The organism is Litorilituus lipolyticus, assembly GCF_006439335.1.
Lineage (GTDB): Bacteria > Pseudomonadota > Gammaproteobacteria > Enterobacterales > Alteromonadaceae > Colwellia > Colwellia lipolytica.
In genome coordinates, this window is sequence record NZ_SAWY01000005.1 from 173,014 (window position 1) to 219,357 (window position 46,344).

General features: G+C 36.8%; 46 protein-coding genes (1 of these 46 only partly in view). 28 read left to right on the forward strand and 18 right to left on the reverse strand.

Features of this window, described 5'->3' with window-relative positions; all coding sequences use genetic code 11:
- From EPA86_RS03205 to EPA86_RS03215, 3 genes are all read left to right on the forward strand, one after another.
- Window positions 1-792, forward strand: partial view of a PepSY-associated TM helix domain-containing protein gene (locus EPA86_RS03205; protein ID WP_140601822.1) — the 3' portion only. The gene continues 333 nt to the left of window position 1, outside the view; 792 of the gene's 1,125 nt are visible here — the last part of the coding sequence; its start codon lies beyond the left edge, outside the window; it ends in the stop codon at window positions 790-792.
- A 147-nt stretch (window positions 793-939) separates the two neighbouring features.
- Window positions 940-1,797, forward strand: coding sequence for an alpha/beta hydrolase family protein (locus tag EPA86_RS03210; protein ID WP_140601824.1), 858 nt, complete (start codon window positions 940-942; stop codon window positions 1,795-1,797).
- Between the two features lie 64 nt (window positions 1,798-1,861).
- Window positions 1,862-2,803 carry an ABC transporter substrate-binding protein gene (locus EPA86_RS03215; RefSeq protein WP_140601826.1) on the forward strand — a complete coding sequence of 314 codons (942 nt, stop codon included), beginning with the start codon at window positions 1,862-1,864 and terminating at the stop codon, window positions 2,801-2,803.
- A 13-nt stretch (window positions 2,804-2,816) separates the two neighbouring features.
- Here EPA86_RS03215 and EPA86_RS03220 read toward each other — a convergent pair whose 3' ends face one another.
- Entirely contained in the window at window positions 2,817-3,413 is a 597-nt protein-coding gene (locus EPA86_RS03220; protein ID WP_140601828.1) for a TetR/AcrR family transcriptional regulator, read from the reverse strand.
- 149 nt (window positions 3,414-3,562) lie between these two features.
- Here EPA86_RS03220 and EPA86_RS03225 point away from each other — a divergent pair, with 149 nt between their 5' ends.
- The 3 genes from EPA86_RS03225 (at window position 3,563) to EPA86_RS03235 (ending at window position 6,045) form a co-directional block, all read left to right on the forward strand.
- Window positions 3,563-4,747: an MBL fold metallo-hydrolase gene (locus EPA86_RS03225; protein WP_140601830.1), complete on the forward strand. Its 1,185-nt coding sequence runs from the start codon at window positions 3,563-3,565 to the stop codon at window positions 4,745-4,747.
- 145 nt (window positions 4,748-4,892) lie between these two features.
- Window positions 4,893-5,408 (forward strand): peroxiredoxin family protein, encoded by a 516-nt coding sequence (locus EPA86_RS03230; RefSeq protein ID WP_246058232.1) that lies wholly within the window; start codon window positions 4,893-4,895, stop codon window positions 5,406-5,408.
- Window positions 5,401-6,045 (forward strand): DsbA family protein, encoded by a 645-nt coding sequence (locus EPA86_RS03235; protein ID WP_211664898.1) that lies wholly within the window; start codon window positions 5,401-5,403, stop codon window positions 6,043-6,045. The genes EPA86_RS03230 and EPA86_RS03235 overlap by 8 nt, the downstream gene beginning before the upstream one ends.
- On the opposite strand, the gene EPA86_RS03240 is transcribed toward EPA86_RS03235, so the two are convergent.
- Window positions 6,046-6,381: a GIY-YIG nuclease family protein gene (locus EPA86_RS03240; RefSeq protein WP_246058228.1), complete on the reverse strand. Its 336-nt coding sequence runs from the start codon at window positions 6,379-6,381 to the stop codon at window positions 6,046-6,048.
- Between the two features lie 297 nt (window positions 6,382-6,678).
- On the opposite strand from EPA86_RS03240, the gene EPA86_RS03245 reads away from it, so the two are divergent.
- On the forward strand, window positions 6,679-9,750 hold the full coding sequence (locus EPA86_RS03245) for a ligand-binding sensor domain-containing diguanylate cyclase (RefSeq protein WP_246058229.1): 3,072 nt from the start codon (window positions 6,679-6,681) through the stop codon (window positions 9,748-9,750).
- Here the strand turns inward: EPA86_RS03245 and EPA86_RS03250 are convergent.
- The gene (locus EPA86_RS03250) at window positions 9,747-10,484 is read right to left on the reverse strand and encodes a substrate-binding periplasmic protein (RefSeq protein ID WP_140601836.1); all 738 of its coding nucleotides are present in this window, start codon (window positions 10,482-10,484) and stop codon (window positions 9,747-9,749) included. The genes EPA86_RS03245 and EPA86_RS03250 overlap by 4 nt on opposite strands.
- A gap of 232 nt (window positions 10,485-10,716) precedes the next feature.
- Here EPA86_RS03250 and EPA86_RS03255 point away from each other — a divergent pair, with 232 nt between their 5' ends.
- The 3 genes from EPA86_RS03255 to EPA86_RS03265 all read left to right on the forward strand — a co-directional run bounded on the left by EPA86_RS03255 (window position 10,717) and on the right by EPA86_RS03265 (window position 14,516).
- Entirely contained in the window at window positions 10,717-11,253 is a 537-nt protein-coding gene (locus EPA86_RS03255; protein ID WP_140601838.1) for an SRPBCC family protein, read from the forward strand.
- A 181-nt stretch (window positions 11,254-11,434) separates the two neighbouring features.
- A complete protein-coding gene (locus EPA86_RS03260) occupies window positions 11,435-14,017 on the forward strand; it encodes a hypothetical protein (protein ID WP_140601839.1) in 2,583 nt (860 codons plus the stop codon).
- 115 nt (window positions 14,018-14,132) lie between these two features.
- The gene (locus EPA86_RS03265) at window positions 14,133-14,516 is read left to right on the forward strand and encodes a GFA family protein (RefSeq protein WP_140601841.1); all 384 of its coding nucleotides are present in this window, start codon (window positions 14,133-14,135) and stop codon (window positions 14,514-14,516) included.
- 20 nt (window positions 14,517-14,536) lie between these two features.
- Here the strand turns inward: EPA86_RS03265 and EPA86_RS03270 are convergent, their stop codons facing one another.
- Together EPA86_RS03270 and EPA86_RS03275 are read right to left on the reverse strand one after the other, a co-directional pair.
- Window positions 14,537-15,046, reverse strand: coding sequence for an SRPBCC domain-containing protein (locus EPA86_RS03270; RefSeq protein WP_140601843.1), 510 nt, complete (start codon window positions 15,044-15,046; stop codon window positions 14,537-14,539).
- A gap of 54 nt (window positions 15,047-15,100) precedes the next feature.
- Window positions 15,101-15,817 (reverse strand): LysM peptidoglycan-binding domain-containing protein, encoded by a 717-nt coding sequence (locus tag EPA86_RS03275; protein WP_140601845.1) that lies wholly within the window; start codon window positions 15,815-15,817, stop codon window positions 15,101-15,103.
- 165 nt (window positions 15,818-15,982) lie between these two features.
- Between EPA86_RS03275 and EPA86_RS03280 the strand changes: the two genes are divergently transcribed.
- Together EPA86_RS03280 and ushA are read left to right on the forward strand one after the other, a co-directional pair.
- Entirely contained in the window at window positions 15,983-16,507 is a 525-nt protein-coding gene (locus EPA86_RS03280) for a DUF2937 family protein (protein WP_140601847.1), read from the forward strand.
- A gap of 75 nt (window positions 16,508-16,582) precedes the next feature.
- Entirely contained in the window at window positions 16,583-18,289 is a 1,707-nt protein-coding gene (gene ushA, locus EPA86_RS03285; RefSeq protein ID WP_140601928.1) for a bifunctional UDP-sugar hydrolase/5'-nucleotidase UshA, read from the forward strand.
- Window positions 18,290-18,322: 33 nt separating this feature from the next.
- Here the strand turns inward: ushA and EPA86_RS03290 are convergent, their stop codons facing one another.
- The 6 genes from EPA86_RS03290 to EPA86_RS03315 form a co-directional block, all read right to left on the reverse strand.
- Entirely contained in the window at window positions 18,323-18,904 is a 582-nt protein-coding gene (locus EPA86_RS03290) for a GNAT family N-acetyltransferase (protein WP_140601849.1), read from the reverse strand.
- A 232-nt stretch (window positions 18,905-19,136) separates the two neighbouring features.
- Complete coding sequence (locus EPA86_RS03295; protein WP_140601851.1) at window positions 19,137-20,072, reverse strand: hypothetical protein; 936 nt, start codon at window positions 20,070-20,072, stop codon at window positions 19,137-19,139.
- On the reverse strand, window positions 20,072-20,929 hold the full coding sequence (locus EPA86_RS03300) for an ABC transporter ATP-binding protein (RefSeq protein ID WP_140601853.1): 858 nt from the start codon (window positions 20,927-20,929) through the stop codon (window positions 20,072-20,074). Before EPA86_RS03300 ends, EPA86_RS03295 begins: the two co-directional genes overlap by 1 nt.
- Entirely contained in the window at window positions 20,929-21,291 is a 363-nt protein-coding gene (locus EPA86_RS03305) for a GntR family transcriptional regulator (protein WP_140601855.1), read from the reverse strand. The genes EPA86_RS03300 and EPA86_RS03305 overlap by 1 nt, the downstream gene beginning before the upstream one ends.
- 221 nt (window positions 21,292-21,512) lie before the next feature.
- On the reverse strand, window positions 21,513-22,613 hold the full coding sequence (locus EPA86_RS03310; RefSeq protein ID WP_140601857.1) for a c-type cytochrome: 1,101 nt from the start codon (window positions 22,611-22,613) through the stop codon (window positions 21,513-21,515).
- A 53-nt stretch (window positions 22,614-22,666) separates the two neighbouring features.
- The gene (locus tag EPA86_RS03315) at window positions 22,667-23,371 is read right to left on the reverse strand and encodes a 2OG-Fe(II) oxygenase (RefSeq protein ID WP_140601859.1); all 705 of its coding nucleotides are present in this window, start codon (window positions 23,369-23,371) and stop codon (window positions 22,667-22,669) included.
- A gap of 381 nt (window positions 23,372-23,752) precedes the next feature.
- Here EPA86_RS03315 and EPA86_RS03320 point away from each other — a divergent pair, with 381 nt between their 5' ends.
- On the forward strand, window positions 23,753-26,092 hold the full coding sequence (locus EPA86_RS03320; protein ID WP_140601861.1) for a S8 family serine peptidase: 2,340 nt from the start codon (window positions 23,753-23,755) through the stop codon (window positions 26,090-26,092).
- An 85-nt stretch (window positions 26,093-26,177) separates the two neighbouring features.
- Here EPA86_RS03320 and EPA86_RS03325 read toward each other — a convergent pair whose 3' ends face one another.
- The gene (locus EPA86_RS03325) at window positions 26,178-27,230 is read right to left on the reverse strand and encodes an aldo/keto reductase (RefSeq protein ID WP_140601863.1); all 1,053 of its coding nucleotides are present in this window, start codon (window positions 27,228-27,230) and stop codon (window positions 26,178-26,180) included.
- Window positions 27,231-27,415: 185 nt separating this feature from the next.
- Between EPA86_RS03325 and EPA86_RS03330 the strand changes: the two genes are divergently transcribed.
- The 10 genes from EPA86_RS03330 to EPA86_RS18185 all read left to right on the forward strand — a co-directional run bounded on the left by EPA86_RS03330 (window position 27,416) and on the right by EPA86_RS18185 (window position 34,956).
- Complete coding sequence (locus tag EPA86_RS03330) at window positions 27,416-27,799, forward strand: hypothetical protein (protein WP_140601865.1); 384 nt, start codon at window positions 27,416-27,418, stop codon at window positions 27,797-27,799.
- A gap of 300 nt (window positions 27,800-28,099) precedes the next feature.
- The gene (locus EPA86_RS18180; protein ID WP_170309548.1) at window positions 28,100-28,237 is read left to right on the forward strand and encodes a hypothetical protein; all 138 of its coding nucleotides are present in this window, start codon (window positions 28,100-28,102) and stop codon (window positions 28,235-28,237) included.
- Window positions 28,238-28,578: 341 nt separating this feature from the next.
- Window positions 28,579-29,151, forward strand: coding sequence for an elongation factor P-like protein EfpL (efpL, locus tag EPA86_RS03335; protein ID WP_140601867.1), 573 nt, complete (start codon window positions 28,579-28,581; stop codon window positions 29,149-29,151).
- A 132-nt stretch (window positions 29,152-29,283) separates the two neighbouring features.
- Window positions 29,284-30,201, forward strand: coding sequence for a M14 family metallopeptidase (locus EPA86_RS03340; protein ID WP_140601869.1), 918 nt, complete (start codon window positions 29,284-29,286; stop codon window positions 30,199-30,201).
- A 273-nt stretch (window positions 30,202-30,474) separates the two neighbouring features.
- Window positions 30,475-31,074, forward strand: a complete 600-nt coding sequence (locus EPA86_RS03345) for an RNA polymerase sigma factor (protein ID WP_140601871.1) — start codon at window positions 30,475-30,477, stop codon at window positions 31,072-31,074.
- Window positions 31,067-31,756 carry a hypothetical protein gene (locus EPA86_RS03350; RefSeq protein ID WP_140601873.1) on the forward strand — a complete coding sequence of 230 codons (690 nt, stop codon included), beginning with the start codon at window positions 31,067-31,069 and terminating at the stop codon, window positions 31,754-31,756. Before EPA86_RS03345 ends, EPA86_RS03350 begins: the two co-directional genes overlap by 8 nt.
- 82 nt (window positions 31,757-31,838) lie before the next feature.
- A complete protein-coding gene (locus tag EPA86_RS03355; RefSeq protein ID WP_140601875.1) occupies window positions 31,839-32,843 on the forward strand; it encodes a hypothetical protein in 1,005 nt (334 codons plus the stop codon).
- Between the two features lie 186 nt (window positions 32,844-33,029).
- On the forward strand, window positions 33,030-33,446 hold the full coding sequence (gene zntR, locus EPA86_RS03360; protein WP_140601877.1) for a Zn(2+)-responsive transcriptional regulator: 417 nt from the start codon (window positions 33,030-33,032) through the stop codon (window positions 33,444-33,446).
- On the forward strand, window positions 33,430-34,662 hold the full coding sequence (locus EPA86_RS03365) for an SO_0444 family Cu/Zn efflux transporter (RefSeq protein ID WP_170309555.1): 1,233 nt from the start codon (window positions 33,430-33,432) through the stop codon (window positions 34,660-34,662). Before zntR ends, EPA86_RS03365 begins: the two co-directional genes overlap by 17 nt.
- Window positions 34,663-34,794: 132 nt before the next feature.
- Complete coding sequence (locus EPA86_RS18185; protein WP_170309556.1) at window positions 34,795-34,956, forward strand: hypothetical protein; 162 nt, start codon at window positions 34,795-34,797, stop codon at window positions 34,954-34,956.
- A 127-nt stretch (window positions 34,957-35,083) separates the two neighbouring features.
- Here the strand turns inward: EPA86_RS18185 and EPA86_RS03370 are convergent, their stop codons facing one another.
- The 4 genes from EPA86_RS03370 to nadE form a co-directional block, all read right to left on the reverse strand.
- Entirely contained in the window at window positions 35,084-35,458 is a 375-nt protein-coding gene (locus EPA86_RS03370) for a hypothetical protein (protein WP_140601882.1), read from the reverse strand.
- Window positions 35,459-35,663: 205 nt separating this feature from the next.
- On the reverse strand, window positions 35,664-36,248 hold the full coding sequence (locus EPA86_RS03375) for a GspH/FimT family pseudopilin (protein ID WP_140601884.1): 585 nt from the start codon (window positions 36,246-36,248) through the stop codon (window positions 35,664-35,666).
- Window positions 36,249-36,345: 97 nt separating this feature from the next.
- The gene (locus tag EPA86_RS03380; RefSeq protein ID WP_140601886.1) at window positions 36,346-36,969 is read right to left on the reverse strand and encodes a GspH/FimT family pseudopilin; all 624 of its coding nucleotides are present in this window, start codon (window positions 36,967-36,969) and stop codon (window positions 36,346-36,348) included.
- A gap of 92 nt (window positions 36,970-37,061) precedes the next feature.
- Window positions 37,062-37,925: an ammonia-dependent NAD(+) synthetase gene (gene nadE, locus EPA86_RS03385; protein WP_140601888.1), complete on the reverse strand. Its 864-nt coding sequence runs from the start codon at window positions 37,923-37,925 to the stop codon at window positions 37,062-37,064.
- A 134-nt stretch (window positions 37,926-38,059) separates the two neighbouring features.
- On the opposite strand from nadE, the gene glnB reads away from it, so the two are divergent.
- Together glnB and EPA86_RS03395 are read left to right on the forward strand one after the other, a co-directional pair.
- Window positions 38,060-38,398: a nitrogen regulatory protein P-II gene (gene glnB, locus EPA86_RS03390; RefSeq protein WP_140601890.1), complete on the forward strand. Its 339-nt coding sequence runs from the start codon at window positions 38,060-38,062 to the stop codon at window positions 38,396-38,398.
- Window positions 38,399-38,664: 266 nt separating this feature from the next.
- On the forward strand, window positions 38,665-39,669 hold the full coding sequence (locus EPA86_RS03395; protein ID WP_140601892.1) for a PEP-CTERM sorting domain-containing protein: 1,005 nt from the start codon (window positions 38,665-38,667) through the stop codon (window positions 39,667-39,669).
- An 81-nt stretch (window positions 39,670-39,750) separates the two neighbouring features.
- On the opposite strand, the gene EPA86_RS03400 is transcribed toward EPA86_RS03395, so the two are convergent.
- Window positions 39,751-40,509, reverse strand: coding sequence for an outer membrane protein assembly factor BamD (locus tag EPA86_RS03400; RefSeq protein WP_140601894.1), 759 nt, complete (start codon window positions 40,507-40,509; stop codon window positions 39,751-39,753).
- 209 nt (window positions 40,510-40,718) lie between these two features.
- Here EPA86_RS03400 and rluD point away from each other — a divergent pair, with 209 nt between their 5' ends.
- The 3 genes from rluD (at window position 40,719) to clpB (ending at window position 45,148) form a co-directional block, all read left to right on the forward strand.
- Window positions 40,719-41,693 (forward strand): 23S rRNA pseudouridine(1911/1915/1917) synthase RluD, encoded by a 975-nt coding sequence (rluD, locus tag EPA86_RS03405; RefSeq protein ID WP_140601896.1) that lies wholly within the window; start codon window positions 40,719-40,721, stop codon window positions 41,691-41,693.
- 28 nt (window positions 41,694-41,721) lie between these two features.
- On the forward strand, window positions 41,722-42,498 hold the full coding sequence (pgeF, locus tag EPA86_RS03410; RefSeq protein WP_140601898.1) for a peptidoglycan editing factor PgeF: 777 nt from the start codon (window positions 41,722-41,724) through the stop codon (window positions 42,496-42,498).
- Window positions 42,499-42,577: 79 nt separating this feature from the next.
- The gene (gene clpB, locus EPA86_RS03415; protein WP_140601900.1) at window positions 42,578-45,148 is read left to right on the forward strand and encodes an ATP-dependent chaperone ClpB; all 2,571 of its coding nucleotides are present in this window, start codon (window positions 42,578-42,580) and stop codon (window positions 45,146-45,148) included.
- An 87-nt stretch (window positions 45,149-45,235) separates the two neighbouring features.
- Here clpB and EPA86_RS03420 read toward each other — a convergent pair whose 3' ends face one another.
- Window positions 45,236-45,736, reverse strand: a complete 501-nt coding sequence (locus tag EPA86_RS03420; protein WP_140601902.1) for a DUF4124 domain-containing protein — start codon at window positions 45,734-45,736, stop codon at window positions 45,236-45,238.
- Between the last annotated feature and the right edge of the window lie 608 nt (window positions 45,737-46,344).

Genomic DNA, 46,344 nt, shown 5'->3' on the forward strand with positions numbered 1-46,344 from the left:
GGTGAAGGCACTAAACTTTTTTTAAAAAAGCTTAGAGCTTTTCATCGTTGGTTGACCTTTGACGGAAGTTTTAGTGAAACAGGCCGTTGGGTTAATGGCATTGCAAATGTTATTTTCATTGTTTTAGTGCTCAGTGGCATTTATTTATGGCTTCCTAAACGTTTCAAAATACGTTCATTTAAGCAGAAATTGACATTAACAGGCAATTATCCAAGCAAACAAGCCAGAAATTATCAGTGGCATAATGTTTTTGGAATATATGTTGTGCCAGTGCTGCTTGTTGTTGTAATTACCGCTATCTTTTTCTCCTTTGATTGGCCTGGTAAGGTATTGAAAGATAATGTATCAACTGAGATGGTTAAACTGTCGGTGCCAAGTAATAGCACGCTGAGTGATGACCAGTATATACTCTCTATTGATGAACAACTTGCCGTTATTAAAGCCGCATATCCTTTATGGCAATCGATGCGGTTTAACTTAAGCAATACGAAAACTGAGATGAATATTTTTCATCTTGATGAAGGGAATGGTGGTGAGCCTCAAAAAAGGCGCTCTATCATGTTAAATGCAGTGACGGGTAAAGTAGAAAAAGAGCAAAAATTTTCTGATATGTCTACTTATCGTAAAGCTCGCAGCTATATTCGCTTTTTACACACAGGAGAAGCATTTGGCCTTATTGGACAAACCTTAGCGGGATTAGCTTCTTTGCTCGCCTGTTTCTTAGTTTATACCGGGGTTATGCTTTCGTGGGTTAGGTGGCAAAATAGCCGAGGTAGAAAAGCTCAACAATAAAGTATTTATGCACTTCGGTTAACAAAGATTGCTCGAAGTGCTTTTCTAATTCTAGGTGAAGTTTGTTTGCTATTTAGTTTAGTTACTTGTGACGAGGTCAGACCACTGGTAAGGTGTAAATTATAACTTCATGACTAGCACTCTAAAATGCACGAAATTAACATACTATGTGAAGATAATTACACCTTAGCAGCGACAGTATTTACGCCAACAGAAACTGTTAAAGGGGCTGTTTTACTCGGTCCAGCAACAGGAATTAAAAGGCAGTTTTATCAGCATTTTGCCCAATTTTTGGCTGAACATGGTTATGGTGTAATTACCTTTGACAATAGAGGTATAGGCCAATCATTAAGCGGTGAAATTAAATATTGTGATGTCACTTTGCAATGCTGGGGTGAAAAAGACATGCCAGCGGTTTTAGAACAGCTAAAGTTGATTTTTCCTGATGTGAATTACCATTTGATTGGCCATAGCGCAGGTGGGCAATTAATAGGTTTAATGAGTAATGCCCTAGATTTTACTTCAATGTTCAATGTTGCTTGTTCTTCTGGGCAACTTCGCAATATGCGTTTAGCGCATCAAGTTAAAGCCCACTTTTTTATGAATTTTTATATTCCGTTGAGTAACCAATTGTTTGGGCATACTAAATCCCAGTGGGTTGGAATGGGAGAGCCTTTACCAAAACAAGTTGCGAAACAATGGCAACAGTGGTGTAACGGAGCAGGGTACGTTAAAACAGCATTTGGTAAAACGATTCATCAGCATCACTATGATGATTTGACGCTACCTTCAATGTGGATTAACGCCATAGATGATGACATCGCTAATAGCTTAAATGTTGAAGATATGATTTCAGTATTTCCTAAGTTATCTTATGAAGTGCTTACGTTAAACCCAGCAGATTATGGATTAAACGAAATAGGTCATATGAAGTTTTTTAGTCGTACAAGTAAAAGCTTATGGTCATTAGCGACTAAATGGTTAAATACTCAGTCAAAAGGATGAAATTATTTTCAGCTTTATTAACAGAGGTCTATACTTAATGCATTGTTTATAGACTGAGCAAGCAATGTTGCGAATTCTTTTTTGTATTTTTATTAGCTTAATCCCAATAAAGCTTTATGCATTTGAAGAAGATACTATTGTGTTGCCTTTAAATGATTGGGGGAGCCAACGGATCCTCACTAAACTGGTTGGCAATAAAATTAAACAATTAGGCTACCAAGTGGAATACTTGCCGATTACTTCAACATTACAACTTGGTGCTTTAAGGAAAGGGGTTGTACATCTTCAAATTGAACTATGGCAAAGCCATGATGACGGGGATCATTATCAAGCCTTCGCTAAAGGGTATATTGATGATTTGGGTACTCATCAAGCATTTGGCAGAGAAGACTGGTGGTATCCAACGTATGTTGAACAATATTGTCCTGGCCTACCTAACTGGCAAGCGTTAAAGGACTGTTCAGCCATTTTTGCAAGTGAAACAAGTCAACATAAAGGGGTTTTTTATACGGGGCCATGGAATTACCGTGATGCTGACTTGATTCGAGCTCTGGAGTTAAACTTTGCTATTGAGCGACTTGAGAATGCCGAACAAATTTGGCGAAAATTACAGCTAGCTTATGAAAAAAAACAGCCTATTATTATCTTGAACTGGACTCCCAATTGGCTTGATGTAAGGGTTGAGGGCAGGTTCATTGAGTTTCCCGCCTATGAAGAGAATTGCGAGAAAGATCCTGCATGGGGAGTTAATAAAAACATGCTTTATGATTGTGGAAACCCCAAAGTCACTTTGATCAAAAAAGCCGCTTGGCCAGGTTTAAAAGATCGTTGGCCATGTGTTTATCAATTAGTTAAAAAAATTAATTTTACATCAGAGATGATTGCACAGGCCTCAAGTTTGTCTGGGCCTGAATATCAATTTCAACAAGTTGCTATGGATGAATGGTTAGATAAATTTAAAGAAGAAAATCAACCATGGCTCGACCACCAATGTACAAGCCAATAAGCTGCCCTTCTTACTATTTACTACAGAATGAGTTTATAAAGAACTCAATTGTTACGGCAACAATTGCTTCTTGATCAATATTTTTCACATCAACAAAGCCGTAAAGCACAGGATAAAAGCTTTGCCCTTTTAAAATAGAGTGAAATTGGTTTGCTATCAGTTCACTTTCTAAAGAAGAGGTGATTTGATTATCTTTTTTTGCTGCATCTATCCAGTCTATAAATATCGCTTCAGAGCTATATAACCGCTCTAGTTGTAGTGGGGTTAATTGCTTCTTTTTTAATATTTCACCTAACGCGATTCTTGAGATGTTTAAAAATGAATCTGAAAAATACAAAGTAAGTTTTTGCTGCAAAATTTCTCTTAATTGCTCTGTAATGGTTTTCTCAGGTGAATACACTAGATTTAGTTCGAGCACTCTATTTAACAGTTCATCAATTAGTGCGTTATAAAGTAACTCTTTCGTTGAGTAATATTTATATAAAGTGCGTTTAGATACGTCAGCTTGAACGGCAATATTATGCATAGAAGAAGCATCGAGTCCTTTTGAAAGAAATTCTTGAATAGCAGCTTCGATAATTTGTGCTGTCTTTTTTTCTTTTTGCGCCACATTTTACCTTTATTCATAACAAGAGAATGATAAAAGTATACATGATTGTTTACTTTTGTGTTGATTTTTTCGTTGGAATGCCTCAAAGTACACACGTGTGTTTACTTTTCTTGTGTGCTTAAGAAGAGTTTTATATTTAGGTGGATTAAATGAAGAAGACATTACTGTTAGTCATCATTACAGCAATAGGAGTTTCTATGTTTTTTAATTGGCAAGAGTTGGGACAGTCACCAAGTGGCAATGATCTAACAAAAATACAAAGTTCAAAGAACTATGATCTTACTCAGGGAAGGTTTATAAATCAGGAAGAGAGTAATACACCTCGAAAAGGCAGTGGCCTTAGTTATAAATTGATAAAAGAATGGTTAACAAAAGGAACAGAGCGCACACCGAAAAAGAGCTTACCGCAAGTAACTCCGCAAATTGAGTTATTTTTAGCACAAAACGAGGAGTTAAATGTTATTTGGTTTGGTCATTCTTCATTTCTTATAAATATGGATGGTAATATTATTTTAGTTGATCCCGTTTTCTCAGAAGCGGCATCACCGATTAAATCGATGATAAAGCGTTTTCAACCGCCCGCTTTATCTTTAGAGGAATTGCCTAAAGTGGATTATATCCTGATCTCTCATGATCATTATGATCATTTAGACATGGAATCTATTAAGTTCTTTGCTAACAAACCTGTTACTTTTGTTACGCCTTTGGGCGTTGGAAGCCATCTAAAGAAGTGGGGAGTAAATGAAAATAACATTGTTGAAAGAGATTGGTGGCAAGACTTTACCATTGGAGATTTTAGTTTTACTGCCACCCCTGCTCATCACTTTTCGGGGAGGAAAGGTATAGATGCAAATAAAACGTTATGGGCATCTTGGGTGTTAAAATCAGCGCATCATAGTGTATATTTTAGCGGTGACTCAGGGTATGGCTCTCACTTCAAAGAAATTGGTCAGCGCTTGGGGCCATTTGATGTTGCGTTTATAGAGTCTGGCCAATATAACGAAAATTGGCAAGATGTACATATGCTCCCTCAAGAAAGTGTCAAAGCTTTTAAAGATTTGAAAGCAGAGAAGTATTTCCCTATTCATTGGGGGATGTTTGAATTGGCATTACATACTTGGTATGAACCTATTGAACAGCTGTATCATTATTCACAGCAAGAAAATTTTGAATTAATAGCACCAAAATTAGGGGAAATTATCAATACATCTAAGCCGACAGATCACGCTCTATGGTGGCATGATGTTATTCATCAAAAGTCATTTTTAGCTGAAGAGACAGTTAAACCGCTAGCAGAAAAAGCTGAGACAATAAAAGTCATAGCCGAATATTAATTTAAATGACTATGATAATTACCGTTAAGGTGAAAATGTAATTACATTGCTTAAATTAACAAGTCACCTTAAACCTTTTATTAGTGTTAGGGTGATACACTATATTGGAAAAAGAATAACAACAGAGGAAATATTGATGAAAGTAATGTTCGTAAAAAGTTTGTTTTTGAGTCTTTTCTTATTGAGTAGCGTTGTAAATGCGACGGAATTGAAAGTTGGCGACATGGCTCCAAACTTTAAGCTGCAAGCCACAACGGGAGATTATTACCAGTTGAGCGATTACCGAGGGAAACAAGCGGTTGTATTAGCTTGGTACCCAATGGCAAATACTCGTGGCTGTACAATTGAGTGTAAGTCTCTGGTTGAAAAAGGGCATTTAATACGAGCCTTTAATGTGAGTTATTTTATGGCTAGTGTTGATCCACTTGATGACAATCGAGATTTTGCCAAAAAGACAAATGCTGACTTTCCTATGCTAAGCGACCCTAGTAAAGCCACAGCAAAAGCTTACGATGTGTTAAATTTATTTCGCGTTGCAAGTCGTGTCACTTTTTATATTGATAAAGAAGGCAAAATAATAAAGATAGATGAAGATATTACTCCTGCAACGGCTGCTGAAGATATCGCTAAGAACTTAGCAGCATTAAGTATTGATGACTAATTTTATACGTATGACGACTTTATTTTATATTTATGATCCTATGTGTAGCTGGTGCTGGGGCTATCGACCTGTATGGGATGAAATACAGCAACAGTTATCGTCACATGTTAACGTAGAATATGTTGCTGGCGGATTAGCAGCAGATTCATCAGAGCCTATGCCTGCGAGTCAGCAACGTATGATCCAACAACATTGGCATACTATTGAGCACAAGTTAGGCACAAAATTTAACCATGACTTTTGGCGCGACAATATACCGCGTCGTTCCACTTATAACGCCTGTCGTGCAGTTATTGCGGCTAAAATCCAAGGGTTACATATTAAAATGATTGATGCCATTCAGCGTGGTTATTATTTAAAGGCGATGAACCCTTCAGATAGCGATATTTTGCTAAAGCTTGCAGAAGAAATCGCAGAAGATAGAGAAGTAGGGTTGAACATTGAAAAATTTAAAGAAGACTTTATTTCTGATGAGCTGGAGCTGAAGTTAACAAAAGAAATTTCATTAGCGAGGCAATTATCTTCACAAGGTTTTCCATCTTTGGTTCTTAGCCATCAAGGACAACTAAAACAACTCCTGATTGATTATCAAAATGCGCAGGCTACGGTTAGTTTGATTGAAGCGTTACTAGATTAGTTACGCCATATCTACAACGGGAATCCTCAAAGTCTCGCGCTTTAATAAGTGTTCAGCTACTTTTGGGGAAACTTCATAAAATTCATTAACGTATTTTTTATTGCTTAAGTATTCTTTGATACGAAAAGCTACATTGCTTGCTTGTTTGCACTTTAATGAGAATACAACAGAATAGTTACCTGGTGTTGATTGAGACAGCGTAAGCGCGTAATCAACGGGGTCATTATCAGTAAAACCAATTCTAATAACATCTGAAAAAAAAGAATGGGTCATGATACAAACATTTCCTTCTGAAATGTTTTGCTCGTTGTCTGATAAAAGTGAATCTGTAAACATATCCATTCCTTTAATATTCCATACTTAAAGTCATTTATTCCTTTGTGGAAAGAAGAGTATAGCGCAATTTTTCTTTATAAGTAATGAGATTAATGCTTCACTGGTTCCGCGATATATTAGAGTATTTTATTGATAACGCATTATATCGTAACTGAATTAGCGTATTGCCTGAATATTAGACTATTATTGAAAGGTAAAAGTTAATAAAGTAGGGCTTTTAGCACCAAGGTCTAGTGTTTGACTATAAGCGTGTTGAGTAAACTAATGCCAGTTTCGTTTTGTTTTTGAGGAATTCATTTGTTGTTATTAAGCCGAGCTTTATTTTTTTTGCTCTTGTTTTTACTGTTACCGTTTAACGTCATTGCGAACAATTCATCATTAACATTCTCTAATGAGTACTCTATTGAGTTGCTTACTGAAAATGAAGGTTTTGTTTCGTCTCAAATATATTCAATTATCCAAGATAAACAGGGGTTACTTTGGTTCGGTACCGGTGAAAGTGGCCTAATGCGCTATGATGGAAGAAAAGTTGATTTATTAGAGTTTGATACACAAAACCCTGATGGTTTATCTCATAACGATGCAGGTAACTTATTTCTCGATAAGTCGGGTGACATATGGATTGGCACTTGGGGTGGTGGAGCAAATAAGTATCAACCTGAGTTAGGTAAATTCTCGCATTTTATTCATGAGCCAGACAGAAATGACTCAATAGCATCAAATAGAATTCAATCAATTTTTAGAGACAGTGAAAATATACTATGGTTAGGCTCGTACGCAGATGGTTTAAGCCGTTTTCAAGGCAATAATAAGTTCTCACGTTTTACTGCTAATGATAATAGTGGTTTGTCCCATAACCGCATATGGGATATTGAAAATAAAGGCTCAAAAAAACTTTGGGTTGCGACAAGCTACGGGTTAAATGTTTTTGATAAAGCGAGAGAAACTTTTAGCTATTATTTACCAGAACCGAATAACTTGACCCCTACTGGTGCCAATGAAATAAGAAACATACTAAAAACAACTTCGAGTGAACTTTATATAGGTACGCAAGTTGGTTTATATATGTTTAATGATTCAACTAAAGTCTTTATTGAAATTCTATTTGAAGATAGTAAACCTATCGGCCAAGTGAACTCGATGATAGAGGCGAGTGATGGATATTTGTGGTTTGTAGCCAGCCAAGGCTTATTTCGACTTGATCAAAAGAAAAAACAACTTGAAAAATTTCCTTTAGCAAAAGCAAATGGTTTACGCATTATATTTGAAGATAACGCAGGGATCCTTTGGTTAACCAGTGAGGTTAACGGCATTTATAAAATTATGCCTCATAGAAAGTTTAAAGCGATAAATCATCAAGAGTTATTAGCGCCAAATGGCATTACTGTTGATAGTAATGGCGATATTTTAATTGTTTCTGCCAAATCGCAGCTTTTTAAATGGCATGTAGCTACAGCACAACTAGAATCATTAACAGAGAGTATTTTTACACAGGAGTCAGGCTTTAATAACAGGCTTTTAGAGAGGCCGACGGTTTATCAGGATGATAACGATACCATATGGATTGCCCAAGATAATGGAATAGCGCGGTATACACCTCAAAATAAACAAGTTGAAATATTAAGGTATCCAACATCTGACAAGGGCTACCAAGAGTTTAGGGAATTACGGGCATTAAACTCAGATAAACACGGTAATATTTGGATAGGCACCTATAAAAATGGTATTTATATTTTTGATCCTCTTAATCAGACATTTAAGCATCTAGATGAATCGTCTACGTTAACTCATCCTGAGGTGTTAGGTATATATAAAGATAATGCCGGTAACCTTTGGGTTGGTACTGGTGACGGTTTAAATTTTTGGGATGATGTTAATAATGTTTTTATACCGTATGTTGAAAGCCACAGTAAGAGTAATAGTTTGCAAGGGGCTAGTGTACAAGATTTCCATCATAGCGAAAGTGGTGATATTTGGGTGGCAACTCCAAAGGGGTTGAATTTATTTGTACCTGAAACCAAAACATTTAAACATTTTGGACGAAAAGAGGGGTTACCCACGCCATTAATCAGAGCAATTGAGGATGATGGAGAAGGGAATTTATGGTTAACCACTAATAAAGGCATTTCCAAATTGAATCCTAAGTTAAATGTAATTACAAACTTTGATAGTTATGACGGTTTATTTGGTTTGCATTATTATCCTGGTGATATTGTTCAAGGTTCCAATGAAACTCTTTTTACCAGTAGTCAAAGAGGAGTAGAGTATTTTAGTGCTCGAGATATTGAAGCAAGTAATAAAGAGTTTCAAATAGTCTTAACCGGCTTCAGTAAAATGGGAGAATCTATTTTACTTGATAAACCATATAGTTATGTTTCTGATATTCATTTATCTTATGAGGATTACTTTGTTTCATTTGAGTTCTCTGTTTTAGATTTCACTTCACCAAATAAAAACCAATTTGCCTATAAATTAGATGGTTATGATGATAGCTGGATTGAAATAGGTAATCGAAATGTTGTTTCTTTTACTAATTTAAATGGTGGGGAATATACCTTTTTAGTGAAAGCAACTAACAGTCATGGCAAGTGGTCTGAATCGCCATTAGCAATAAAAATTCATGTATCTCCTCAACCCTGGAAAACATGGTGGGCATACAGCTTATATGTACTGAGTCTTCTATTAATAACTTCGGCATTTATTTATTATCGAACCCGTCAACAACGTAATGAGATAAGTCGGCAAAAGCAGTTTGTCATGGCTTTAGAAGAGCAAGTTGATGAAAAAACGGCTTCATTAAATGAGCAGGCAAAAGATTTACTTTTAGCGAATAAAAAACTAGAAATGTTAACATATCAAGATGGTTTAACAGGTTTATATAATCGGCGTTATTTTGATCAAGTGTTAGTTACAGAAGTAAACCGACATGCTAGAGAGCAACAACCATTATCACTTATTATGTGTGATATAGACCACTTTAAGTTTTTCAATGACTATTATGGTCACTTGGCTGGTGACAATTGTTTGAAAGAAGTTGCGCAATGTATTCAGAAATGTGCAGGTAGGATAAGTGATGCAAGTTGCAGGTATGGTGGTGAAGAGTTTGCTGTAATTCTAGCTAATACTAACGAAGAGCAATCAACATTATTGGCTGAGCGTATTAGGGAAGCTATTGAGGATATAAAAATTCCTCATGCAAAATCTCCAACTAGTCGGTATATCACGTTAACAGTTGGAGTAGTAACGTTAATACCAAAGGTAGACTTTACCGTTTATGATGTGATTAATAGTGCAGATAAGGCACTGTATTACGGTAAAAATCATGGGCGAAATAGAACATCGCGATACGATATGGCGGAGTTTAATTAGAAGTTGTACTTATTTATTAGCACCTCGTATTCTGCAGAATTTTTATAGTTAGCTAATGCTTGGTTAAAAGCATACTTAATGGTTAAATCTTTAAAGGCAATATGGTAGTTGGTTTTGGGGAAAACATAATGGTAACTAAATAAACTATTAAGATCGTTAATACCTAACTCTCTTGCCATATAATTGAATATATTAACATCAAGAACAATGACATCAACGCGCTGCTTCATTAATAATTGAGGTTGCGCCGATTGATTGGCTGTACTCATATACAAAGGGCTACGTTTAGATGATTTATAGTACGCTTCACCCAGTAATATTTCGGCATTTTGAAATGCTGCAATAGAATAATTTCCGAGATCTTCAATTCGCTTAATAGTTAAGTTTTTGCTTTTTAATGAAATTGCGACATTTTGGTAACTGATGTAAGAGTCGCTTAACTGTGCCTCATTAGTAAAAACTTTATTATTTGTTGTCATTACCGCATCAATATATTTTGCATCAAGCATTTTTGTGGAGTGTTTATATTGAGTAAAGACAAAAGCAGTATCGATGTTAATTTTTTTGAAAATATTTCGTATTAACTCAATTTCAAAGCCACTTTGTTCTTTTTGTATGACATAAGGCGGTTTATCTAAACCAACAACAATAGAAAGTTGCTCTCTTTTGGCAAAAGCATGGCTCATGCTAAAAATAAGAAAGGTAAATAAAATGACTTGTTTGATCGGCATCATTGATTAAATCATATTCATGAAGAAAGCTCTTTAGCATTTCTTATTATTAAAACTTACTTTTTTGACTCGTTAAAAAATGCAGCGCACTGCATACTTTTTTCTATTATATTATTAGTGTAGCTGATAGTTTCTTAAAGTCTAAGTATACAATTTAGCTGGTTTTTTTTAAAGCTGTTGCTAAAGATAAAGTATTGAACCAAACTGATAATGTTCACCTTTGCCAGGAAAAATTATGATTAAAAAAATATCAATTATTATTGCACTCGTTATTGCGAGCCCCTTTGTTTTAGCATTGTTCATTCATAACAGTTATGACGTTGAACGAGAAGTAGTGATAAACCAACCTAAAGTGGTTGTTTTTGAATATCTTAAGTTTTTAAAAAATCAAAATGAGTTCAGTAAATGGGCAAAAATGGACCCTCTGTCAAAAAAGACCTACCGTGGGGTTGATGGCACTGTTGGCTTTGTCTCTGCATGGGCTTCAGAAAACGAAGAAGTTGGTACAGGGGAACAGGAGATTACTGCAATAAATGATGGTAATCGTATTGATTATGAACTTCGATTTTTTACACCATTTGAAGCGACAGAGCCTGCATATATTGAAACTGAAAGCGTATCTGCAGAGCAAACTCGCGTAAAGTGGGGTTTTTCAGGGCATATGGATTACCCGATGAATTTAATGTTTTTATTTATGGATTTTGAACAAGTCATTGGTGATGACTTACAAACGGGTTTGGATAACTTAAAACTTATTTTAGAAAAATCATAGCGACATTTAAGCTAGAACAGCCGAGCTGTTAAGCTATTTTACTCCCATAATTGACAGTTTCCTTCTTATTATGTGCGTTTAAGCAGCCATAAGCTGTTTGAACGCATATTGTCTGTTGTAAATAAAACGCCTGTTTTGTATATTGTATTTCAAAATCTACATTAACTAATATAGGCTCAATATGAAATTAAAACTCAGTATGCTTTCAGCCGCAGTGTTATTAGGTGCATGTTCGCAAACGAATATTGCTAATACATCCTCACAATATCAATCTGAAATTGAAATTGTTCAGCAATATAACATGAACACAGTTCAAGCAATTCCAGCGCCTAAGGATATGAAAGCGGATGTTATTGTGCATGGCAGAGTCTCTACTGTAAAAGATATTGATGTCGCATATGTTGGTAAACAAATCCCATTTACCTTTAGTGATGGTAAAGTTGATAACACCGAGGGTTTTGAGTGGTATGTAAGTAAACACTTTGCTCTCAAAACTGATTACCCGGCAAAACGCGCGAAGTTCTTTTTAGAACTGCTTGAATTATCATACCCATATTATGTTGAGTACTTTGGGATGGAGCCACCTAATATCGATCAGCAGCGTATTGCATCAACCTATGCAACCAGTAATGATAGACTGCGCGATGCGATGTTTGATGATGGGTTTAACCGAGGTATTCATCATACTGCAGGCGGTGAAGCTATGTATTATAACTGGGTAGGTTATAGTTTCCCTACTGAGCGCCCACAGCATCAGCGTTATATTTCAATTCATGAAACAATGCACTCATACCAAATGGCACTGGGCAACTATCCGTGGACTCCATCGTGGCATGGCGAAGGTTTAGGTGACTCTACCGCCAACCATAACTTTAACAGTAAAAAGAAGCAGCTGACGGTATTTGGTCATGATGTGCCTATTTTCGACATGATGAGCTGGGGATTACATTCTTACAAAAAATATGAGCAACCAAGTATTGTTGATATTCATAATCGTAAAAGATTTGATCGAGGCTTAAACGTACTGTTTGTACAATTTATGTATAACAGCCCTGAATATTCTCAGTACATGAAAATATACCACCAAGAAGTAATGCGCTTGCAAACAGATAGTCGAGAGAAATCATTAGAAGTATTGCAGGCCATTGTACCAAATTGGCAAGTGCTTGAAGAAAACTTTAAAAAGTGGGTCACTACCATTGATGAAACTCATGTTGTAGCAAGTCGAGGTCCATGGGAAATGGATGGCAACATGTTTTATAAGCGTAAATCAAGCTATGATTATGCACCACAACGTGTTGGTTTTACCATGACCCCTTCAGAGGCGCCAAGTCATCGACCATATGCGATTGATTTTCCAAGACCTGATGCTAGTGAGTTAGTGCTTGAAGCTGAACGTGGCGTTGCCGAGCCAGTGTTATCTTATGTGTTGTCATATCAAAAAGATGCTATAGCTAATGGCAAGCTTGGTATGGCCTTTGGCGTTAAATCTACTCAAGAAAATAGTGAAGCAATTGCAAAAGATTATCGAGGTTGGAAAGGAGCAAATACAGACCTAGATGAACAATTGCGCATAGAAGTAAAGGCAGCCAAAACATTACAAATTGATAGTCGCTTATTATCAGGTAAGCTAAACGAGTACTCACTGCCTAAAGATATTGTGAGTAGCTTGCTTAAGCAGAGTAACCCAGAGCTAGGGGTTTCTGTTCAAATAAAAGCAACAGCAATCGTTGTAACAATAAAAACCACTGGTGCAAATACTTTTACTATCACTGAAAAAATAACACTAGCGCAACAACAAGCGCTATTAACTAGACCATTTGGTTTAGTTTCATCAGATAACCAACACGGCATAACGCCTTATGTTGATGATGGTCGAGAATTGAACCCAAGAAGCACAGATTATATGCAGCAAACAGCAGCAAATGCTTGGGGCTTCACAGGTGATAAGTTGGCACAACGCTTTGCCAGAGCAAATTGGAAAGCAGGTAAAGAAACACCCGTAATGTGGCGCGAAGCATTTAATCAATTAAATAAAGCAGCATTAAATACTAATACTGATGATTCTGTTGCGAAAGTAAAAGCGGTAAATGAGCAAATGCCAGATCTTGCCAAAGCAGGAGCACATTTAAATGAAGCATTAGCTGAGCTTTCTGGTATTCAATTGCAGTTAGATTGGTTAGGCAACTCTGCTGATAATATGAAGCAGAATGCGATTATTACCAACCACAGTCAGCAAAAGATCTCAGGAACTATCCAGTTTACGGTGCAAGGTCATCAAAGTGAGGTTATCAATGTTGCAGTGAATGCTGGAGAAAAGTTAAATTTAGTGGTTCCTAAAACACTTTTATCACAGGGGGAAAAAGTATTAGCCGACTTTAATTACACCTGGCAGCAACAAGCAATAAATCAAAAGCTTGAACAAAAAACAGTGCAGTATCATGGTTATGAATTAGCGAGTATATCGGCTAATTTTGCGAATGATAACTTTACAATTGGCGCTAGGTTACATGGCCCATTTGCAGGTAAAACCGAAGGGGAGGTTACTTTTGATTTTTACCATAGTGGTAAAAAAGAATCAGTCAGTGAAAAGTTTACAATCAAACCTTATCAAGTTTTAGATTTTAAACAGCATTTTGAGGCGACAGAGAAAGAAATAGATCATGATGCCTGGTTCGAAGTGAGTGTAGTGGCTGAGGTTGACGGTGAGCCTGTACTGGTGCGCAAGCGTTTACCGTATATCCCTAAAAAGTTTAATCGATAAACTATAGGCTACATATACAAAAGCCCAGTTTTTACTGGGCTTTTTTGTATCTAATTTGATAACCTAAATAAGAGTGAAGAGTATCAATCTAAATAGTTAAATAGGTGGAATTCATATGAAATACAAAGGCAGCTGTCATTGTCAGGCAATTACATTTACTGTGGAATGTCCTGAAACAATTGAGGTTGAAGAATGTAATTGCTCCATCTGTTCAAAAGCGGGTTTTTTACATTTAATTGTACCTAAAAGTAAATTTACTCTACTCAGCGGAGCTGAACATTTAACCACCTACACTTTTAATACAAAGATAGCAAAGCATACATTCTGCAAAGAGTGTGGTAATAAACCTTTTTATACACCTCGCTCAAACCCTGATGGTATTGATATTAATGTTCGTTGTTTAGATGAAAAGCCACCGAAGATAAATATCGTAGCGTTTGATGGTCAAAATTGGGAAAAGAATGCTGCTGCCTTAAAGCACAAAAGTGAAGAGATATAGTGCTATAGGTGTTTTGTGAGTTATTTACTTAGTATAGCTTTGAGCCTAGCTAACTGAATACCTTGTACTTTATCAACAATTGGGGCTAATGAGTCTAGTCCATTATCCATATATCCACTGACTTGATAAGTGAAGATAATCTTAGTTGTGGAGTCAGTGACAGGTTCAAATTTCCAAGACATGCCGCCATGAATACCTAACATTTGAAGTGGCCCTAAACCACCTATCATTCTTATTTCTTTATTAGGATCAACATAAGAAATGGTCATGTGCAGTGCTTGTTTATCACCATTTTTCTCACAAAAGCATTGGCCTACTTCAGGTATTATTGTTAGAGATTCTGATTTTCCAAACCAAGTATGATCAGGGTGCCACCATTTGCCAACCTTAAGAAACTGCTGATAAGCGACTTCATTATTTACAGGTACTTTAGTTTCTATTTTAATACTAAAGCCGTTACTGGCTTTACTAATCACTTTCGCAAAGCATGTACCATTAATGAGTAATAACAGCATAAAAAGGTATTTCATAAAACTCTCGTCTCAATAAACGCTATTAATAACATTTAATATTATTTAGCAGGGTTAGTTTATCGGTAAATTACTTAAACGCTCAAACTCTTCTTTCATGCCGGCCTTACTGCCTAGCGTTGCAAGAATTTCAGCGCTTGGGCATTTTAGTATCGCACCATTTCGTAATAGGTTGATATGGCGTTTGCTAAATTGCGATATATTGGTGTTATAAATCGCAATAATAGTGCTATATGTATCTAATTTCAGAGATGTTTTATAACGACTGGCTATGCTCCACAGGCTTTCTTTTGCCTGACGAGCGAGTAAACACTCTTTTTCACCTATGGGCAAAGAATCTGCTATAACTATTGGTTCTTCTTGCTTGTTACTGGCATTTTTCGTGGAGAGTTCATTGATATTACTGGGTGAGTTAGCAGACTTAGTTGGCTTGTTAGCCGTAGTGATACTAATACTATCAATTTGCATCCAGCGATTATTTGATTGCTCAAAAACGTGAATTGCCGCTTCACCAATGATGTAGTGAGGGCTAGAAAGTCTGAGCATAAAATCATTAATACGCTCAATTTGTAGTGGGCTTTCAACATTTTGATTAACCAAACTAAACTTTAATGGTCTAGCGTCTTTTTCAACAATATTCAACTTTACTATTAATGGCTCTTTAGGCGCTGATTCAACGTTATGAAGGCTCAGGTGTTTTACTTCAGCGGCACAAGAAAGTGATACAAGTAACAGTACTGATAAGATAATTTGGTTTGCTCGAAATGTCATTGATTCCTCATAAAAACATCAGATAAGGTTTGGTAACATTAGCATTAATTATCGTTAAATTAAAATGAGCTTAAAAATTAATATTTATTGCTACTGTGTTACTGTAGTTTTTAGCGTTATTTTTTTAAGAAACCAGTGTTTTTTTAAGGTTTATAGGGGAAGTCGTTGATAGCACGTTTAATAGATAAGCTAATTTTTGGCACAAGTCTTATTATAGCATTGCAAGTCCCGCAATTAGCTGAGCATTATCAGCAGTTTTTGTCTGGTCTGTATCAAGCCACAAAGTGGCAAGTGGATGGTTATCAAATTACCGCAGATAAATATGAGTATGACAGTATTCGAGCTATGATAGATCACCATTTATCTAATGATGTGCTAAGCGTTCGTGCTGATGCGACACAAAAACTTGTAACGTTAGAAAAATTTGAACAGTTAACTGATGGCCTTGAATTATTCAAACAGGGTAATTTACTCGAAAAATCTTATTATATGTTTCAGCCTAAGCGAGTGACGTACCTTAAAGAAACATTAGCCAACTTTTCCTTAGGCATTCCACTGACATTTAATGGTATTTTGTTTGGCATTGTTGTTGGTTTACTTATTAATCTGCTAATCACGGGCCCAATAACGTTAATTGCTAAACGAGTTGGCCATGCTAAATCGCCAGATAAAATAAAAAAACATGACTAGTTGGACAGGTTTATTTTATACTCTAATTTTATAGTGCTAAAACGCACAAATTACCTCGGAAAACTTTTCATGGGAATGTTCAATTTAGCTGGTAACCAGCTTACATCGTTAGCAGAAAATAACTTTGCGATTAAAAAAGTATGTTTAAGTACAGCCCTAGTACTGGGTGGATTATTGCTTTCTGCTTGCGCTACATTTGATGAAAACACACAACCTGAGGTTAAGAAGTTAGTCGTTTTACATACCAATGATCATCACGGTCGATTTTGGCATAATGAACATGGCGAGTATGGCATGGCAGCTCGAAAAACGTTACTTGACAAGTTACGTGCCCAAGCGAAAGACAATGATCAAGAAGTCATTTTATTATCAGGTGGGGATATTAATACAGGTATTCCAGAATCTGATATGCAGCAAGCAGAGCCTGACTTTAGAGGTATGGCACTACTTGGTTATGATGCGATGGCAATAGGTAATCATGAATTTGATAACCCTGTTTCAGTGCTAGCTAAACAGCAAGAGTGGGCAGGTTTTCCTTTTTTATCGGCAAATATTATTGATAACGCCTCGAATGAACATGCTTATCAAGCCAGTACTGTCATAACCAAAGGCGATATAAAAATTGGTTTAGTTGGCTTAACAACTACTGACACAAAAGTCATAGGCAACCCTGAATATATTGGTCACTTAAGCTTTACTAAGCCGAGTACTGCGGCAAAAATCGCTATTGATGAAATGAATAAAACTCAACAAGTTGATATTACTATTGCTGTTACGCATATGGGACACTTTGTTGATGCAAAACACGGTATTAATGCACCGGGTGATGTCACTTTAGCCCGTGAACTACCAGCGGGTATGTTAGATGTTATTATTGGCGGCCATTCACAAGAGCCTGTATGTATGCTTGATGAAAATGACAGTGATAATAACTATCAAGCTGGCAGTGCGTGCCAACCAGATAAACAAAATAATACTTGGATTATGCAAGCCCATGAGTGGGGTAAGTATGTTGGAAAAGCTGAATTTGAAATAATTAACGGTGAAGTTACTTTAACATCATATCAACTTATTCCTGTTAATTTGACGCAAATGCAACGATTGGCTAATGGCCAATACAAGCGTAGCTTTATTGGCGAAGAACTAAAAAAATCGCCAGAAGTTTACAACTTTTTGTTACCTTACCAACAAAAAGGAGGGGCCGAAATATTAGTAGCATTTGCTACTGTTAATGGTTTGCTCAATGGTCACCGAACACAAATTAGAAATAGACAAACTAACTTAGGAAAACTTATTGCCACTGCGCAAATGCAAAAGGTACACGCAGATTTTGGTATTATTAGCTCAGGTGGAATAAGAAATTCTATTGAATCAGGTGAGGTGAACTATAAGCAAGTTTTATCAGTTCATCCATTTAAAAACAGACTTACTTATGTTGATATGATGGGGAAAGATGTAGAGCAGTATTTAATGACTGTTGCTGCTTTCCCTCCTGACTCTGGGGCTTTCGCCCAATTTAGTGGCGTCTCTTTTCAAGTAAAAGATAATCAAGTGAGTCATATTCTTATTAAGGGGCAGCCGATAGATAACAACCGTAGCTACCGTTTTAGTTTGAATAGTTATAATGCTGCTGGCGGTGATGGCTATCCTAAGTTATTGGACCATAAAGGTTTTGTAGCAACTTCTTATATTGATGCTGAGGTATTAAAAGAGTTTTTACAAAGTAATAGCCCATTAAATGTTAATGAATACCAACCAAATGGCGAAATTAATAGGCAATAAGTGGCTTTAAGTATGATATGACTGTCTAGCTGGCTAACTTTTTATTTTGGGTTGCCAGTTGGCTGCTAACAAACCGTAATCATATTGATCAGTCCACTCACTCCCTAATAAATAGTGCTCGGCAAAAAAGGCTTCTCGTTGCATACCAAGTTTTTCCATCACTTTATATGAAGCTACATTTCTTGGATCGCATTTAGCTACAATTTTATGTACACCTATTTCTTCACACAAATAATTTATTAACAATGTAACGGCTTGAGTACACAGGCCTTTACCCGAAGCTGATTCATTTAGTCTATAACCAATTTCAATACGTTGGTGGAACCAATCTTCTATATTAAAAGCAACTTCACCAATCACGCTATTATCTTGAGGTAAACATATGACCAAGCCATTCCAATAACCTTGAGATAACTGCCAGGGTTTACTCATTTTTTCTACCATAGCTAAAGTATCGTCATCACTTTCAGGCGGGCGAATATAGCGACAGTTTTCAGGATCTTGGCGATATTGTTTTACGGCATCAAAGTCATTTAATTGAGCAGGCCTTAAAACCACTGAGCTATTAGTTAACTTCGGTGCGGGAATTTTTTGATCTTCTTTGTAGTTTTGCATCGGGTTATTTCAATAAATATTTTTAATCACTTTATTATATTTGTGTTTAATTAGGTAGTGTCAATTAGCTGCTATTATTTCTGAATAATTAATAAGGGAAAGTTGAAAACTCAATTAAAAATACATTTAAAAGAACATAATAACGTAAGTCGGTTAATGTGAATTGAGCATGTAAATAAGCCCTGCTCAACAGAGTAGGGCTTATGCGGTTAATATCTTATTATTAAGAGAATTAGTGATGACTTCTGTTGGCTCTTAACCAGTAGGTTGCATAAAGGAATACAGCCGATAACGTGATGCCAAAGATACTAATTTTGCTACTGATCACTTTCATGGGTACCAAGGAAATACTGCTTTGATCATGTAAGTAATGATTAACGTTATTTTCAGAAATAGAAAAGTAATCAGTGAGTAATCCAAGTAGTATTTGGCTATCTAGATTAAAGTAGTGCACGATGAACGCTTCAACAAGCAATACAATAACGACAGGAATAATTGCCCAGAGAAAGGGGGCTTTACTAGAAAACATAGATACCAGCATTAACCAAGCATATAACGGTAGCATCCATAAGGTGTAAGGCAATAGGTTTAACCAGCTGGTCATCATGTGGGAGAAGATATTGCTACTGCCCCATAAACCCCACAGTGATATGTCATAACCCACAGCCATAATCATAGTAAATATAAAAGCAAGAATTAAAAATAAAGCGAGTGTTAATGTGGCGGCCAGTAAAAAGAAGCCAGGTAATATTATCGCGCCAACAAGTAACTTAACTCCTACCGTTAAACCATCAGATACAGGCAATGAACGCCAAAACAGTACTGATAAATCTCTTCTCTCATCAAATAAGCAAGCGATAAAGTAATATAGCTGTACTAAGGTTGCGATAAGTAAAAAGGGTACAAACAGCATTGAGCTAAAACTAAATGAGATCACGTTAAACATCTTATCATGTTGTACTTCGGCTATTTGCTGCCAAAAGCCAGCCCATGTCGTGTTGGGGTTATCATTTAAGATATAAGCGGTTAAAGAACCATCGATAAGTAAAATGCCAATTAGCGGGGCTAAAATAATTAGACTTGCAATAATGGCTGGTAGCCAAACAAAGATTCGCTTGTACTCCCAAACTTCTTTTTTAATTGATGTGGTAAGTTGTAAGGTATTCATTAGCATGTCTCCTTGGTCATAACGCCAACAAAAATATCTGCCAAAGTTGGTGAGGTGATATTGCCTAAACGGCTTAATGACTCTTGTTCAACACCATCAAATAACATGGTGGTTAATCCCATTAAACTATTAGAGAAAATAGGCTTCAATTGCTTCGCTTGCTCAATACTTTCTTGGTTTACCGAGACCAATTTAAAACGCTCTTTTATATGTTCCGTATCTTCACATAGCACTATGCTTCCAGACTGAATAAAGGCGACATCTGTTAAAATATGCTCTATTTCTTCTATTTGATGTGTCGTAACAATGATGCACTTTTCTTGAGTGTAAAAGTCCTCTAATAAGTGGCTATAAAATTGACGACGCGTCAGAATATCTAACCCTAAAGTGGGTTCATCAAGAATAAGAACCTTAGCATCGATCGCTAATATTAATGCTAAGTGCACCTGTACTATCATGCCTTTAGATAACTGTTTTATCTGAGACTTCTGGCTAATGTTCGTTTTAGCTAAAAACTCTTCAGCTTTACTTTGGTTAAAGTTTGGGTGCACGCCCGCCATATATTCTAGAGCTTGTGATACTTTCATCCATTTTGGTAGCACAGCTACATCGGCAATATAAGCTACATCGTTTAGCATCTCTGTACGTTGAGTTTTAGGATTGTAGCCTAATATATCTACCTCGCCTTGGTAATCGGTTAAGCCAAGTAACGCTTGTAAACAGGTGGTTTTTCCAGCACCGTTAGGACCAACAAGGCCGAGTATCTGGCCAGCCTTGACGGTCAAGTTGACATTATCTACGGCGGATTTTTCACCATATTGTTTTGTTAAGTTTGAGATATTGATTAATGAGGTCATTAGCTATTCTCTCCTTGGTTAGTTAATAGATCATTTGCAGAGAGCTTTAAGCGATTTATTTGTGACAAAATGCCAGGCCATTGCTTCGTTAAAAAAGCTTCTCGTTCCCGTGACAACATTAAATCTTGCATGCCCGGTTTCACGAATAAACCTTTTCCACGTTGTTTTTCCACGATCTCTTCATCTTGAAGCATTTGATATGCCTTAGAAATAGTGATTGGGTTTAATTGATATTGTGCTGCTACATTCCTCACCGAGGGTAATGCTTCGCCTTCCTTGATGTAGCCATCTAGAATGCGTGATACTACTTGCTGATATAACTGCAAGTAGATAGGTGTATCTTTATTCCACTGCTCAGACATATTTCATCCATATATTAATTAACTTAATAGTGTTATACATCACCAGCACACCATAACACAAGGCTGATTATTCTGATAAATGTAAATAAATATGTGAAAGAGTAGGTTGGAGTAAAGTGCAAAGCACTTTACTCCTTTGATTTATAGACTTATTTTCTTTATTTTTCAGAACGACACTCAGAATGGAAAATAAGTCTTAAAATGTGATAGCTGATTAAGTCTTAGTCTATTATTCCTTCAATATCACCACGCATAACGGGTAAGCCAAGGTGCATCCAACCAAATATGCCTTCCCAAAGGACAGCCGTTCGTGTGTAACCTTTTGCTCGTAACTTATTTATGGTGTAGTCAGCGGCGGCTCTAGGGCAAGAACAATAAGCGACAATTTGTACATCAAAAGGAATACCTTTAACCGTTTCATCTAAGTCGGCGTAATAAGGAAATGGTATGGAGCCTTCAAGGTGAGCGGTTTGCCAAACAGAAGTAACACGTGTATCTAGTAAGACCATCCTTTTTTTACTCTGCATAGCATCGTACAAATCCGTTGATAAGACATACATATTATCTTTGAGTTCAAAGTTAGGATCTTCTCCGTCTTTGTTTATGACATATTCTTCAGGAGTAGGGAGGGCTTTTAAAATAGTTCTTTCTTCTTTCCAGCCCAGTGCTTTACTGCGTAAAAAGGCCGTAATACCATTTATTTCCTGCATAGATAATTTATCTTTAAAAGCGACCATAGGCGTATTTTGTCGACCATTGATGATGGCATGACGAATAAATTCATCGGTATTGTGTGCTAACGCTGATTGGTTACCTAAAGCAGGTGCAGTAATACCTTCACCCTCAATACCATGGCATTGACTACACTCTTTTTGATAAATTTTTTCGCCTAGCTTTATGTCACCCTCAACAGGGTTAGTGGTTAACGCAAGGCGTTCAACACCCGCTTGTTCGAATAGCCAGTATGTGAGGTTCCAGGTTTCGGCCAATGTCATTGGGCCACCCACCTCGTCAAGGTAGCCCCCCATAGCTGTGCCTTTTCTTCCATAAGACATTGGTCTTAAAATAGCGTGGGGTACACCTGATTCAAATAAACTTTTACTTTTTAATGAAGGTGCATGATCGTTAGCATGACCTTCTCTATTTTTTCCATGGCAGAGGGCACAATACTTTTGATAATTGGCTGAAGCCACTTCAGCTTGTTGTTCAGTCAACTTACGAGGAGGAGGCAAAGTCTCAGTTGTCGTTGCGTGTACATTAACTAATATAGAAACGAAAGCGATGAAGCCGAAAAGCAATTTGTGAGAAGTTTTAAAATCCATATTTGAGTCTTCTAAAAAGAAAAAAGACAGCTTAGCTGTCTTTAGTCGGTATATCAATTCTTGGGTTGACCATAAAGTTGTTCGGCTCGGTTATACATTAACCATGAGGTGACAACATATTTATCATTTGATAGCGGAACATGACCTTTGTGGGTGTGAGTAAAGCCTGCGGGGAAAATAATTAAGTTACCTTTTTTAGGTTTAGCTTTCAGTTGTTGATAATGAAACTCAGTTTCTCCACCTTCTTCAACATCATTTAAGTAGTATAAGAAAGCTAAAACACGATGAAGAGGCTTATTATCCGGTAATTGAGGAAAAATCTCTGAGTGCCAATAATGATAACCACCTTTACCTTGATCATATTTTTGAACGGTAAAGCCGTCGTAACGAAAGATGTATTGAATGAGTTGATCTAAATAGGGTAAGCCAACCTCATGAAAATTTTCTTTAGTCACTACCGTTGCTTTACCCGTTTTAGGGTGGGTAACCGTAGGGTTTATTGCTGCGATGACGGCCAAGTAATGCTCTTCTAAGTATTTTCTAAGAATGGGATATGTCGCGTTAATAATCTCTTCTTGCAGTGGCTGCCAAGATTGATTGTGTATCATGGAAATATCATGACTATCTTTTAAATGGGTCATTACACCACTACCTACACGACCTTGCTGAACACCTTTATCTGTTTGATGTTGCTGCATGATCCTGTCACATAAATCATCACTTAAGGCATTTTCATACACACCAATAAATTGAGACATATCGCTTCCTATTTTAATTATTATTTCTGTTTTAAGAACCAAAGAGTTGATGTACTCGTAAAGTAGTCATCTATAGAGTGACATAATTTTAACAATTATTTAACTGTTTTTATCGATGTCTTGCCCTATATAAATTGAAAAATTGAATTTAAAATGCAAATGTAACGAGGTGTGTTTAAGTGGTTGTTTATTAGTGTAAAATTAACATCCAAAATAGAAGGTTTTGCTAAATATTTTTCTTTAACTGTTGTTTGTATAAATTTTGCACTTGCTTTGAATGTTAATGAGGTGTTACATTTGTGTTGCGAATTGGTTTTGTAAGGGAGCCTTTACGCTACATAAAAGTACTAATAATTATAATTAAAGAAACGGGACAAATTTATGTCAAACAATAAAAATGATAAAAAGTCGGCTTATAAAATGGCGACAATGTTAACTACGACTAGTGTTCTTTCTTTGGCTGTATCTACAGCCCTACACGCAGCCCAACCTAAAGGCGTTCTTTTAACAGATAATGCCATAACTAAAGTTAACTCTTCTCAGTTAGCAAAGCGCTACATAGTAAAATATAAGCAACCATCAGCAGGTTCATTTGCAAATAGTGCAATGGGAGCTTCTAGTAAAGCGGCAGTTAAAAGTAAACTAATGAGTTTAGGTGCCAAAATTCATCAAGAGTTTCCTGAGTCAAACTTCATAACTGCTGAGCTTTCATTGAATGATGTTTTTGCATTATCAATGAGCAATGATGTTGAATATGTAGAAGAAGATTTACAACGTCGTTTTATGGCTCAAAGCGTACCGTATGGAATTAGCCAGGTACAAGCAGACTTAGTTGATGATAGCGTTGCTTCAGCAAGTGCTGGTGGTAAAAAGATATGTGTTATTGATTCAGGTTTAAATTTACCTCATGAAGATATGGGGGCTAAAGGTGGTACTATCACAGGTACTAACGATAGCGGTACAGGTAACTGGTTCGATCATGGTGGCCCACACGGTACACACGTTGCGGGTACTATTGCCGCTTTAAATAACGGTATTGGTGTTCGAGGCGTAATAGGTTCAGATCCTAGCATGCACATTATTAAAGTCTTTAATGAGTCGGGCTGGGGCTATTCATCAGAGTTAGTTGATGCAATTAATACCTGTGTTAGCAATGGCTCAGACGTTATTAACATGAGTCTTGGTGGAACAGGTTCAAGTACTACAGAGCGTAATGGTATAAAAGCTGCGTATGATGCTGGCGTATTACTTATCGCTGCTGCTGGTAACGATGGTGTTGTTTCTAGCACTACAGATGTTGAAAGCTATCCTGCATCATATGATTCTGTAATGTCGGTTGCTGCTATTGATAGCAGCAAAGCATTAGCTGATTTCTCTCAAAAGAATAGTCAAGTAGAAATATCAGGCCCAGGTGTTGATGTTTATTCAACTTACCCTGATGGTTTAGGCTCCGTTGTTGACGTTGCGGTTGGTGGCTCAGCTTACAGTGCTAATGCTATGGAAAACCAAGGCAGTGCAAGTGGTTCTTTATATAATTTTGGTACGGGTGAAGCGACTGATAGTGGCGCAGCTGGCAATGTTTGTTTAATTCAGCGTGGTAATATTTCATTCCATGATAAAGTGAAAGCCTGTCAAGATAGCGGTGGTGTTGGTGCAATTATTTATAATAATGCAGCAGGTAGCTTTGGGGGCACATTAGGTGATACTAATGCTACGTCTATTCCTAGTGTGACGGTATCTGATACTGACGGCGCGACAATGCTAAATAATGTTGGTTTGTCAGCAAGTATCAATATTGGCTCTGGAAACTATGGTAAAATGAGCGGTACATCAATGGCTTCTCCTCATGTTGCCGGTGTTGCAGCATTAGTTTGGAGTCATCATCCTAGCTGTAGCAATGTTGAGATCCGTAACGTGTTAAATGCCACGGCTGAAGATTTAGGTTCAGCAGGTCGTGATGTTAAGTTTGGTTACGGCTTAGCGCAAACTAAAGACGCTATTGATTATATTACAGCAAATGGTTGTGATGGAAATGGCTCTGGCGGCGGAACAGGTGGTGGCGGTGGTACTACACCGACTGACGGCGTTCTAGAAAATGGTGTTAGCGAAACTAACCTTGAAGCAGCAAAAGATGAGGAAACTCGCTTTACTTTTGACGTACCTGCTGGTGCAACTGACGTTAACTTTGCAATGAGTGGCGGTAGTGGTGATGCTGATTTGTATGTTAAGTTTGGATCAGCACCATCTGATTCAAGCTATGATTGTCGTCCATGGGCAAGTGGTAACAATGAATCGTGCACAGGCACTGAAACTGGTGGTACTTACCATGTAATGGTTAAAGCATACGATAGCTTCGCTGGCGTGAACTTGCTTGCTACTTATACACCTGCAAGTACGGGTGGTGGCACAAGCCAACCAGTAAATGAAACAGTCAATGATATCTCTGTTGGAAAGAGAAAATGGACTCGCTACACTTATGATTTAGCAGATGGCTTTGCTGACTTAACTATTGCAACTTCAGGTGGTAGTGGTGATGCGGATTTATATATCACACATGGTACTCAATCAACGCGTAGTGCATACGATTGTCGCTCTTGGGAAAATGGAAATACCGAGTCATGTACTTTTACTAACCCACAAGCAGGTGTTTGGTATATTGACATTTACGGTTATTCAACAGCGTCTGGTATCACTTTAAATCTACAAGCTACCCCTAAGTAGCATTTGTTCTAATAGTTTTAATAGAACAATAGTTAAAAGGACAACTTAGGTTGTCCTTTTTATTTTCTATAAATAATAAATGAGCTTAAAATGGTGAGGGGTATTGTTTAAGCCAATGTGCAATATCGTCGAGTATATTGTTTGATAATGGCTCGATAAATGCGTTCAGGTTCTCCTCTAGTTGTACTAGAGATGTGGCGCCAATAATGGTTGAAGTGACACCGTTAACTTGATCACACCACGCTAATGCGAGTTGGGCGGGGCTAACATTATGTTGCTTAGCAATTTCGACAAAAGCCTGAACGGCTTTATTCGAATTATTGGTATCTCTGAATAAGCCATGGCGCTGCATTAAGGTAAAACGTGTTCCTTCTGGCCTAGCACCGTTTAAATATTTACCTGTTAATAACCCCGTGGCTAATGGTGACCAAGGCAAATAGGCAATATCTTCATGTACACATTGCTCAATTAAATAAGGCCAATCTTTTGTATGGAGTAAACTAAATTCATTTTGAATGGATACCATACGCGGCAAGTTATGCTGTTCACTTAGCTTTAGGTATTGGCTTATTCCCCAAGGTGTATCATCAGACAAACCACAATATCGAATTTTTCCTGCACTAACACATTGAGCTAATCCTTGAAGTATATCTAACATTACCTCAGTTTGCTGTTCTGCGTTAACTTCGGTGAAACCCAATTCGTTAGACCAATGATTACCAAAGTGGGGCGTTTGTCGGTTTGGCCAGTGTAATTGGTATAAATCAATGTAATCGGTTTGTAGTCGCTTCAAGGAGCTTTCGACGGCTTTGATGACATTTTGTCCACTTAATTTTTCGCCATCTCTTATATAAGAAAAACCAGGCCCTGCAACTTTAGAGGCTAGAATAACTTCTTTACGTCGAGAAGGATTGGCCGCAAACCAATTGCCGATAATTTCTTCTGTTTTCCCGTAAGTTTCCTCACGTGGAGGAATAGCATACATCTCAGCGGTGTCTATAAAGTTTACACCGTGCATTTGAGCAAAATCTAACTGTTTGTTGGCATCTTCTTGATTGTTTTGTACACCCCAGGTCATAGTACCAAGACAAACTCTAGATACTTCTAGTGAACTACTTCCTAAACGAACATATTTCATTTGTTTCCTTTGGATAATCTAATGATGTTTAAAGTATCATAGCAGTTGTATGTTTTGGGCGATATACTAAGGATATGATTTTAAATAGCTCTCACTTTTTTCTAAGGTCTATGATATATTAGCGTTAACAATGGGTTAGCTCTGTACTCACTAGTTTAGTCGTTCATACATAAGGTAAAGCAGCTATGCGCTTACATGGTTCATTTAACATTATTATAGAGGGGAATGTCTTAACCTCTCACTTTTATGGTCCGTGGAATTTTGAACAAACCAAAACTTACCAACTTGAGGTTATGAAACGAGCAGAGCCCATTATTAATAAGCCATGGGTAAGAATTGTTGATTTGAGCCAATGGGAAGGTGGTGGTGAGGAAGTTGTTGCTCCTTTAGTACAATTACAAGAATGGGCGTTAGCTAATAACTGTCTTGAAATTGTCTTTGTTAACCCACCATTAGTTCCCAGCTTTATGTTAGAAAAATACGGTGATCCATATGGTGATTATAAAGTGGTAAAATCCGTAGAAGAGGCCAAAGACTGGCTTAATAGTCATGTTTTACCTAAGACATAAAATAGCTTTTATATTGAAATAATCATACTTTAGTTTCATCTGTCGTTATTCTTTCCTCCATAACAGTCATTTATATAATGCACCCTAATAACAACAAACACTAACACAATGTTATATGCCAACATTTTGAAGGTATAACTAGTCATAACTTATCTTATATATTTCGTTTCGTAATTAAATATTTACTAAATGAATGTTAAATATTTTGATTTAGAGGTTACAGGTGAAACTTCTTGTGTAATAATACAAGTGTGGTAACAATTATTGGAGGCTATTATGGCCCATGAGGAAAGACGCAATATGTCAAATAATACTGATGCTAAACTTGATAACCTAACCAATGAACAAAAAACTGCTGTTGAACAACTGGCAGATGCCAATCGTGAAATTGAAGAGTTAAAGCTTCAAATTGCTTGGCTCGAACGCTCATACGAGTAGTTCTGATAAATATTAGATTTGGGTAGTTACTCAATTTTTGCTAATAGTTATTGTTAATTTATTCTATTCCTAAAAAGCCGATTTGTTATTCAAATCGGCTTTTTTATTGCTATTTAATGTTGTATTTCTTGTTTTATGGTTGGAAAGTTTTTACTGCTGTGTTTATTTAATCTTTGTTAGATTTGTGAATAAGTATGTGTAAAAAGCTGTAATCAAAACTTTCATTTCTCATGGCTGTAAATAAAGCTCTTGCAATAGATGCTGTTCATGCTATTTTCAGGCAATAATTTTCTCAGTGTAAGATATATTTACGCACTTGTATTTTTAGAAGGAAATCTCACATGCCAAAGGCCAGTGAAATAAAGAAAAATGCCGCCATTGAACATAATGGCCAAGTACTTATCGTTAGAGATATTACACGCTCAGTGCCCCAAGGAAGAGCAGGGGGCAGCCTATATAGAATGCGTCTTTATGATGTGGTAACTGGTGGTAAAGTTGATGAAACATTTAAAGCGGAAGATATGCTTAATTTTGCCGATCTTAGCCGACGACCGTCAATGTTTTCCTATATTGATGGTGATGAGTATGTTTTCATGGATAACGAAGATTATACCCCGTATAACTTAAATAAAGACGCTATAAGCGAAGAAGTGCTTTTTATTAATGAAGAGACAGAGGGACTTTCTGTCATTATTGTCGATGATGCGCCTGTTGGCATTGATTTACCTGCCAGTGTTGAGCTGGTTATCACTGAAACAGACCCTTCAATTAAGGGAGCTTCTGCAAGTGCTCGAACTAAACCTGCTACATTGTCTACCGGTTTAATCGTGCAAGTACCAGAGCATATATCTACAGGTGATAAAATTAAAATAAATACTGCAGAGCAAAAGTTCATGGGAAGAGCAGACAAGTAAGCTATTACTTTTAGCTTTAATAAATATAAATGCCCGAAACTAATCGCTTCGGGTATTTTTGTTTAAGAGTTTTGATGATTAGTGCGTAGTTACTGAATTGTCAGATTAAAATAAAGAGACAGGATTTTGAAAATGAGTAAACCATACCCTATTGGAACTGCTGGACAGAAATGGAATGAGCATGATGTAAAAGCATGGTTCGCGTTGCAAAATATTAAACGCTCTTATCAAGATGAGGTATTAGAAAAATTACCAAAACTTACTTCTCATTTTGAACTTAAACAATACGGTGCATTACCTATAGATGAGCAGCGCTATCCGTTATATGTACTTTGCAGTAAAAATTGGCATCAAGATAAAGCAACAATATTAGTAACTGGTGGCGTTCATGGCTATGAAACCAGTGGAGTTCAAGGGGCTATTCGTTTTATGGAAGAAGAGGTTAAACATGATGAAGGGCTTTTTAGTCAATCATTTAACTTAATCGTAGCGCCTTGTGTCAGCCCTTGGGGGTATGAAACCATTAATCGTTGGAATCCAAATGCAATAGATCCTAACCGCTCATTTTATGCTGATAGCCCAGCTGAAGAGTCTGCTGCTTTAATGAAATTTGTCGCTAGTATTAGTGCAGAAATACGTTTGCACATTGATTTACACGAAACGACAGATACTGATAACAGTGAGTTTAGACCTGCTCTTGCCGCTAGAGATGCGACAAAGCATACAAACTGGAACATTCCTGATGGTTTTTATTTGGTTGGTGATTCGACTAAGCCTGAGCCAGAGTTCCAAAAAGCTATTATCGACGGGGTGGAAAAAGTAACTCATATTGCACCGGCAGATGACAACAATCAATTAATTGGCGTCGAGCTTGAGCAATTTGGTGTGATAAATTATGCTGCGCGAGAATTAGGTTTATGTATGGGGTTAACACAAGCGCCGTTTGTAACTACTACTGAAGTGTACCCAGATAGTCCATTAGTTGATGATGAAAACTGTATCTTAGCGCAAGTTGCTGCAATAGCATCTTCTCTGGATTATGTTAAATAGCATATTTTTCAAAACAAAAAAGCCACCGAGAGGTGGCTTTTTTGTTTGTTAACTAGTTGTTTAAATTAGATATTTAAAAATGTCATTCTAACTCTAAGTCAAAAATAAAAAATAAAAATAAAAAAAGTAAAAATTTTTCAAACTATTTTAGTTTGTCGCTCTACTTTATATACATAGCAGAAAGAAATAGAACCAAGTACGATTAAAAAGTAATTATCTACATAATCGATATTGTTAAGCAGGAAACTATGCAAAAAAAGAAAAGGGTAATGTGTGTTTGAACGCAGTGATGATGTCCTTATTGCACAAGCACTTAAGGGAAAAAAATCAGCTTGGGTTGCCTTAGTAAAGCGCTACGAAAAGGGTTTATACAACTATGCCTTGAGAATGGTGAATAACCAAGCCGATGCTATGGACTTGATGCAAGATACGTTTGTTGCTGTCTTTAAGAATCTGCAAACCTTCAGAGGTGATAGCCCATTTAAAGGTTGGTTGTTTAAAGTGGCTCACTATCGATGTTTAGAATTTTATCGACGTAAACGCCCGATGAGTTCCATTGATGATGTGCCTGAGCAAGAAGACGATGAGAGTTCATTGTGCCCAGAGCAAGAGCTATTTTCAAAACAGCAATCGAGTGAGTTAGTTAATGCTATGCAATCACTGCCGATTAAACAAAAGCTCGTTGTAGAGTTAAAGTTCTTCCAGCAGTGCACTTTTGAAGATATTGCTCAGCAGTTAGGTATCTCTACTAATACAGCTAAATCACAACTGTATAGTGGATTAGAGAAACTCAAAGTGAAATTAAACGAGCAAAATATCTCATTTGATCACTTTAGCAAAAATATTAATAAAGGGGAGGTAGGGCATGCCTGATAATCAAAAAATGAGCGTTGATGAGTTAGAGCAATTTGCCAATCAGCTTTCAGAAAGAGTAGATGATGAAGTTGAAAGCGAAGTGCCTCACTGGAATAGAGCTGCGGCTTTTGAGCAATGCTTTCATGAGCAGGAAGCTAAAGATAGTCTGTTTTCTTGGCGTTGGTGGCAAATGCCAACGATGTCTGCCGCTTTTTCACTAGCAATGGTTGCCTTGGTATTAAGTTGGAGTAACGCTTCACCGACTGATGCTGATTTAACGGCAATGATTCATCAACAGGTTAATGAGCAAGTAGAAAAACGATTAGCGGTGGAGGTTAATGCGCAAGTAGAGCAGCTGGTATCGTTAAGGCTTCGGGAGTACGCTGCCGAGCAACAGGTGGTTTTGGCTAATTACCGCGCTGATATTTATAAAAGTCAGCAGAGTAATAATCTTGAATTAGCGAGCTATATTTTGACTGCTTCAAGAGAAGAGCGCAAAGATGATATGACTGATTTTATAAGTTTTATCAATGCGCAGAGAAAGGATGAACAACTTGCTCAGAAAATAAAGTTTCAACAGCTTGAGCGAGAGATAGGGTTTCAAAAGGTAAATTTAAAAGCTACTGAACATGATGGATACCCGTTAAGTCCAAGTAGTAAAAATACAGAAAAACAGCAGCCATTAAATGAAGATATTTAATTAAATATATTGATATTTAATTGGCAGTGACTAAAAAATTATTAATCAAAGGCGCTTAGAAAAGCCATTGAAGGAGTATTGAATGAATTCAGTTTTTAAATATAACTCAATAAAAGTATCGAATAAAAAGCAAAAAGTGCTAGCGAGTTTTTGTGCTGGAGTGTTAGCAACAAGCTCGATGCTTTCGGCTTCAGTTCAAGCAGACGATCAAGATTATTCGCAGATTAATCGCCAATTGGAAGTGATGAACAATATTATTAAATCATCAGTTACGGTTGGGAAAGGAAGCCGTCAAGTGAATTTACGTTCAATTGAAAGCGTTTATTTACACGGACAAGGTGTGGTATTTACGATTGATTCAGGTATTAACCGCAGTTTTAACCGTCACAGCATGTCATTTGTTATGCCATCAGTGCCTGTTGCACCTATTGCTCCTGTGTCAGTCAGACCAAATGAAGTTATAGAAATTGATGATGACGCCATTATTCATGCAGAATCCCAAGCTCGTGAGCTAGAGTTTGTTGTTAGTCGTATGGAGTCGGAAGCGCAAGAATTTGAACGTGTTGTAGAGGTTATTGAAGAGCAACGTGAGCAAAGTCGTGAATTACGCCATGAGCAACGAGAAATTGCTTATGAACTTCGTGATAATGCAAGAGAAAGTAAAGACTATACGTATCAGTTGAAACATGCTGATAAGAAAGAGAAAAAGAAGTTAAATGAGAAGTTAGCTAAACTAGAGAAAGAAAAACTTGAGCTTAAAAAGAGCAAAGCAAAGCTTGATGAAAAAGTAAAAAAAATCAATAAACAGCAAAAACAGCAAAAAATTGCGCAAGCTCAAGAGAGAAAGGAGCACTATGAAATATTATCAAACAGCCTCGTTGATACTTTTTGTTTATATGGAAATGGCTTAAAGTCTGTTCCTAAAGATGAACATGTAAGCATAATCCTCAAGTCTGCTGGTGATAAATCCGGAAGACGTTACCAAGATAAAATATTTGTTTTCAATAAAAAAGACATCAATGCGTGTTCAAACGATAAGATAACCAGTAAAAAATTGTTAACAAAAGCAGAGCAATATCAATTTTAATCTCTTTGCAGCAAAAAGCTAAAAAAAGCCAGCTAATAAGCTGGTTTTTTTATGCATAGAGGAAAATTAAAAAGTAAAATAAACTATTGACCTTGGAGTGTACTCAAAGCTTTATGATAGAGTTATATAAAGTAGTAAGCATAATGAAGTTACTTATTATGCAACATTAGTAATCAGAGAGTGAACATGTATAAAATTGGTGAGTTAGCAAACATGCTATCGGTTTCTACAGATACATTACGCTATTATGAAAAGCATAACTTAATTAGCGCAACAACCCGTAGTGCTAACGGCTACAGACTATACAATGATGAAGTTTTGCAAATTATGCAGTTTATCATTAGGGCAAAAGGGGTTGGTTTTAGTCTTAATGAAATTAATGATCTACTTTCAATCAAAGTCGATAAAGCAAGCCATAGCTGCGCAGAAGTAAAGTCATTTACCGAAGATAAATTGCAACAAGTGAATCAGAAAATAGCTGAATTATCATGTTTTAAAGACTCTTTACAGTTACTTGTAAATGCTTGCTGTGGGGGAGATGAGGAAGCCACAAATTGTTCTATTTTATCTGCTTTGGAGAATGTTGATGCAACTAATCAGTAATTTTTGGCAACTCTTTGTTTTATCAGCTCCCTGGCTAATGTTAGGCTTACTCATTGCCGGTATTATTAATGTTTATTTACCTAAAGATTTTTTGAATAAGCACTTAGGCCATGATGGTTTATTTACCACCATTAAAGCTGCAATTATAGGTGCGCCTATGCCACTTTGCTCATGTGGTGTTATTCCTGCAGCATTGGGCTTACGAAGAGCAGGAGCTTCAAAAAGTGCTACAACAGCCTTTTTAGTTTCGACACCTGAAACCGGGGTGGATTCTATTTCAGTCTCTTATGTTTTATTGGGTCCTTTCATGGCTATTATTAGACCTATTGCTGCTATAAGTAGTGCCATTGTTGCTGGTGTTTTAGTCGGAAAAGATAAACAAGAAGCGATAGAAAATACCTCCCCATCAAATAATGCACCTGAGAATTCAGCATCTTGTTGTAGTACACAAAACACGACAAAAACTCCTACAGTACAAACAGAGCCAGTAAAAGCATGCTCCGCGAAAGAAAAGAAAGTAGCAGAAGTAACGTCTTCTTGTTGCTCTAAAGAATCAAATGATTTGGTTAACAGTGTTTTAACTAACGAAGAGAGTTCAAGCTGCTGTGCGAATAAACAAGTCGCGCAAAAGCAATCATCATGTTGCAGCAGCAAAGCTGATGAAAAACTTTCAATGTGGTCTCGCTTACAAGAAGCTGTTGCTTTTAGCTGTACCAAGTTATTAAGTGATACTGCGAAATGGTTGTTAATTGGGCTTGTCTTCGCTGCTATAGTACAGACTTATATTCCTGTGAGCTTTTTTAGTCAATGGGGCAGTGGTATTTTGGCTATGGTTGTGGTGATTTTAATATCTATACCGATGTATGTTTGTGCCACAGCATCAACCCCCATTGCCGCAGGACTTTTACTATCAGGTGTCTCACCAGGTGCTGTATTAGTCTTTATGTTGGCGGGGCCTGCAACAAATATTGCAACTCTCGGGGTGGTAGGTAGTGAACTTGGAAAAAGAGCTGTTGCATCTTATTTAACAGGTGTAATAGGTGTGGCTGTTTTATTTGGTTTTCTAACTGATTTACTAGTGGAGCAATACAACTTCACTGTAGCACCTATGTTAGGAGAGCATCATGAGGTATTGCCCCATTGGTTATCACAAGGTTCAGCTTTTTTATTGGTCTTACTCTTGATACGTATAGTGCTCATTAAACTTAAAAAATAATGTAGTTTTCCTTTAAGTCGCTTGTGAGTGAATAGCAAATGTTGTTACATAATTAACTCATTCTTAACTTGCAAGTATAGTAATTTCTATTAATATTGTGCGCTAGGTAAAAACTATTACAAGGATGTAAAGATGACAAAGGATCAGCATACGCGTTTAGCGCATTTAACTTCATTATTAATGGAACGTTGCATTAGTGAAACGGAGTTCATCGAGTATCAATCATTGAGTGAAATGTTATTGCTTGAAATGAATCATATTCCGAAAAAGGATAATGATGATAATCGATATTGATTCGAACTCTATATGTTAGTACATAAAAAAGTTCACTAATTCACCACTAATAGTTTAAATACAACTTCGAATGTCAGTGGACTTGAACTTGAACTTGAACTTGAACTTGCATTTTAGCTGTTGCTAATTACTTCACTTGCCAATGCACTAATTTTTTATTGATAAAGTAAAAAGCGATTTTTTGCTCGTATTCAATAGGAGATATTGATGATTGCCTAAGAGAGACCTTATCATTATCCAAATTTGTTTTTGGGAGATACGCTTGCTTATGGCTAAATTCATAGACGGTATTTTTCATAGAGTCTGATGCAAGATATAGGGAAGGGAACTTTTCTTTAATTTCTTTTATATAGTCGCCCACTTGTACGGTTGACAATTCTTTTTTAAATAATTGCTTTATTTTCGGTAACTCTGTTTTTGGATCAGAGATAATAGGAAGTTGCTTAGTACTAGAGCAAGCACAAAGTAATAATAAAAAAGCTGCAATAATTAAATTTTTCATGATGGGCCCATATTCTTAAGGTCTAAGTCATTATATAAGAATGGCTATTTTGACAGAGGTTTGTGCTTTATCTTTTGATAAAGCACAATGAAAGACCATACAGAGGGAGGCGCATTGTTGCTAATAATGTAATTAGCTGATCTTCGGTGCTAAAGCCGTGTGAAAGGCGATGCAGCTTTATTAACTTTGAAGTATTAACAGATAGTTAACTACAATCGATATTGGCACCTGTTCTGTCTTGATGTCTGCCATCACCGTTAATATCTTCACTTAAGTAACTTCTGCCTGAAATTGTAATGGTTACACCGCGCGAGAGTTTGACTTTTCCTTTAGGGCAATAACTAAAGGTCGCAATATTATTGTTATTTGATAAGCCCGTTGCACTGTAGGTAATGTTGTTGTCTGCAAAGACAAGGTTATCGCCAGAGCTAATTGCCTCTTTTTGCTTTATTACTGTGCCATCAGCTGCAATAACACCGATATTGCCTAACCAATTGTTCGCGCCTGTACATGCATTGGCATTCATTGGGCAAACCGTTACGTTTTGTTCGGTATTGATGGCCATATTTCGTGCGGTCATGAGCAATCGCTGCATTTCAGAAACTTCATTACCAACTCGCATTTTAACGATAAATTCACCCAAGTTAGGTAGAGCTATGGTAGTAATAATACCCGCGATAACAAGAGTTACCATAAACTCAATAAGGGTAAAACCAACAGTTTTCTTTTTTGCGGCACGAGAAAGGGAGGGAGTTACTGTGGTTAAATTTTTTAATTTGTCTGCTTGCATAGAAAGCTGCCTTGCTCGGTACTACTTATTAATATATCTTTATAGCACTTTCGCTTTATTCTTTCTAGTAGCTTAAAAAAACCTTAATGGTAATTGGTTATTCACAACTAAGTGCTTTATTATTTCTGGTTTCATCAATCATATCGTTGTTAATATCAGATGTGCTATAAAAACGCCCTGAACGCGCAACAACAATACCTCTAGACAATGTTGTAGGAAAATCTTTTGGGCAATAGCGAAAAGTCCCATTGCTTAAACCTGATAAATGGCCAGTTGGTTTATAAATCACTTTAGTTCGCCCTTTGCCATAAACTAATTTATCACCTAAGGTTATTGCTTCTTTCGTCGCTACTATTCTCTCGTTATCACTTTTATCAAATCGTTTATTGTTATTTAAATCGATAAAAACACTTATTTCTGCCTGCCAGTCAGTAGAGCAATCACCGCTGTTTGTAAGAGGGCACATAATGACATTATTATCGGTATTTATGGCATAGTTTCTAGTGGTTAATAGACTTCTTTGAAGCATAGATATTTCATTATTAACCCGCAGTTTAACTAAAAACTCATTTAAACTAGGCAATGCTACCGTAGTTAATATAGAAGCAATAGAAACAGAAGTTATTAATTCGAGTAAAGTAACCCCGAAATTAGCTTTTATTAAGCTACCTTTATTTAAGTGGTTTTGAGAAAGTTTTTTAGTGCGAGCAAGTCTAAGCATATAAAATCCATTTTATACAATATAACGTTCCTAAGTTAAGTTATAGTCAATAAAATGGATTATGCCAAGTCTGTTTATTTTACTTGTAAGTGCTAGTTATCATAGATAGTTGGGATCGCTTTTCTTTTATGCTGGGTCTTTAAATAAATACTGATAATATGCTGCTTAATATGATCTTCTACGACTTTACCTTCAAGAAAGTCATCAAGTTGATCATAGCTAATCCCTAGAGCATCTTCATCTGTTTTTCCAGGCTCTAAATCTTCTAAATCTGCTGTAGGGGCTTTAGTGACTAAAATGCTTGGTGCACCTAAATAGCTTGCTAGCTCTCGGACTTGTCTTTTTGATAGACCAAATAAAGGGGCTAAATCACACGCACCATCACCCCACTTAGTAAAAAATCCGGTAATATTTTCTGCGCTATGATCGGTACCAATAACTAATGCGCCTAGAATACCAGCAATATGGTATTGGCTAACCATACGTATTCTTGCTTTAACGTTACCTTTTGAGAAATCAATTTGACTTTCATTGGCTGTTAAAAGCCCTTCACTATCTAGAGCTTGTAAAACTTCAGCATGTACTCCGTCACTACCAGCTAATACATTAGTTGTTACCACTTTGCTTGGCTTGATGAAGCTTATAGCCTGTTGCGCATCGTCTTCATCTGCTTGAACACTGTATGGTAATCTCACAGCAATGAATTTATAAGGCTCGTTATTTTCCTGTTCACTCTCTGCATTCAGTTCATCTATTGCTAACTGAGCTAAACGGCCACAAGTTGATGAATCGACACCGCCACTAATGCCCAAGACCAAATTTTTGAGTCCAGACTTTTTCAACTGTGATTTGATAAAGTCGACTCGTCTTTTAATTTCAAAGTTAACATCAATTTTATTAAGTACTTTCATTTCTTTGATGATGCTGTGTTCATCAATTGTGCATGCTGAGGTCATGTCTATTCCCAAAAGAGGATTAATAATAAGTCTTAGGTAGTTTACCAAAAATTATTATAAAATTGGATATTGCTAAAATACTTTAAACACGCTGTAATAATAGTAATTAACTAGCCACGAAAAGATAATTTAACATGAAAAAAATCGAAGCAATTATTAAGCCCTTCAAAATGGATGATGTTAGAGAAGCATTAGGTGAGATCGGCGTTACAGGCATGACCGTTTCTGAAGTCAAAGGATTTGGGCGACAAAAGGGGCACACTGAGTTATATCGAGGTGCTGAATACATGGTGGATTTTTTACCCAAAGTTAAATTAGAAATTGTTATTGCTACTGAAGATGTAGAGCGTTGCGTAGAAACTATTTTAGAAACCGCGCAAACGGGTAAAATAGGTGATGGCAAAATATTTATTACCGATGTAGAACGTATTATTCGAATTCGTACTGGTGAAGAGAACCAAGACGCTATTTAAAATTCCTTTTTAACCTCATTTCTTTTAGTGAAAAGCTGATCTTGTGTCAGCTTTTTTTACATTATTGGCCGGCTTGATTTTTGAACGATTGTCAACTTTGTGATTATGTTAACAAAATTGGCTTTGGTGCAATTTATGCATTTATTTTATGTATTAATACAAACTAGCAAACTCTATTTTAGGGTCCGAAACAATTTTTAAGGCTTTATTGCTAACTAAAAGTGGCGTGATTTATTGCTTTTCTTATTGAGTTTTATCGAGGGATTATGATGAGATTTTTATTAAGTATATGTATTACGGTGTTAATGCTCTTTAGCCCATCAGTAACGGCAACAACATTATGTGCAGGTGATGAAGCATTTTCAGATGTGACTTTAACTACAATGCAGCTGGCTTCAGGCGGACCAACACTTGATCTGTCAGCTATTCCACCTCCTAATTCATCATACGGTAGTAATGGAAGGGAGGCGACATCCTGTGAAGGTTTTTTTAGTGGAAATGATCAACCCTTACCTAGTGTTAACATTGGCCAATACCAGGATGGTTTACTAAATGGTCAACCTCAGAAAAAGGGTAATTCAGATGGAGCATTAAATCCTATCAATACTGTTTTTGATCCTCAGCATGATGGTGGAAGTAATTTAGCTTTTATTGAGTTGTCTGATTTACAAGACATCAGTGGTGTCGGTGGAATTGAAAGTGATGGGGTAAACGATCCAGGCTGGGTTTACCTTGGTAAGGATGATGGTGGCTTAGGTGGTTTTGATTATGCTACAGCCGGTATGGGCCTTAAAAATGAAGAAGGAGAAGACATCAGTATTGATATTGCCACAATCCTAAATGTTCAATTTAGCTGTGCTGATAATACTTCTATCAATGGGGATAATTGTTCCATGGGGACTTGGTCCATTATGCCAGATGTTGATATTGTCGAAAAATTATTTCCTCTTTTTGGCAACGGTTTTTTTGATCATTTAGCCTTTATTTTTAAAGCAGGCCCTGAGTTTGTCGTTTATGACTTTAACTTTAATATCATTAAAAATGAACTAGGCGGAGGTATTGATTTAACAGTTCCATATAATTTGTCAGGTAGCTTCGATATGAAAGATACCTTTGGCAAAACAGCAATATCTCATATTTCCGTTTGGGCGAGAGACCCTAGTTTGTTTACTGTTGTTACTGTTGTACCTGAACCAAATACTTATTGGTTGATTATGCTAGGTGGTGTGTTAGTTTATTTTCGTTGTCGCCAGAAACACTCTTTATTATAAATAGAGTTTTTAAAAGTTAACCATTAAAAAACGCGAAGTTATTAGCTTCGCGTTTTTTGTTTTAAAAGCTAACAACTATTATTAGTTAACTAGTTTGTTGCTTGGATAGTTTGCTGCTAACACTTGCAGTGCATTCTTCTTCATATCGTCTAATTCAAGTTTTTCATAGCACTCTATCATTAATTCTAATGCTTGCTCTACTTCAACACTTGGCGAAAAGTATTCAACAACATATCGAGCTCGATTAGCAGCAGAGGCATAAGCATCACGTTTTAAGTAAAATTTAGCTACTGCAAGCTCATATTGGGCTAATCGTGATTTAACTTCAATCATTCTCATGCGAGCATCGGCAGCATATTTGCTATTTGGAAACTCAGTTACAATGCGTTTAAAGTCATCAAAAGCGCTACGAGAAGCACTTGGATCGCGATCTGATCTATCAATGCCTGCTAAATCTTGAAATAAATTATCTTCCGTTGATAAATTAATTAAGGCGCGCATGTAATACACATAATCAACATTCGAGTTGTTCGGGTTTAACCTAAGAAATCTATCAGCCAATGCGATACCTTGCGCACTATCACCGCTTTTATAATACGCGTAGATTAAATCTAACTGTACTTGGTGAGAAATTGGACCAAATGGAAATCGTGAGTCGATAGCACTTAAAATTTGAATTGCTTTTTGATATAAACCGCTATCTAAAGCAGAACGTGCATCAACAAACAAAGCTTGGGCTGATTTGTCAGGTACAACTTCTTCTTCTTTTTCTATTGAAGAACAGGCTGTTAAAGACAAAATGAGAAGGGTTAATATAATTTTTATAGTCAATTTTTCCATGAACTTTGTTATCACTACTTTGTTATTCGTTAAAATTAATATCAAACCCAAACAGAAAAGGGTAAAATATAGCAATGCATTCTAACCTAGCATTCCAGCCTTGCACAGTGCAAATGACAATTTGATTGTCGATAGACCATCTTTGCAATGAAGTATGGGGTTATATAAGGGTTAATCTAATCAATTAATGGTAAGTTAAAGAGAATTTAATGTCTGAAATTATTCAACATAAAGATAGTGTTCCTGAGTCGTGTTTAGGTAAGCGGTTAGACCAAACTCTTGCGCAAATGTTCCCCGATTATTCACGTTCTAGGCTAAAAGATTGGATACTCGCTGGTTGTGTCACCGTTAATGGCGAAGTATTAGATCGCCCAAGAGAGAAGATGTATGGTGGCGAAATCATTACAATTGATGCTCAGGTTGAGGCTGAAATACGTTTTGAAGCACAAGATATTCCTTTAAATATTGTTTATGAAGATGATGACATTTTAGTAATCAATAAGCCTGCGGGTCTTGTTGTACATCCTGGTGCCGGTAATCCAGACGGTACTGTACTGAACGCATTATTACATCATTGTCCTGAATTAGAAGTAGTACCTCGAGCAGGTATAGTGCATCGTTTAGATAAAGATACTACAGGCTTAATGGTTGTTGCTAAAACGATTGCGGCGCAAACTAATTTGGTTGAAGCTCTACAGTTAAGAGAAATAACCCGTGAATATGAAGCGGTAGCAAATGGTATTATGACAGCAGGTGGTGTTGTTGATGAACCAATTGGGCGACATGCAACAAAACGAACACATATGGCGGTTACATTCTCTGGTAGACCGTCAGTGACTCATTATAGAGTAATGGAGAAGTATCGGTTACATACACGTTTAAGGTTGCGCTTAGAAACCGGGCGAACTCACCAAATACGTGTTCATATGTCTCACATTTCTCACCCTCTTGTTGGTGATCCTGTTTATGGCGGTAGACCTCGTCCTCCTAAAAATGCAACCCCGGAATTGCTTGACGTATTAAGGGGCTTTAAAAGACAAGCTCTCCACGCAGCGATGTTATCATTATTTCATCCGATAACGGGCGAACAAATGACTTGGCATGCTGAGCTACCAGAAGATTTTGTTGAATTAGTTAGTGTGCTACAACAAGATAATAAAAAGAATGCAGCAGAGGAATATTAATGCGTAAGGATTGTTTTTAGATACAAATATGACAATGAATGGGATTCATTTTATTAATTGGCCAGAACAAAATGTTCTGGCTGCACAAACATCACGCATTCATCCTTTGCTTGATATTACTTGTAATAGTGATGCTTTAACTGACTTTCAATCATTTAATCTTGGCCTACATGTAAATGACGATAGGCAGCTTGTTTTAAAGAATAGAAACACTTTAACTGAGATCCTTGCCCAACAAACTGTAAACCCAAACTTGTCTATTCAATGGTTGAATCAAGTTCATAAAACTGATGTGGTCACAATTGACCATGTTTCTAATGACGTGATATCCGCAGATGCTTGCATCACTCGAAACAAAGATATCGCGTTAGCTATTATGACTGCTGATTGCTTGCCAATCTTACTTAGTTGTAAACAAGGCAATGAAATTGCTGCAATTCATGGTGGTTGGCGTCCTCTTGCTGGAAATATTATTGATAATACATTAAGGCAAATGCAGGCGTGTAATTCTGAGGTTATTGCTTGGTTAGGACCTTGTATTGGTAAGAAGGCCTTTGAAGTGGGCGTTGATGTATATTCTGCATTCATTACTCAATCAACAAATTTTCACTGTGCTTTTAAACCACTTTCTGATGAAAAGTACTTAGCTGATCTACACAAGATTGCCAAGATTCAGTTACGCCAACTTGGCGTTACGCATATTATGCAACTGCCAGAATGTACTTATTCATTATCAAACAAATACTATTCATACCGAAGAGAATCGGTAACTGGAAGAATGGCAACTCTTATTTCTAGAAAATAACCTCATTAATTTTATTAATAAAACACATTGAAAAAATTTCTTTTAGCCATATAACATTACTATAGCTAGGAGAAATATTATGCGTTTAGATCGTTTTACCCAATCTTTTCAAGAGTCTATTGCAGACGCACAATCGTTAGCCTTAGGCAAAGATCATCAATTCATTGAGCCGTTACATTTGATGATGGCATTACTAAATCAAAATGGAAACTCTATATTACCTTTGCTTAAGAGCGCAGGAATTGATATTCGCTCACTGAGAACTCAGTTAGAAGAAGCGCTTAATGGTCTTGCTCAAGTACAAGGTTCTGGCGGCGATGTGCAGTTATCTGCTGCCTCAGGTCGTATTTTTAATTTATGTGATAAACATGCCCAAAAAATGGGTGATAAATTCATTTCATCTGAAATATTTTTGTTAGCCGCAATTGAAGATAAAGGGGCGCTTGGCAAAATTTTAGCGTCGTTAGGTGCGACAGAGCAAAGGTTAAAATCAGCAATTGATCACATACGAGGTGGCCAAAAAGTTGAAGAACAAAACGCTGAAGATGTGCGTCAAGCATTGCAAAAATACACCGTTGACCTTACTGAAAGAGCAGAACAAGGCAAACTAGACCCAGTCATTGGTCGAGATGATGAAATTCGACGTACTTTACAAGTTTTACAGCGTAGAACTAAAAATAACCCCGTGTTAATCGGTCAGCCTGGTGTTGGGAAAACGGCAATCGTTGAAGGGTTGGCTCAACGTATTGTTGATCATGAGGTACCAGAAGGTTTAAAAAATAAACGAGTGTTATCTTTAGATATGGGGGCACTTGTGGCAGGTGCAAAATATCGAGGAGAATTTGAGGAAAGACTCAAGGCGGTATTGAATGAACTAGCCCATGAAGAAGGTCAAGTCATCTTATTTATAGATGAACTTCATACTATGGTTGGTGCAGGTAAAACCGATGGGGCAATGGATGCAGGCAATATGCTAAAACCGGCACTTGCTCGCGGAGATCTACACTGTGTTGGGGCAACCACATTAGATGAGTACCGTCAATATATTGAGAAAGATGCTGCATTAGAGCGTCGCTTTCAGAAAGTACTCGTCGATGAACCAAGCGTAGAAGATACTATTGCAATTTTACGTGGGTTAAAAGAGCGTTACGAATTACATCACTCAGTAAATATAACCGACCCAGCAATTGTTGCAGCAGCATCCCTTTCTCATCGTTATATAAGTGATAGACAACTTCCAGATAAAGCAATTGATTTAATTGATGAAGCTGCTTCAAGTATTCGTTTACAAATGGACTCTAAACCTGAAGATTTAGATCGATTAGAGCGTAAATTAATACAATTAAAACTTGAACAGAAAGCACTCGAGAAAGACTCTGATGATGCCTCAATAAAACGTTTAAGTTTAATCTCAGAACAAATAGCTTCAAACCAGCAAAAATATGATGAACTTGATGAAATATGGACTACAGAAAAGGCAGCTTTATATGGTACACAAGCAATTAAAGAAGAGTTAGAACAAGCAAGGATTGAGCTTGAATCAGCAAGGCGAACTGGTGATTTAAATCGCATGTCGGAATTACAGTATGGAAAATTACCCGAGCTTGAAAAGCAACTTGACCTTGCAAGTCAAGCTGAAATGCAAGAAATGAGTCTATTAGCGAATAAAGTTACCGATATTGAAATTGCCGACGTGCTAAGTAGAGCAACAGGCATCCCTGTTGCTAAAATGCTCGAGCAAGAAAGAGATAAGTTACTCCATATGGAGCAAGAACTTCATAAGCGAGTTATCGGGCAAAGCGAAGCGGTGGGCTCAGTATCAAATGCCATACGCCGATCTCGAGCGGGGCTATCTGATCCAAATCAGCCCATAGGTTCATTTTTATTTCTTGGACCAACAGGTGTCGGTAAAACAGAGTTAACGAAAGCGCTTGCTTACTTTTTATTTGATAGCGAAGATTCCTTAATTCGTGTAGATATGTCTGAGTTTATGGAGAAGCACTCAGTTGCTAGGCTAGTTGGAGCACCTCCAGGCTATGTTGGTTATGAAGAAGGTGGTTACTTAACAGAAGCCGTGAGACGTAAGCCGTATTCCGTTATTTTACTTGATGAAGTGGAGAAGGCTCATCCCGACGTTTTCAATATTTTATTGCAAGTTTTAGATGATGGTCGACTAACTGATGGACAAGGCCGCACCGTAGACTTTAAAAACACTGTTATTATTATGACATCAAATATTGGCTCCGATATTATTCAAGGGTTTGGTAGTGATAGCCAATATGAGCAAATGAAAGCAAGTGTGATGAATGAGCTAGGTCATCACTTTAAACCTGAGTTTATAAATAGGGTTGATGAGTCCGTTGTTTTTCATCCGCTAGTTAGTGAGCAAATAGAGAAAATTGCCGATATTCAACTACAATCACTTGCAAATAGATTGGCTGAACAAGAACTAACACTGGTTATCGCACCTGAGGCGTTAAGAAAAATAGCAGAAGCTGGTTTTGATCCTATTTTTGGCGCACGGCCACTTAAGCGGGCCATACAACAGGAAGTTGAAAACCCATTAGCACAGAAACTACTAGCAAATGAATTTACAAAAGGCTCAATAATTAAGCTCCAGCTAGAAGGAGAAGTGCTTAGTTTTAGATAGTATTCTGTATAAAATAAAAAAGCCTGATTTAATACAAATTAATCAGGCTCTTTTTTCTATGATGGAATGTTTATTATGCTAGTAAACTTAATCAATACAATATAGATCTACATGCTTTTTACTGAGTTCGAGTTTTTCATCTTTTTCTTCTTTAGTCAGAGCTCGATTTGTAGATTTACCATCTTCTGATGTTTCACTAACCAGTACATCTTCAAAAGAACTAAGCATCTTAATATTAAGTTTTGCTGCTTTACAATTTTTTTCAAACAACTCTTTATTAGCTTCATCTCTTTTTTGTTCTGATTGCGCTAGATCTTGTTCAGCTTGTGCTGCTTGTTCAGCATCTTTTTTTAATTTTCTCTCTTCTTTAGAGAGCGCCTTAAAAGAAGATACAGTGCTCAATTCTGTATACTCGTCAGTTTTCGGTAGGTTTTGACTAAAGTGTACCACGTTGTTTTTATCTACCCATCGATATATAGCTATTTCTTTAGCATTAATAGTCGTGATAGGCAACAAAAAGCAAGAAAGTGCAAGAGCTAAGGAAGCTTGCTTCAGCGAATGAGGTATATCTTTTATGGAGATGTTCATAGTGTTCCCTTGTTTGTATGCTCTTTCTATTAGTAGTGGCATTTTATTATTATAAGAAGACTGCGGCAGTAATACCAATTCATTAAAGCTATCAAATATTTTTGATAATAACAATTCGTAATTAAAAAGCATTTTTATAAGCAAAACTAAAGTATTTATAAGGATTATTGATGAAAGAGTAGAGTAATTGCAGTGCTTTCACCTACTTTTGCTGGCTTTTTGAACAAACAGTTCTTTTTGTGAAAATAATGGTTGACCTTAAACTAAAAGTCTCTAGAATGCGCATCCACTTCCACGGGGCAACTCAGGAAGGTTTGTATAGGAAATACATAGTAGGCCGTATCAAGAAGATGAAAGGTCTGTTTTGACAAGTTAAGTGATTTGATTAAGGAACATTTAACCCAGTTAACGTTAAAAAGTGAATTGAAAAATAAATCACTTTTTTATAAAATAAACGTTGACATCGAAACTGGGAAGCGTACAATGCGCATCCGCTTCGGGGCAAAGCTTACGAAGTTCACTGATTAACGAATGCGATTAATCAGCGTTCCATACGGAACAAATTCTTTAACAATTAGTTATCATGCAATTTGTGTGGGCACTCACTC

Excerpts from the sequence above, each read along its gene's own strand:
- EPA86_RS03210 (WP_140601824.1), top strand. The coding sequence starts at position 940 with ATGCACGAAATTAACATACTATGTGAAGATAATTACACCTTAGCAGCG.
- EPA86_RS03215 (WP_140601826.1), top strand. The coding sequence starts at position 1,862 with ATGTTGCGAATTCTTTTTTGTATTTTTATTAGCTTAATCCCAATAAAG.
- EPA86_RS03225 (WP_140601830.1), top strand. The coding sequence starts at position 3,563 with ATGAAGAAGACATTACTGTTAGTCATCATTACAGCAATAGGAGTTTCT.
- EPA86_RS03230 (WP_246058232.1), top strand. The coding sequence starts at position 4,893 with ATGTTCGTAAAAAGTTTGTTTTTGAGTCTTTTCTTATTGAGTAGCGTT.
- EPA86_RS03235 (WP_211664898.1), top strand. The coding sequence starts at position 5,401 with ATGACTAATTTTATACGTATGACGACTTTATTTTATATTTATGATCCT.
- EPA86_RS03240 (WP_246058228.1), bottom strand. The coding sequence starts at position 6,381 with ATGTTTACAGATTCACTTTTATCAGACAACGAGCAAAACATTTCAGAA.
- EPA86_RS03250 (WP_140601836.1), bottom strand. The coding sequence starts at position 10,484 with ATGATGCCGATCAAACAAGTCATTTTATTTACCTTTCTTATTTTTAGC.
- EPA86_RS03255 (WP_140601838.1), top strand. The coding sequence starts at position 10,717 with ATGATTAAAAAAATATCAATTATTATTGCACTCGTTATTGCGAGCCCC.
- EPA86_RS03260 (WP_140601839.1), top strand. The coding sequence starts at position 11,435 with ATGAAATTAAAACTCAGTATGCTTTCAGCCGCAGTGTTATTAGGTGCA.
- EPA86_RS03265 (WP_140601841.1), top strand. The coding sequence starts at position 14,133 with ATGAAATACAAAGGCAGCTGTCATTGTCAGGCAATTACATTTACTGTG.
- EPA86_RS03270 (WP_140601843.1), bottom strand. The coding sequence starts at position 15,046 with ATGAAATACCTTTTTATGCTGTTATTACTCATTAATGGTACATGCTTT.
- EPA86_RS03275 (WP_140601845.1), bottom strand. The coding sequence starts at position 15,817 with ATGACATTTCGAGCAAACCAAATTATCTTATCAGTACTGTTACTTGTA.
- ushA (WP_140601928.1), top strand. The coding sequence starts at position 16,583 with ATGTTCAATTTAGCTGGTAACCAGCTTACATCGTTAGCAGAAAATAAC.
- EPA86_RS03290 (WP_140601849.1), bottom strand. The coding sequence starts at position 18,904 with ATGCAAAACTACAAAGAAGATCAAAAAATTCCCGCACCGAAGTTAACT.
- EPA86_RS03295 (WP_140601851.1), bottom strand. The coding sequence starts at position 20,072 with ATGAATACCTTACAACTTACCACATCAATTAAAAAAGAAGTTTGGGAG.
- EPA86_RS03300 (WP_140601853.1), bottom strand. The coding sequence starts at position 20,929 with ATGACCTCATTAATCAATATCTCAAACTTAACAAAACAATATGGTGAA.
- EPA86_RS03305 (WP_140601855.1), bottom strand. The coding sequence starts at position 21,291 with ATGTCTGAGCAGTGGAATAAAGATACACCTATCTACTTGCAGTTATAT.
- EPA86_RS03310 (WP_140601857.1), bottom strand. The coding sequence starts at position 22,613 with ATGGATTTTAAAACTTCTCACAAATTGCTTTTCGGCTTCATCGCTTTC.
- EPA86_RS03315 (WP_140601859.1), bottom strand. The coding sequence starts at position 23,371 with ATGTCTCAATTTATTGGTGTGTATGAAAATGCCTTAAGTGATGATTTA.
- EPA86_RS03320 (WP_140601861.1), top strand. The coding sequence starts at position 23,753 with ATGTCAAACAATAAAAATGATAAAAAGTCGGCTTATAAAATGGCGACA.
- EPA86_RS03325 (WP_140601863.1), bottom strand. The coding sequence starts at position 27,230 with ATGAAATATGTTCGTTTAGGAAGTAGTTCACTAGAAGTATCTAGAGTT.
- EPA86_RS03330 (WP_140601865.1), top strand. The coding sequence starts at position 27,416 with ATGCGCTTACATGGTTCATTTAACATTATTATAGAGGGGAATGTCTTA.
- EPA86_RS18180 (WP_170309548.1), top strand. The coding sequence starts at position 28,100 with ATGTCAAATAATACTGATGCTAAACTTGATAACCTAACCAATGAACAA.
- efpL (WP_140601867.1), top strand. The coding sequence starts at position 28,579 with ATGCCAAAGGCCAGTGAAATAAAGAAAAATGCCGCCATTGAACATAAT.
- EPA86_RS03340 (WP_140601869.1), top strand. The coding sequence starts at position 29,284 with ATGAGTAAACCATACCCTATTGGAACTGCTGGACAGAAATGGAATGAG.
- EPA86_RS03350 (WP_140601873.1), top strand. The coding sequence starts at position 31,067 with ATGCCTGATAATCAAAAAATGAGCGTTGATGAGTTAGAGCAATTTGCC.
- EPA86_RS03355 (WP_140601875.1), top strand. The coding sequence starts at position 31,839 with ATGAATTCAGTTTTTAAATATAACTCAATAAAAGTATCGAATAAAAAG.
- zntR (WP_140601877.1), top strand. The coding sequence starts at position 33,030 with ATGTATAAAATTGGTGAGTTAGCAAACATGCTATCGGTTTCTACAGAT.
- EPA86_RS03365 (WP_170309555.1), top strand. The coding sequence starts at position 33,430 with ATGCAACTAATCAGTAATTTTTGGCAACTCTTTGTTTTATCAGCTCCC.
- EPA86_RS18185 (WP_170309556.1), top strand. The coding sequence starts at position 34,795 with ATGACAAAGGATCAGCATACGCGTTTAGCGCATTTAACTTCATTATTA.
- EPA86_RS03370 (WP_140601882.1), bottom strand. The coding sequence starts at position 35,458 with ATGAAAAATTTAATTATTGCAGCTTTTTTATTATTACTTTGTGCTTGC.
- EPA86_RS03375 (WP_140601884.1), bottom strand. The coding sequence starts at position 36,248 with ATGCAAGCAGACAAATTAAAAAATTTAACCACAGTAACTCCCTCCCTT.
- EPA86_RS03380 (WP_140601886.1), bottom strand. The coding sequence starts at position 36,969 with ATGCTTAGACTTGCTCGCACTAAAAAACTTTCTCAAAACCACTTAAAT.
- nadE (WP_140601888.1), bottom strand. The coding sequence starts at position 37,925 with ATGACCTCAGCATGCACAATTGATGAACACAGCATCATCAAAGAAATG.
- glnB (WP_140601890.1), top strand. The coding sequence starts at position 38,060 with ATGAAAAAAATCGAAGCAATTATTAAGCCCTTCAAAATGGATGATGTT.
- EPA86_RS03395 (WP_140601892.1), top strand. The coding sequence starts at position 38,665 with ATGATGAGATTTTTATTAAGTATATGTATTACGGTGTTAATGCTCTTT.
- EPA86_RS03400 (WP_140601894.1), bottom strand. The coding sequence starts at position 40,509 with ATGGAAAAATTGACTATAAAAATTATATTAACCCTTCTCATTTTGTCT.
- rluD (WP_140601896.1), top strand. The coding sequence starts at position 40,719 with ATGTCTGAAATTATTCAACATAAAGATAGTGTTCCTGAGTCGTGTTTA.
- pgeF (WP_140601898.1), top strand. The coding sequence starts at position 41,722 with ATGACAATGAATGGGATTCATTTTATTAATTGGCCAGAACAAAATGTT.
- clpB (WP_140601900.1), top strand. The coding sequence starts at position 42,578 with ATGCGTTTAGATCGTTTTACCCAATCTTTTCAAGAGTCTATTGCAGAC.
- EPA86_RS03420 (WP_140601902.1), bottom strand. The coding sequence starts at position 45,736 with ATGAACATCTCCATAAAAGATATACCTCATTCGCTGAAGCAAGCTTCC.